General features: G+C 69.6%; 51 protein-coding genes and 7 pseudogenes (1 of these 58 running past the window's edge). 38 read left to right on the top strand and 20 right to left on the bottom strand.

Annotated elements, in window-relative coordinates:
- Window positions 1-218 precede the first annotated feature (218 nt).
- The 3 genes and pseudogenes from AB0D59_RS27360 to AB0D59_RS27370 all read left to right on the top strand — a co-directional run.
- Window positions 219-400, top strand: a pseudogene (locus AB0D59_RS27360) (helix-turn-helix domain-containing protein); the annotation flags it as partial.
- Window positions 401-459: 59 nt separating this feature from the next.
- Window positions 460-858 (top strand): nuclear transport factor 2 family protein, encoded by a 399-nt coding sequence (locus AB0D59_RS27365; protein WP_362570494.1) that lies wholly within the window; start codon window positions 460-462, stop codon window positions 856-858.
- 168 nt (window positions 859-1,026) lie between these two features.
- Window positions 1,027-2,169: a PP2C family protein-serine/threonine phosphatase gene (locus AB0D59_RS27370; protein ID WP_362570497.1), complete on the top strand. Its 1,143-nt coding sequence runs from the start codon at window positions 1,027-1,029 to the stop codon at window positions 2,167-2,169.
- Window positions 2,170-2,332: 163 nt separating this feature from the next.
- Here AB0D59_RS27370 and AB0D59_RS27375 read toward each other — a convergent pair whose 3' ends face one another.
- Both AB0D59_RS27375 and AB0D59_RS27380 read right to left on the bottom strand, forming a co-directional pair.
- Window positions 2,333-3,256 carry an NADP-dependent oxidoreductase gene (locus AB0D59_RS27375; RefSeq protein WP_362570500.1) on the bottom strand — a complete coding sequence of 308 codons (924 nt, stop codon included), beginning with the start codon at window positions 3,254-3,256 and terminating at the stop codon, window positions 2,333-2,335.
- 690 nt (window positions 3,257-3,946) lie between these two features.
- On the bottom strand, window positions 3,947-4,507 hold the full coding sequence (locus AB0D59_RS27380; protein WP_362570503.1) for a MarR family winged helix-turn-helix transcriptional regulator: 561 nt from the start codon (window positions 4,505-4,507) through the stop codon (window positions 3,947-3,949).
- A 283-nt stretch (window positions 4,508-4,790) separates the two neighbouring features.
- Between AB0D59_RS27380 and AB0D59_RS27385 the strand changes: the two genes are divergently transcribed.
- The 4 genes from AB0D59_RS27385 (at window position 4,791) to AB0D59_RS27400 (ending at window position 6,741) form a co-directional block, all read left to right on the top strand.
- Window positions 4,791-5,024, top strand: a complete 234-nt coding sequence (locus AB0D59_RS27385; protein WP_362570506.1) for a hypothetical protein — start codon at window positions 4,791-4,793, stop codon at window positions 5,022-5,024.
- A 20-nt stretch (window positions 5,025-5,044) separates the two neighbouring features.
- The gene (locus AB0D59_RS27390; protein ID WP_362570509.1) at window positions 5,045-5,563 is read left to right on the top strand and encodes a YceI family protein; all 519 of its coding nucleotides are present in this window, start codon (window positions 5,045-5,047) and stop codon (window positions 5,561-5,563) included.
- Window positions 5,564-5,758: 195 nt separating this feature from the next.
- Window positions 5,759-6,034: a nitroreductase/quinone reductase family protein gene (locus AB0D59_RS27395; protein WP_362570512.1), complete on the top strand. Its 276-nt coding sequence runs from the start codon at window positions 5,759-5,761 to the stop codon at window positions 6,032-6,034.
- Window positions 6,031-6,741, top strand: coding sequence for a FadR/GntR family transcriptional regulator (locus tag AB0D59_RS27400; protein ID WP_362570515.1), 711 nt, complete (start codon window positions 6,031-6,033; stop codon window positions 6,739-6,741). The genes AB0D59_RS27395 and AB0D59_RS27400 overlap by 4 nt, the downstream gene beginning before the upstream one ends.
- Before the next feature lie 24 nt (window positions 6,742-6,765).
- Here the strand turns inward: AB0D59_RS27400 and AB0D59_RS27405 are convergent, their stop codons facing one another.
- The 5 genes and pseudogenes from AB0D59_RS27405 to AB0D59_RS27425 all read right to left on the bottom strand — a co-directional run bounded on the left by AB0D59_RS27405 (window position 6,766) and on the right by AB0D59_RS27425 (window position 9,514).
- Entirely contained in the window at window positions 6,766-7,245 is a 480-nt protein-coding gene (locus AB0D59_RS27405; protein WP_362570518.1) for a transposase, read from the bottom strand.
- A 47-nt stretch (window positions 7,246-7,292) separates the two neighbouring features.
- Entirely contained in the window at window positions 7,293-7,520 is a 228-nt protein-coding gene (locus tag AB0D59_RS27410) for a winged helix-turn-helix domain-containing protein (RefSeq protein WP_362570918.1), read from the bottom strand.
- Between the two features lie 90 nt (window positions 7,521-7,610).
- Window positions 7,611-7,772: pseudogene (locus AB0D59_RS27415) on the bottom strand (helix-turn-helix domain-containing protein); the annotation flags it as partial.
- Between the two features lie 366 nt (window positions 7,773-8,138).
- Window positions 8,139-9,044, bottom strand: a complete 906-nt coding sequence (locus tag AB0D59_RS27420) for a CoA ester lyase (protein ID WP_362570521.1) — start codon at window positions 9,042-9,044, stop codon at window positions 8,139-8,141.
- Window positions 9,044-9,514 (bottom strand): MaoC family dehydratase, encoded by a 471-nt coding sequence (locus tag AB0D59_RS27425; protein ID WP_362570524.1) that lies wholly within the window; start codon window positions 9,512-9,514, stop codon window positions 9,044-9,046. Before AB0D59_RS27425 ends, AB0D59_RS27420 begins: the two co-directional genes overlap by 1 nt.
- Before the next feature lie 218 nt (window positions 9,515-9,732).
- Between AB0D59_RS27425 and AB0D59_RS27430 the strand changes: the two genes are divergently transcribed.
- From AB0D59_RS27430 to AB0D59_RS27445, 4 genes are all read left to right on the top strand, one after another.
- Window positions 9,733-10,893, top strand: coding sequence for an acyl-CoA dehydrogenase family protein (locus AB0D59_RS27430; RefSeq protein WP_362570527.1), 1,161 nt, complete (start codon window positions 9,733-9,735; stop codon window positions 10,891-10,893).
- Between the two features lie 7 nt (window positions 10,894-10,900).
- Window positions 10,901-11,419, top strand: a complete 519-nt coding sequence (locus AB0D59_RS27435; RefSeq protein ID WP_362570530.1) for a MaoC family dehydratase — start codon at window positions 10,901-10,903, stop codon at window positions 11,417-11,419.
- A 10-nt stretch (window positions 11,420-11,429) separates the two neighbouring features.
- Entirely contained in the window at window positions 11,430-12,593 is a 1,164-nt protein-coding gene (locus AB0D59_RS27440; protein WP_362570532.1) for a CaiB/BaiF CoA-transferase family protein, read from the top strand.
- 380 nt (window positions 12,594-12,973) lie between these two features.
- Complete coding sequence (locus tag AB0D59_RS27445; protein WP_362570535.1) at window positions 12,974-16,450, top strand: indolepyruvate ferredoxin oxidoreductase family protein; 3,477 nt, start codon at window positions 12,974-12,976, stop codon at window positions 16,448-16,450.
- 797 nt (window positions 16,451-17,247) lie between these two features.
- Here AB0D59_RS27445 and AB0D59_RS27450 read toward each other — a convergent pair.
- Complete coding sequence (locus AB0D59_RS27450) at window positions 17,248-18,876, bottom strand: ISAzo13 family transposase (protein WP_362570538.1); 1,629 nt, start codon at window positions 18,874-18,876, stop codon at window positions 17,248-17,250.
- A 107-nt stretch (window positions 18,877-18,983) separates the two neighbouring features.
- The gene (locus AB0D59_RS27455) at window positions 18,984-19,841 is read right to left on the bottom strand and encodes an inositol monophosphatase family protein (protein WP_362570541.1); all 858 of its coding nucleotides are present in this window, start codon (window positions 19,839-19,841) and stop codon (window positions 18,984-18,986) included.
- A gap of 77 nt (window positions 19,842-19,918) precedes the next feature.
- On the opposite strand from AB0D59_RS27455, the gene AB0D59_RS27460 reads away from it, so the two are divergent.
- Together AB0D59_RS27460 and AB0D59_RS27465 are read left to right on the top strand one after the other, a co-directional pair.
- Entirely contained in the window at window positions 19,919-20,686 is a 768-nt protein-coding gene (locus tag AB0D59_RS27460; protein WP_362570544.1) for a transposase, read from the top strand.
- 122 nt (window positions 20,687-20,808) lie between these two features.
- A pseudogene (locus tag AB0D59_RS27465) lies at window positions 20,809-21,247 on the top strand (ISAzo13 family transposase); the annotation flags it as partial.
- 64 nt (window positions 21,248-21,311) lie between these two features.
- On the opposite strand, the gene AB0D59_RS27470 reads toward AB0D59_RS27465, so the two are convergent.
- Window positions 21,312-21,551 carry a hypothetical protein gene (locus AB0D59_RS27470; RefSeq protein WP_362570944.1) on the bottom strand — a complete coding sequence of 80 codons (240 nt, stop codon included), beginning with the start codon at window positions 21,549-21,551 and terminating at the stop codon, window positions 21,312-21,314.
- Between the two features lie 24 nt (window positions 21,552-21,575).
- Between AB0D59_RS27470 and AB0D59_RS27475 the strand changes: the two genes are divergently transcribed.
- From AB0D59_RS27475 to AB0D59_RS27485, 3 genes are read left to right on the top strand one after another with little or no spacing between them, the layout of a single operon-like run.
- On the top strand, window positions 21,576-22,676 hold the full coding sequence (locus AB0D59_RS27475) for a tyrosine-type recombinase/integrase (protein WP_362570547.1): 1,101 nt from the start codon (window positions 21,576-21,578) through the stop codon (window positions 22,674-22,676).
- Window positions 22,670-23,575, top strand: coding sequence for a HipA family kinase (locus AB0D59_RS27480; RefSeq protein WP_362570550.1), 906 nt, complete (start codon window positions 22,670-22,672; stop codon window positions 23,573-23,575). Before AB0D59_RS27475 ends, AB0D59_RS27480 begins: the two co-directional genes overlap by 7 nt.
- Window positions 23,572-23,847: a SelT/SelW/SelH family protein gene (locus tag AB0D59_RS27485; protein WP_351729818.1), complete on the top strand. Its 276-nt coding sequence runs from the start codon at window positions 23,572-23,574 to the stop codon at window positions 23,845-23,847. Before AB0D59_RS27480 ends, AB0D59_RS27485 begins: the two co-directional genes overlap by 4 nt.
- Window positions 23,848-23,858: 11 nt before the next feature.
- Here AB0D59_RS27485 and aceB read toward each other — a convergent pair whose 3' ends face one another.
- Both aceB and AB0D59_RS27495 read right to left on the bottom strand, forming a co-directional pair.
- Window positions 23,859-25,481 carry a malate synthase A gene (gene aceB, locus AB0D59_RS27490; RefSeq protein WP_362570553.1) on the bottom strand — a complete coding sequence of 541 codons (1,623 nt, stop codon included), beginning with the start codon at window positions 25,479-25,481 and terminating at the stop codon, window positions 23,859-23,861.
- 184 nt (window positions 25,482-25,665) lie between these two features.
- Window positions 25,666-26,265, bottom strand: a complete 600-nt coding sequence (locus AB0D59_RS27495) for a nucleotidyltransferase family protein (RefSeq protein WP_362570556.1) — start codon at window positions 26,263-26,265, stop codon at window positions 25,666-25,668.
- Between the two features lie 182 nt (window positions 26,266-26,447).
- Here AB0D59_RS27495 and AB0D59_RS27500 point away from each other — a divergent pair, with 182 nt between their 5' ends.
- Window positions 26,448-26,735, top strand: a complete 288-nt coding sequence (locus AB0D59_RS27500; protein ID WP_362570558.1) for a DUF5955 family protein — start codon at window positions 26,448-26,450, stop codon at window positions 26,733-26,735.
- Window positions 26,736-26,868: 133 nt separating this feature from the next.
- Here AB0D59_RS27500 and AB0D59_RS27505 read toward each other — a convergent pair whose 3' ends face one another.
- Entirely contained in the window at window positions 26,869-27,660 is a 792-nt protein-coding gene (locus AB0D59_RS27505; RefSeq protein WP_362570560.1) for an IclR family transcriptional regulator, read from the bottom strand.
- 285 nt (window positions 27,661-27,945) lie between these two features.
- Between AB0D59_RS27505 and allB the strand changes: the two genes are divergently transcribed.
- From allB to AB0D59_RS27530, 5 genes are all read left to right on the top strand, one after another.
- Entirely contained in the window at window positions 27,946-29,286 is a 1,341-nt protein-coding gene (allB, locus tag AB0D59_RS27510) for an allantoinase AllB (protein ID WP_362570562.1), read from the top strand.
- Window positions 29,287-29,338: 52 nt separating this feature from the next.
- Window positions 29,339-30,451: an allantoicase gene (gene alc / locus AB0D59_RS27515; protein ID WP_362570564.1), complete on the top strand. Its 1,113-nt coding sequence runs from the start codon at window positions 29,339-29,341 to the stop codon at window positions 30,449-30,451.
- 191 nt (window positions 30,452-30,642) lie between these two features.
- A complete protein-coding gene (locus tag AB0D59_RS27520; protein WP_362570567.1) occupies window positions 30,643-31,452 on the top strand; it encodes an AIM24 family protein in 810 nt (269 codons plus the stop codon).
- A gap of 95 nt (window positions 31,453-31,547) precedes the next feature.
- Complete coding sequence (locus AB0D59_RS27525) at window positions 31,548-32,174, top strand: dihydrofolate reductase family protein (protein WP_362570570.1); 627 nt, start codon at window positions 31,548-31,550, stop codon at window positions 32,172-32,174.
- 129 nt (window positions 32,175-32,303) lie between these two features.
- Entirely contained in the window at window positions 32,304-32,699 is a 396-nt protein-coding gene (locus tag AB0D59_RS27530; RefSeq protein ID WP_351698014.1) for a ribonuclease, read from the top strand.
- A gap of 67 nt (window positions 32,700-32,766) precedes the next feature.
- Here the strand turns inward: AB0D59_RS27530 and AB0D59_RS27535 are convergent, their stop codons facing one another.
- Window positions 32,767-32,967, bottom strand: a complete 201-nt coding sequence (locus AB0D59_RS27535) for a hypothetical protein (RefSeq protein ID WP_362570572.1) — start codon at window positions 32,965-32,967, stop codon at window positions 32,767-32,769.
- A gap of 170 nt (window positions 32,968-33,137) precedes the next feature.
- Between AB0D59_RS27535 and AB0D59_RS27540 the strand changes: the two genes are divergently transcribed.
- From AB0D59_RS27540 to AB0D59_RS27550, 3 genes are all read left to right on the top strand, one after another.
- The gene (locus AB0D59_RS27540) at window positions 33,138-34,397 is read left to right on the top strand and encodes a histidine kinase (protein WP_362570574.1); all 1,260 of its coding nucleotides are present in this window, start codon (window positions 33,138-33,140) and stop codon (window positions 34,395-34,397) included.
- Between the two features lie 62 nt (window positions 34,398-34,459).
- The gene (locus tag AB0D59_RS27545; protein ID WP_362570577.1) at window positions 34,460-35,122 is read left to right on the top strand and encodes a response regulator transcription factor; all 663 of its coding nucleotides are present in this window, start codon (window positions 34,460-34,462) and stop codon (window positions 35,120-35,122) included.
- Between the two features lie 76 nt (window positions 35,123-35,198).
- On the top strand, window positions 35,199-36,380 hold the full coding sequence (locus tag AB0D59_RS27550) for a cytochrome P450 (RefSeq protein WP_362570580.1): 1,182 nt from the start codon (window positions 35,199-35,201) through the stop codon (window positions 36,378-36,380).
- Window positions 36,381-36,428: 48 nt separating this feature from the next.
- On the opposite strand, the gene AB0D59_RS27555 is transcribed toward AB0D59_RS27550, so the two are convergent.
- Window positions 36,429-37,439 (bottom strand): Gfo/Idh/MocA family oxidoreductase, encoded by a 1,011-nt coding sequence (locus AB0D59_RS27555; RefSeq protein WP_362570583.1) that lies wholly within the window; start codon window positions 37,437-37,439, stop codon window positions 36,429-36,431.
- Between the two features lie 130 nt (window positions 37,440-37,569).
- On the opposite strand from AB0D59_RS27555, the gene AB0D59_RS27560 reads away from it, so the two are divergent.
- The 10 genes and pseudogenes from AB0D59_RS27560 to AB0D59_RS27605 all read left to right on the top strand — a co-directional run.
- The gene (locus AB0D59_RS27560; protein ID WP_362570921.1) at window positions 37,570-38,307 is read left to right on the top strand and encodes a GntR family transcriptional regulator; all 738 of its coding nucleotides are present in this window, start codon (window positions 37,570-37,572) and stop codon (window positions 38,305-38,307) included.
- Window positions 38,308-38,507: 200 nt separating this feature from the next.
- Window positions 38,508-39,512, top strand: a complete 1,005-nt coding sequence (locus AB0D59_RS27565) for a sugar ABC transporter substrate-binding protein (RefSeq protein ID WP_362570586.1) — start codon at window positions 38,508-38,510, stop codon at window positions 39,510-39,512.
- Window positions 39,509-40,549: an ABC transporter permease gene (locus AB0D59_RS27570; RefSeq protein ID WP_362570589.1), complete on the top strand. Its 1,041-nt coding sequence runs from the start codon at window positions 39,509-39,511 to the stop codon at window positions 40,547-40,549. The genes AB0D59_RS27565 and AB0D59_RS27570 overlap by 4 nt, the downstream gene beginning before the upstream one ends.
- On the top strand, window positions 40,546-41,313 hold the full coding sequence (locus tag AB0D59_RS27575) for an ATP-binding cassette domain-containing protein (protein WP_362570592.1): 768 nt from the start codon (window positions 40,546-40,548) through the stop codon (window positions 41,311-41,313). Before AB0D59_RS27570 ends, AB0D59_RS27575 begins: the two co-directional genes overlap by 4 nt.
- 143 nt (window positions 41,314-41,456) lie before the next feature.
- The gene (locus tag AB0D59_RS27580; protein WP_362570595.1) at window positions 41,457-42,602 is read left to right on the top strand and encodes an ROK family glucokinase; all 1,146 of its coding nucleotides are present in this window, start codon (window positions 41,457-41,459) and stop codon (window positions 42,600-42,602) included.
- Window positions 42,599-43,180, top strand: a complete 582-nt coding sequence (locus tag AB0D59_RS27585) for a sugar kinase (RefSeq protein WP_362570598.1) — start codon at window positions 42,599-42,601, stop codon at window positions 43,178-43,180. Before AB0D59_RS27580 ends, AB0D59_RS27585 begins: the two co-directional genes overlap by 4 nt.
- 96 nt (window positions 43,181-43,276) lie before the next feature.
- A complete protein-coding gene (locus tag AB0D59_RS27590) occupies window positions 43,277-46,084 on the top strand; it encodes a DEAD/DEAH box helicase (RefSeq protein ID WP_362570601.1) in 2,808 nt (935 codons plus the stop codon).
- Window positions 46,081-48,396 (top strand): SWIM zinc finger family protein, encoded by a 2,316-nt coding sequence (locus tag AB0D59_RS27595; protein WP_362570604.1) that lies wholly within the window; start codon window positions 46,081-46,083, stop codon window positions 48,394-48,396. The genes AB0D59_RS27590 and AB0D59_RS27595 overlap by 4 nt, the downstream gene beginning before the upstream one ends.
- A gap of 352 nt (window positions 48,397-48,748) precedes the next feature.
- On the top strand, window positions 48,749-49,615 hold the full coding sequence (locus AB0D59_RS27600; protein WP_362570607.1) for an alpha/beta hydrolase: 867 nt from the start codon (window positions 48,749-48,751) through the stop codon (window positions 49,613-49,615).
- Window positions 49,616-49,790: 175 nt separating this feature from the next.
- Window positions 49,791-49,935, top strand: a pseudogene (locus tag AB0D59_RS27605) (acyl-CoA thioesterase II); the annotation flags it as partial.
- A 7-nt stretch (window positions 49,936-49,942) separates the two neighbouring features.
- Here AB0D59_RS27605 and AB0D59_RS27610 read toward each other — a convergent pair.
- A complete protein-coding gene (locus tag AB0D59_RS27610; protein ID WP_362570610.1) occupies window positions 49,943-50,515 on the bottom strand; it encodes a helix-turn-helix domain-containing protein in 573 nt (190 codons plus the stop codon).
- A 252-nt stretch (window positions 50,516-50,767) separates the two neighbouring features.
- Between AB0D59_RS27610 and AB0D59_RS27615 the strand changes: the two genes are divergently transcribed.
- The gene (locus AB0D59_RS27615) at window positions 50,768-51,718 is read left to right on the top strand and encodes an SDR family NAD(P)-dependent oxidoreductase (protein WP_362570613.1); all 951 of its coding nucleotides are present in this window, start codon (window positions 50,768-50,770) and stop codon (window positions 51,716-51,718) included.
- Window positions 51,719-51,755: 37 nt separating this feature from the next.
- On the opposite strand, the gene AB0D59_RS27620 is transcribed toward AB0D59_RS27615, so the two are convergent.
- Window positions 51,756-52,289, bottom strand: coding sequence for a TetR/AcrR family transcriptional regulator (locus tag AB0D59_RS27620; protein WP_362570616.1), 534 nt, complete (start codon window positions 52,287-52,289; stop codon window positions 51,756-51,758).
- A gap of 56 nt (window positions 52,290-52,345) precedes the next feature.
- Window positions 52,346-52,642: a hypothetical protein gene (locus AB0D59_RS27625; RefSeq protein WP_362570619.1), complete on the bottom strand. Its 297-nt coding sequence runs from the start codon at window positions 52,640-52,642 to the stop codon at window positions 52,346-52,348.
- Window positions 52,643-53,114: 472 nt separating this feature from the next.
- On the opposite strand from AB0D59_RS27625, the pseudogene AB0D59_RS27630 reads away from it, so the two are divergent.
- A pseudogene (locus tag AB0D59_RS27630) lies at window positions 53,115-53,476 on the top strand (transposase); the annotation flags it as partial.
- A gap of 97 nt (window positions 53,477-53,573) precedes the next feature.
- On the opposite strand, the pseudogene AB0D59_RS27635 reads toward AB0D59_RS27630, so the two are convergent.
- Window positions 53,574-53,978, bottom strand: a pseudogene (locus AB0D59_RS27635) (carbohydrate binding domain-containing protein); the annotation flags it as partial.
- Between the two features lie 620 nt (window positions 53,979-54,598).
- Between AB0D59_RS27635 and AB0D59_RS27640 the strand changes: the two are divergent.
- Window positions 54,599-54,919, top strand: a pseudogene (locus tag AB0D59_RS27640) (transposase); the annotation flags it as partial.
- Window positions 54,920-55,745: 826 nt separating this feature from the next.
- Here AB0D59_RS27640 and AB0D59_RS27645 read toward each other — a convergent pair.
- Window positions 55,746-56,380, bottom strand: partial view of a DUF3152 domain-containing protein gene (locus tag AB0D59_RS27645; protein WP_362570622.1) — the 3' portion only. Its footprint extends 100 nt past the window's final position; only the last 635 of its 735 coding nucleotides appear in the window; the start codon falls outside the window, past its right edge; the stop codon is at window positions 55,746-55,748.

Consider the following 56,380-nt stretch of genomic DNA (forward strand, 5'->3'; position numbering starts at 1 on the left):
TGATGGTGATCTCCTTTGTGCGGTCCATTCGGGGGAGTTGGAAAGGATTCCGCTGGGAAAGTCATTCCGGTCTTATCGCGGGAAGGGTGAATTCCCCGGCCGCCAGTATTGCGTTCCCTACGCACGCGTGGTCCTTTCCTGTACGCCTTCCTGAACCTAGGTCCGACTGGTCCACCTTCACCGCGCCCTCGCCGTACCGCGGGAGCCATACTGGCCATATGAAGCACAACGGCGAACTGGGTGACTTTCCGCGCTCGCGGCGTGCCCGTCTGCGGCCCGAGGCGCCGGGGTGGCCTTTACCGGCGGAGCACGCCGGGTACCGGGACTGCGCCGCGAGGGGATCGCACATCTGGCCGGAGTGAGCACGGACTACTACGCCCGCCTAGAACAGGGCCGGCATCGCGGAGGCCTGCCGCCGGGGCGAGGGCACGGGAATCGCATCGATCACGGGAGGCTCGCATGACAACACCCGCACAGAACAAAGAGCTGGCATTGAATGCCTTCGACACCCTGTTCGGAAAGCGCGATTACGCGGCAGCCGAAAAGTTTTGGTCCGATGAGTACATTCAGCACAGCGCGCATATTCCGCCGGGCCGCGAGGGTCTTTTCGGTCTCGTTCGGGCTCTCCCCGACACCCTCCGCTACGAGAACCAGTTCGTGATCGCCGAAGGCGACTACGTCATGCTGTACGGCCGTTATGCCGGCAGTGGCGCTCCCGCCGCCTCGGTGGTCGCCGACGTGGTCCGTATCGAGGACGGAAAGCTCGCCGAGCACTGGGATGTCTGGGAGGCCGAGGCGACCCGACCGGAATCCGCGGGCGGATGGCCGATGTTCGGCGACCGGTTTCCCGCCGAGTGAGCCCAGCGCCGGGAACGGCCCGGCCGGAGGCCGACGAACCCCCGCCGACCACGACGACGTGGAACGCGGCCGAACGATCACAGGAGACTGTGTCAGGGAATGGGGGACATGTCGTCATGTGTTGGTGCGGTAGGACGACGAGCACCGGAGCACGACGTGAGCGCTGCGATGATCACTGCATCTGTGGTCGAGACCCTGCGGGCATGGCGTCATTCGGCGCGGCCTCTGTGGCTGGTCGGCCCCCTCCTGCTGATCATCGCGATCCCGGTGGCCGACGGGTTTCTGCCGCCCGACATCCATCTCGCCCACCTCCTCGTCGTCGCCGTGGCGGTCACCGCGGTCGGCGCCGGGCCGCGCGCCACCGCGTTGATCGGGGCGCTGGCGGTCCTCGCACTGGTCTACGCCGGCGTGGAACGACGGACCCTGACCACCGAGAGTGTCCTCGTCGAGCTCTCCGCGCTGCTCGCCGTCTGCGCCTTCCTCGTCCTCTTCACCCGTGTACGGGACCGGCGCGAACGGGAGCTCGCCCGGGCGCGCTCGGTGTCCGACGCAGCACAGCGCGTCGTGCTGCGGCCGCTGCCGCAGCGGGCCGGACCTGTCACTCTCGCCTCCAAGTACCGCAGCGCCGAAGCGGACGCGACCATCGGCGGTGACCTGTACGCCGCCGCCCGGATCCCGGGCTCCACGCGGCTGCTCATCGGGGACGTCCGGGGCAAGGGACTCCCCTCCATCAGCGACACGGCGATCGTGCTGGGCGCCTTCCGGGCCGCCGCACACCGCCGGATCCCGCTGCCGGAGCTGGTCGCCTACATCGAGGACGCCGTCCGGTGGGGACTCGCGGAGTTCTCGGAGCCGAGGGAGGACGACGGCGAGCGCTTCGTGACCGCCGCCGTCATGGACATCCCGGACGACGAGCCCGTGGTGCATCTGATCAGCTGCGGGCACCCGCCACCTCTCCTGCTGCGCGGCCGCGCCAGGACGGCGCTGGCGCTGACGGTTCCCGACCCGTCGCCCCCGCTCGGCCTCGGCGTGTGGCCCGCCGACGCGGACTGCCCGGACAGCGCCGGCGCCTGCTATGTGCCGGCGACCTTCCGGTTCGCGCACGGCGACAGTCTGGTCCTGTACACCGACGGCGTCAGCGAGGCCCGGAACGCCGACGGTGACTTCTATCCGCTCGCCGAGCGCGCCACGGCCTGGGCGGACAAGGCGCCCGGTCCGCTCGTCGAGCAGCTCGCGGCAGACGTCCGGGCGTACACGGGCGGCGTGCTGAACGACGACATGGCGATGATCGTCGTCCAGCGCGATGCGTAGGATTCCGGTTCGGACAGCCGTCCGCCGACCCGAGGCCTGACGAGCCCCCGGTTCGGACAGCCGTCCGCCGACCCGAGGCCTGACGAACCCCCTACCGCGGTCAGGGAAAGCGCGACGGCGCTGACGTACGACGGAGACACCAACCTGACCAAGCACCCGCAGGCTAGGGCTTGAGGACGATCTTGCCGCGGGTGTGGCGGCGTTCGAGCTCCGTGTAGGCCTCTTGGACCTGCGCCAGCGGGTAGGCGTTCGCGATCGGTACCTCGAGATGTCCGTCGGCGATGAGGCCGGCCAGTTCGGCGAGCACCTTGGCGCCCGGGCCGGCCGCTGTCCCCCCGTCAGTTCTCACCCCGTACTTGGCGGCGGCCGCGAAATCGGCGATGGTGTCGATCCGCTCGGCCGCGACGCCGAGGGCGAGCGCCAACTCGACGTACCCCTGGCCGAAGGTGTCGATGAAGGCGTCGACGCCGCTGGGCGCGGCGGCCCTGATCCGGTCCTCGACTCCGTCACCGTACGCGACCGGGATCACGCCGTGGCTCTTCAGCCACTCGTGGTTGCTCTCACTCGCCAGGCCGATGACCGTGGCCCCGGTACGGCGCGCGATCTGGACGGCGAGCGAGCCGACACCCCCGGCGGCTCCCGAGATGACGACGGTCTCGCCTGCCCTGGGCTCGACGGCGTGTACCGCCCCCCACGCGGTCACGCCGACGACGTACAGGCTGCCGGCCACCTCCCATGAGACCTTCTCCGGCTTGCGCGTGAGGTCGCCGGCCTCGACCAGGACCAGCTCGGCCTGGGAGGCGCGCTTGTTACTGAACCCGATCACCTCGTTGCCGGGCGAGAATCCGTCGACCCCGGCGCCGACCTCCTCGATGACCCCGGAGAGGTCGCTGCCCTGCCCGGACGGGAACGTCGACGGGAACATCTTCGCCACCGCCCCCGTGCGGATGGCCGCCTCACTGGGGTTGATGCCGGCCGCCTTCACGCGCACGAGAACCTGCCCGTCCGCGGGCACCGGGCGTTCCACCTCGACGACCCGCAACACGTCGATCCCGCCGAACTCGTCGTACCTGACTGCTTTTGGCATGATTCCTACATCTCCATTCGTTTGGAATGCGCCTGGAAGTACCCGCAGGTTGGCTCGCCCTGTCGATCCGCTTCTGAAAATCTCCCGCCGGGAGGCAGGCCGCCGCCAGACCTGCCGTCAGGTGGGTAAGGAGGCGCTGCGCCGGTCACGGCAGGCCTTTGCCTGATTGTTCGAAGCTGGTCCGCTCGCTCTTGGGTATGCCGAGGGCCACCTTCGCGGATGAATCGGACGCAACCTCACCCAGATTTTGTTGCTATGTAAACAACTTCGTCCTCATGCTAGGCCGAAGAGGTTTACATGTCAACAAACGGAGTGGACTTCACGGATCGCGTTCCAGCGCGTGCGTGTCGAGGTCAACGAAGGGCTCGGCCGTCGGCCCGCGACTTCGGGCAGCGGACCGGAGTGCCGGTAGGTGCTGGGCCGCTTCCCGCCGTCCCTGTTCCGCCCTGGTCTCGGCATCGAGGGACTCGGATATCGATGGCCGCGCGCCCGCGCGCGTCAGGGGACGCGATCAAGAACCCCACTCCGCCGGCGGGGTGGTCCCGGCCCTTGTCGTCGTCACCGCCCATTCCGGCCTGGTCCGGTCTCAGGCCGGAGCACGCCCGACCGAGATGAAGGGCGTCGCGGCGGGCGTCGAGCAGGCCGGCGGATGCCCTGCGGCGCCCGGGGCGCAGGAGCTGCATCGCGCCCTCAGCAAGCTGATTCGAGCGAATCCCCTTCGGCGCAGGGCTCGGTGCCGGCCGCTGCCGTGCCGGGGCTGTCGGCCTGCGCCGGGTCGTTCGGTGCGCCGGGGCAGTGCTGCGCGCTGTAGTGGCTGTCGATCGCCTCGGCGATGTCGGTGAGGCTGTCGAGTTGTTCCGGGGAGAGCACGTCGGCGAAGCAGTGGCGGATTCCCGCCTTCCAGGCCGGCCAGGCGGCCTTGAACGCGGCCCGGCCCGCATCGGTGAGCACGACGTCGTAGCCGCGGGCGTCGCCCTCGCTCGGTGCGCGCATGACCGTGCCGCGAGTCTCCATCCGGGAGACCTGGCGCGAGAGGCGGCTTCGCTCCCAGTGCAGCGCGGCTGCCATGTCGCGGGCGCGCAGCCTGTGCTCCGGGCTGTTGGACAGCCTGAGAAGGACCACGAAGTCCGCCTCGGTCAGGCCGAAGTCGCGGGCCAGTCGGCGGGCGAGCACTTCGTTGACCTCGATGCGCATGCGCTGGTACGCGATCCAGGCCCGGGTCTCCCGCTCGTCCAGCCACTCCTGATCCATGCCGTCGAGCCTACCTGGGGGTGTTGACACGTACGGTCGGCCGGTTTCGTCCACGCCTGGAGCCTTCCGGGTTTGTTGACATGTAACTCTCCGGCGGCATAATCTGGAGTTGTTTACATGACAACAAATTCTGGACCAGTCGCGTCCGCGTTCCGTGGGAGGTCCGTGTCATGGCCAGAATCGGCATCATCCGAGGCAGCACCCGTCCGGACCGCGATGGCGAGCAGGTCGCCGAGGGGTCTGCGACGTCACCTCTCGGCACAATGACGCCGGGTACGAACCGATGGACCTGCCCGACTACCCGCTATCGCACCTGGACGAGGCCAAGTCGGCGGCCAGAGACAGGCGGTGTGGGCGCGCCCGCGCGGCCGGGCAGCCGCGGCTGATCGCCGCCGAACTGCGGATGGCCGATGTGCGCCGGCAAGTCACCGTCCTGCTTCGAACCGAGTTCGAGAACTTCAGCGCGTTCGGACCCAGAGAGAACACCGAGCACGACCTGACCGTCCTGCTCGAATAAGTCACTTTAAGGAATTCTCCATGACCACCTCCACCGCCATCGAAGTCGGCACCTACACGTTGGATGCCGCCCGGTCCACGATCGGGGTGAGCCACAAAGCCATGTGGGGCCTGGCCACCGTCAACGGCGCCTTCGTCCCGCAGTCCGGCAAGGCCGAGGTCCACGACCGCGGGTCGGCCAGCGGAACCATCACCATCGACGCGGCGTCCCTGGACACAGCCAACGCCAAACGGGACGAGCACCTGCGCTCCGACCGCTTCTTCGACACCGTGCACCACCCGACGATCTCTGTCTCGGTGCGCAGCGCAACGCTCGGCCCGGACGGCAAGACGGTCTCCGTCGACGCTCAGCTCACTGTTCGCGGCGTCACCCGCTCGCAGAACCTCACCGCGACGATCGCCGAGACGACGTCCGAGGCCATCATGCTGACCACGCGGTTCGAGGTCGACCGCACCCAGTACGGTCTCGCCTGGAACTGGGGTGGAATGCTGCGCGGTCCGGCCACGATGACGGCCACGCTGCACTTCACCCGGGCCTGACAGCGAGGGCCTCACGCCGCAACGCGACGCCACAGCGCTGGAGCGCGGGCTGTCGAGGCATCCGTTGCTGGGACGCACCGGACGGGTTCACATCCCGTCGCCGGCATGAAATATCAGGTCGAAGGCCTGATCGCCGGATCATCCGACACCTGGTCCCGGTGCACGCCCCGGGATCGTGAACAACAGGAGTTCGACATGAGCGAGGCGCTCGACTGGAACGCGAAGACCATCGCGGAGTTCCGAGCGAACGAGGGCAAGGTCGGCGGAGTCTTCGAGGGCGCTCCGATCGTCCTGTTGCATCACCACGGCCGCAAGAGCGGGCGAGAGTACGTCAGTCCGGTGATGTACCTTCCGCACGAGAGCGAGCCGGGCATCATCTACGTCTTCGCCCGGCCCGTCACGGGCAAGCGCCGCCGCGGCCGACCACCAGCAGGACACCAAGAACGGGCCGGAGGTACATTCGGGGCGTGAATAAACAGACCGCTTCCCCGCCGAGCTACCTGCGGGTTGCCGATGAGCTTCGCCGGAGAATCGTGCTCGGGGAGCTGATGCCGGGGCAGCAGCTCCCGACCGAGCCGGAGCTACCGGGCCAGGTCGGGGTGTCACGCAGTACCTGGCGTGAGGCGATCCGCAGGCTTGAGGCTGAAGGCTTGATCACGACCGTCCGGGGGGTTACCGGCGGCACGTTCGTCGCGGAACCATCGCCTGCCGATGTGGCGGCGTACATGCAGACGGCCCTGACGCTGCTCTCAAGGACTCAACTGACCACGGATCAGATGGCCGAAGCACGCCGACTACTCGAGATCCCGGCGGCGGGCTTTGCGGCCAGCAGGCGGGGTGACGCGGATCTGGCCAAGATGGCTGAATCGGTGGATCGTGCGCGAGACTTGCACGGCCCGGAGCAGTGGGCAGAGAACCACCGTTTCCACAACCTCTTGCTCGAGGCTGCAGGCAATCCTCTGGTCGCGGCGCTGAGCGCCCCGATTGAGTCGGTACTCCGTTCCAGAATCGACCGGGAGTCGCCGAGTGAGGAATTCTGGGCGCAAGTATGTGACGACCACCAAGATGTCTTCCGCGCTGTCCGGGACGGGGACTCTGAGGCTGCCCGTGACGCGATGGAGCGCCACCTGGACAACCTCGCGAAGGCCTACCTGACGGTACGGCCTGACTGCTACTGAGGTTGAACTCGTGGTGTCGCTTGCTCAGGCGGGTCTGATGGTCAAGCCGGTCTCGGCGAGGCAGCCGTCTATGAGGTCGTTGCGGTACTGGATGTGCCGTAGGCCGCGTCGGATGCGCTGGACGAGGTGTTCGGGGGTGCTGAAGGCGACGTTGGAGAGCCAGGCGCGTCGCAGCAGTGACCAGATCCCTTCGACGGGGTTGAGGTCGGCTGCGTAGGGCGGCAGGTAGTAGATGGTGAGCCAGTCCCGGGAGGCGGCGAACTCGCGCAGGCCGGCGGCCTTGTGGACGTTGAGGTTGTCCCAGATGAGCACGATCGGGCCGCCGAGCTGCTGGTGTGCGGCGATCAGCAGGTCCCGGTAGTCGCGCCAGGAGAAGCTCTTGCGGCCGTCGCGTGGGCCGTCGTCCCTGCGAGGCCGGTAGATCAGCCGGGACCGGTGGCCGGGTTTGTAGCAGGTCAGAGCAGCGATGGAGATCCATCTGCGGGAGTGGCCGCGGACCCGCACGACCGGGGTCCGGCCTCACTGCGACCAGGTCTTCGCGTGCGGCGGCGTCATGGAGAAGCCGGCTTCGTCCTCGGAGACGAGCCAGGCTCCACGTGCTGCCGCGAGTCTTCCGCGCAGGGCCACACCTCCTTGACCCACCCGGCCACCGTCTCGTCCTCCCACTCCATCGCACGTCGGGCAGGGACCTGACAGGACCACCCATTGCGCACCAGGAGCTTGCGCACACCCTGGATCGTGTAGGGCAGGTGGAAGCGCCGACCGATCACCCTCTTCACACGGCTCAGGGTCCAGCGCTGGTCTTCCCAGCCGTGCGCGGCCGGCCCCTTTGCCAGCTCCGCCTCCAGCTGGGCGAACTGCTTCTCGCTCAGCCTCGGCAGTGACGCCGGCCCCTGCGACCGCAGCGCCCGCGGACCGCCCGCGTCCCACATCTGCCGCCACCGCTGCACCGAGCGGACACTGACCCGCAGGTCCTTGGCAATCACCGAGCTCGCCTCGCCCCGGGCGAACCGCTCGGCAGCCTGGAGCCGTAACTCCTCGCGGAACTACTGCCGTTCGGCAGTCAGCCCGCCCCCTTGTGGATACCGCATGCATCGGTGATATCGCACGGGCGACGAACCGTCAGCCCCTACGACACCACGAGTTCAACCTCAGTAACTGGTTGCCGATGCGCTGCGGCTGACCGGTGCGGATCGCCTCGGGCAGCGGATCCGGATCGTCGAGGGACAGGCCGTGCAGGCAGTCGGCCTCCCCGGGGGAGATCGCGGCATCGGTGCTGGGGTGACGAGGGCAGCACGATCGGAGCCAGGCAGATCGAGCCATGACAGGATGACCCCGGATCCGTGTGGCCATCGCCGGGTGGCGAATTGGGAGCCGTCTGCTGCTATGCAGCACACTCATGGGGCGGATCGTTCGGCTTGTTCGGCGATGCGCTGTGCGCTCCGCAGGGTGGCGGCGTCGATGAGCTTGCCGTCGTGGGCGGCGGCTCCTGCCCCGGAACGCGCGGCTTCCTCGTGCGCCGCGATCATGTTCCTGGCCTCGGCCACCTGGTTCGGGTCCGGCGCATATTCCTCATTGGCGATGTCGGCCTGCGAGGGATGTACGGCCACTTTCCCGTCGAAGCCGAGGGTCCGCGACATGATGCACTCACGCCGGTAGCCGTCTGGGTCGGCCAGGCCGGCGTAGGCGCCATCGACTGCCGCGATGCCCGCCGAGCGCGCGGCGATCACCATCGCGCTGCGCACGTAATGCCAGACATCTCCCGGATAAAGGTCACGGCGCTCGTTTCCCGCCGCGCGCAAGTCCACGCCTTGGGAGGCGGAGAAATCGCCGGGCCCGAAGGACAGGGCCTCGATCCGCCGGCTGCACCGAGCGATCGCGGGCAGCTCCGCCATCGAGGCGACGTCCTCGATCACCACCTCGATGCCGATCGGGCGGCTCAGGCCGGCCTGGTGTTCCAGCTCCGCCAGCGTAGTGGCGACCCACCAGACCTGGCGCGGGCTTGTCACCTTGGGAATCACCACCAGGTCGAGGTGGCTCCCGGCGGCCTGGACGAGGGCCGCGAGATCGGCCAGAGACTGCCCTTGACCCGGGGCATTGATCCGCACCGCGCGCGCCGGTCCTGCCCACTCGAGCCCGGTGAGTGCCGCGATCGCACCCTGGCGGGCCTCGGCCTTGCGGTCGGGGGTGACGGCGTCCTCCAGGTCGATGATGACAATGTCGGCCGGACTCTGCGCCGCCTTCTTGAGCATCTTCTCGCTGGTGGCCGGGGTGACCAGTTCGCTGCGCCGCAGTCTGGGCATCACGACTCCCCCCGCATCTGCGACAGATTCGAGCGCCGGTAGCTCAGGATCACCTCGCCGGAGGTGTCGCGGCCCGTGGTGAGCCACTCGACCACTCCCCAGCCGGGACGCGACTGCGAGGCCCTGGAGCCGAGGACCACGGAGGAGGCACGGACCGTGTCGCCGTCGTACATGTTCCGGTGGAAGGTCAGGTCCTCCACGGCGAGGAAGGGGCCTCCGGCTTCGGAAAGATCTTCGACGGAAAGGCCGCCGACGGTCGTGTAGACAAGCATCGGGTTGATCGGAATCGCCGGGTGCCCGAGGCGGCGCGCATAGGTGACGTCGAAGTAGAGGGGGTTGAAGTGCATCATGCGGGTGCTGTAGGCGATGCTCTCCGCCAGCAGCAGGGTTCGGCCCCAGTGATGCTCGAACTCCCGTCCCGTCGTGAAGTCCTCGAAATGCAAACCACGCTGGCGTACGACTTTTTGCATCGTGTTCCACCCTCCCGGCGATTGACAACGTCCGGCCGGCTGCCAGTGGCCGCCGCCCGGTGACTGCCCGGCTCCGCCCCTCAGTGGGGCTTCGTGACCGGCACGCTAAACCTCTGAGGTTTCGGGGTCAAGCCCTTGCCTTCCGCATCGGCGGACCCTACGGTGCAAACCTCAGAGGTTTTGGGTCGGCATCGCCCTGATGCCAGGAAGGGGTCTTCATGAGCACAGTCCTAAGCCCGGAACATCGTGAGCTGCAGGAGGCGGCGAGAGAGTTCGCCACCAAGGAGGTGGAGCCGATCGCGGGCCGCCTTGACCTGGAGGACTCGCGGATTCCTGACGAGCTCTACGAGAAGATGGCCAGGATCGGCTACTTCGGGATCTGTGCGCCGGCCGAGTACGGCGGCCTGGGCATGGATGCCACGGCATTGTGCGTGGTGACCGAGGAACTGTGTCGGGCAAGCATGTCGGTCGGAAGCCTGATCCAGCGCAATGTCGTGTGCGCCGATCTGCTCGTCCGGCACGGGACGGACGAGCAGATACAGCGGTACGTGGAGCGGCTGGTCACCGGTCAGATCCAGGCAGCCTCCGCGGGCACCGAGCCGGACGCCGGGTCCGACGCGGCCAACATCTCCACCAGGGCCGAGCGCCGCGGTGAGTCCTACCTGCTGACCGGCACGAAACAATGGTGCACCAATGCCGACGTGGCCGAGGTCCTGTTCACCTATGTGCGGACCAGTAACGAGTCAAAGCACGGTGGCGTCAGTCTGCTCACCGTGGACAAGCCGAAGGGCGAGTTCCTGCCGCCGAAACTGACCGGCACGCATCTGGCCACGTGCGGGTACCGCGGAATGTGGTCCTACCAGCTGTACTTCGACGAACTTGAGGTCCCGGCCGCGAACCTGGTCGGCGGCGTGGAAGGCAAGGCCTTCCAGCAGTTGATGGGCGGCTACGAAATCGCGAGGACCGGCTTCGCGTTCCGCTGCATCGGGCTGGCCCGCGCCGCCTACGAGGCGGCGCTCGCCTACAGCCGTGATCGCGTTCAGTTCGGCCGGCCGATCCAGGAATTCCAGGCCGTGCGGTTCAAGCTCGCCGACATGCGCACTCAGATCGAAGCAGCCCGCGCACTGGGATACCTGGCGGCGGCCAAGCTGGACGCCGGTGGGCGTGCCGATCTGGAGGCCGGCATGGCCAAACTGTTCGCCGCCGAGATGGCCCGGAAGGTCTGCTGGGACGCCCTCTACATTCATGGCGGCAACGGCTACGCCATCGACTCCCCGGTCAACAGGTATTGGCGGGACTCGGGCGGACTGCCCATCGGTGAGGGGACCAGCGACATTCAGCGGGAGATCATCGCCCGCCGTATCACTGAGAGGAACTGACGGAACAATGTCCTACACCAGCCCGGACAGCTACTGGGAAGATTTCACCGTCGGGACGCACTACGAGCACGTGCGCGGACGGACGGTCTCCAACGAGGACAACCTCGCCATCACCCACCTCACCCTGAACACCGCCCAGGGCCACTTCAACCTCGACTACATGCGCAGTGTGCTTGACGGCATGTTCCACGAGCGGCTCGTCATGGGCGGGGTCACCCTTTCGCTGGTCATCGGCCTGACATCTGAGGACATGAGCGAGAACGCCATCGCCGACGTCGGATTGACCAGCATCCGCATGCCGAACCCGGTCTACCGAGAAGAAACGCTGTACGCCACGAGCGAGGTCGTCGAGCTCCGCGAATCGGGGTCGCAGGACAGCGGCCTGATGACCTACCGATTCACCGGCCGGAAAGCAGACGGAACCGAGGTGTGCACCGGCCTGCGTACGGTCCTGCTCAAACGCCGGGCCTTCTGGGCCAAGGCCGACGGCAACCTCGAAGGGGGATCCGATGCCAGCAGCTCTTGAGGGTATTCGCGTGGTCGACGTGACCCAAGGGGTCGCGGGACCGCTCTGCACCAGACTGCTCGCCCAGATGGGCGCGGATGTGATCAAGGTCGAGCGGCCGGGCTCCGGTGACCCCGTCCGGCAGTGGGACGACATCGTCAACGGCATGTGTTCCGGGCACGCCTGGGTCAACCCCGGCAAGCGGAGCATGACGCTCGACCTCAAAAAGCCGGAGGGCATGGAAGTCCTGGGAAGGCTGCTGGAGGGGGCGGATGTATTCATCGAGAACTTCGTCCCGGGGACCATGGAAAGCTTCGGGCTCGACTTCGATGCCCTGCGGGAGGCGAACCCGAAGCTGGTCATCTGCAGAATCTCCGGATTCGGACAGGACGGGCCGTATCGTGACAGGCCGGCCCTCGACCTGATCATTCAGGGCGAGACGGGGCTGATCAGCACCAACGGGACACCGGAAGAACCGGCAAAGATTTCCGTCTCGCTCGGCGACATCTCCGGCGCCATGTATGCGCTGGTTGCCATTTTGGAGTCTCTCTACCACCGCGAGCGCACAGGCGACGGGCAACTCATCGATCTGGCGCTGTTCGACGCCGTGATGTCCTGGACGGGCTACTTCCCGTTCGTGTGGTGGTACCGCCACGAGAACCCCGAGCGGGTCGGACTCAACCATCACACGATGTTCCCTTACGGCGCCTACGAATGCGCCGACGGGCGGAGTGTCATAGTGGCGGCAGGAGCCGGCAACCGGGAGCAGTGGCTGAAGTTCTGTACCGCCCTGCAGCACGTCGAACTGGTGGACGACCCGGCCTACGCCACCAACGGGTTGCGCATGCAGAACCGCGAGCAGCTCGACCCGATCGTCCGCAAGGCGATCAAGGCCATGCCCCTGGAATTCTGGCTGGAACGCTTCCTCGAAGCAGGGATCCCCTCGGGGGCGATGAACGACTTCGCCACGGCGATGGAGCACCCGCGCATGATCCATCGAGAGCTGGTACGTGAAGTCGACAGCGCGGTGGGCCCGGTCAAGGTCTTCGACTTCGCCCCTCAGATATCGGGGCTGGATTCCGTGAACAAGCTGGGGCCGCCGCTCCTCGGCGAACACACCGACCAGATCCTCACCGAACTGGGATACGACCATGGCGGGCAGCAGGCGCTGCGGACTTCTCGCGCCATCGGATAGCCTCCAGGGTGAGACGGCAACGCCGAACTCGTGTTGTTCGGCGAATTGATGGCTGGCACTGGTTGTGCCCCTCGTGTTACCGGCCCGCCGCCGGGGCGACTGTGCGGTCTTCCGCGGCGGGCCAGCAACGCGCACCGGTATCGGTGAAGACCCACCCGCTACGGTCGGCATTGTGGTGTACGGGACGGAGTTCGGCTCCTGCTGAAGCCGTACGAGCAATTCGCAGCGATAGCTGTGGCATAGGCCTTCCAGCCTCCCGGTGCTGGGTGCGCACAGCCGTAGCGCCCGAATTGCTGGAGAAGTGCTTGCGCCAGTCAGCCAAAGCGGATCACGCCAGTGCAGTGACAAGCACGACAACCACGCTTCCGGAAGGACAGTCCGTGCCCGAACACTCCCACCGAGGCCCCCTCGATGACCGCTACCTCGCCGAGTCCGGACAGTTCCCGCTGACCGGGATCCAGGCGCTGGCGCGCCTGCCGCTCGACGTACGGCGGACCGACCGGCGTGCAGGTCTGAACACCGCCGCGTTCATTGCCGGATACGAGGGTTCCCCGCTCGCCGGCTACGACATGGAACTCGCCCGGAACCTCGCCTTGCTCGATGAGCACGACATCGTGTTCCGGCCTGCCGTGAACGAGGAGTTGGCCGCCACCGCTGTCCAAGGCACCCAACTGGCAACGGCGGCGAACGATGCGCGCTTCGCCGGGGTAACGGGGTACTGGTACGGCAAGTCGCCCGGACTGGACCGCGCCGCCGACGCGATCCGCCACGGGAATCTGATGGGCACCCACCCACTCGGTGGTGCGGTAGCGCTGGTCGGCGACGACCCGGCGGCGAAATCGTCAACGGTGCCAGGTTCCTCCGAGGGCCTGCTGGCCGACCTCGGCTTGCCCACGCTGTATCCGGCCGACTCCCAGGACGTCCTCGACCTCGGCATCCATGCGGTCGCTATGTCCCGGGCCTGCGGACTTTGGTCGGCACTCAAGATCGGCACGAACATCGCTGACGGGTCCGGCACTGTGGAGGTACACCCCGAGCGCGTCATACCCATCGTGCCGCGGCTGGAGATGGCAGGGAAACCATACCGGCACGAGGTGACGGCGAAGGTGCTCCAACCAATCCTGGGCGAACTAGAGCGAAGCCGGGAAGGAATTCGGCTCGACATCGCTCTCGCCTACGCCCGCTCGAACGAGCTGAACAAGATCGTCCGGATGGGAGCCGGCGACCGGATCGGGATCATCGCGGCCGGCAAGACCTTCCTCGACGTGCGGCAGGCGTTGCGCATCGTGGGACTCGACGACGACGAACTCGCGCGGCGGGGCGTGCGCCTGCTGCGGCTGGGCGTGATCCATCCCCTGGAACCGGAGATCGTGTGGAAGTTCGCGGCCGGGCTCGACGAGATCATCGTCGTCGAGGACAAGCGCCCGTTCCTGGAGACCGCGGTCAAGGCGTGCCTCTACGGCCGGCCGAGCGCGCCAGTCATCAGCGGAAAGCACACGCTGGATGGCACCGCGCTCCTGCCCTCCGAGGGAGAACTTGACCCCAGCCTCATCGCCACAGCCCTCGCCACCCGGTTCTCTCAGGCCGGGCACTTCCCCACGGTCGAGACGTGGCGCCAGGAACGGCAGCCACGCCGGATCGAATTGCCAGTGGTGACGCGCACGCCGTACTTCTGTTCCGGGTGCCCGCACAACAGCTCCACGAAGGTGCCCGAAGGCTCCCTGGTCGGCGGCGGCATCGGCTGCCACGGCATGGTGCTGACGATGGCCCCGCGGCAGGTCGGCGAAGTCGCCGGGCTGACCCAGATGGGCGGCGAAGGCGCCCAGTGGATCGGCATGGCCCCGTTCCTCGGCCGCAACCATCTGCTGCAGAACCTCGGTGACGGGACCTATCACCATTCCGGAAGCCTCGCCATCCGCGGCGCCGTTGCGGCAGGCGTGAACATCACATACAAGCTCCTGTACAACTCAGCCGTCGCGATGACCGGCGGACAGCAACCTGCGGGCGCGTTGAGCGTGCCTCAGATAGTCACGGCGCTGTCCGCCGAAGGTGTAAAGCGCATCATCATCACCACCGAGAACCCTCGCGCCTACCGCAAGGTGAAGCTGCCCCGCACCGTCGAGGTATGGCCGCGCCACCGCGTACTCGAAGCGCAGGAAACGCTTGCGAAGGTCGACGGGGTCACAGTCCTGCTCCACGACCAGGAGTGCGCCGCCGAACTCCGCCGCAAACGTAAGCGGGGCCTTGCCCCCGACCCCGTCAAGCGGGTCGTCATCAACGAGCGGCTGTGCGAGGGTTGCGGCGACTGCGGTCGAAAATCGAACTGCCTGTCGGTGCACCCGACAACAACCGAGTTCGGACGCAAGACCCGCATTGATCAGTCTTCGTGCAACAAGGACTACTCCTGCCTGCAGGGCGACTGTCCGGCGTTCCTGACCGTGGTTCCCGGGGATGCGAAGGCACGGCGTCCCCACATCCCATCGCTCGAGAACGACGCGCTCCCCAAACCCCAGATCCTCGATGTGGCCCAGCACACGACGCGCATCGCCGGTGTCGGCGGCACCGGGGTGGTCACCCTGGCACAGGTGCTCAGCACCGCTGCCTCGCTGGCCGGTCGGCACGTGCGGACACTCGACCAGACCGGTCTGGCGCAGAAAGGAGGCTCGGTGGTCTCCGACATCAAGGTCACGGCCGGGCCGATCGAGCAGGCTGGCAAGGCGGCCGAGAGCGAGGCGGATCTCTACCTCGGCTGCGACCTGCTCGTCGCGGCCGACCCGCGCTACCTCGTGACCGCCGACCCGCGCCGCACCGTCGCGGTCGTGTCCACCAGTGAAGTCCCCACCGGAGCCATGGTCACCGACCCGCGAGTGCCCTTCCCGGACAGTACAGATCTGGTAGGCCGGATCAACGAGACCACCGCCGCTACCGACAACGTGTTCCTCGATGCGCGCAGGCTCGCCGTCGACCTCTTCGGCGACGACCAGGTCACGAACATTCTCCTCGCCGGGGCGGCCTATCAGGCTGGGAAACTGCCCATTCCAGCCGAGTTCATCGAGGATGCCATCCGGCTGAACAGCGCGCGGGTAGAGGCGAACCTCCAGGCATTCCGCCGTGGGCGGCAGGCGGTCGCCGACCCGGCGGGCCTCGCCAAGGCGATCCAGGGGCTGCCCGACGGAAAGGCGGCAGAACGCCCAAAGCCAACTGGAACGGACGAATTGACCGCTATCGTGCGGGCCCCGCAAGGCTCTGAGCTGGCCCGGTTGATCGAGATCCGCGTCCCCGACCTGATCTCATATCAAAATAAGGCATATGCCCGTGCCTACGCCCAGGTGGTCGAGCGGGTGCGCGACGTCGAGGACGACCGCGTACCCGGGTCCACCCAGCTCGCCGAAGCCGTGGCCCGGTACCTGTACAAGCTGATGGCCTACAAGGACGAGTACGAGGTGGCTCGCCTCGCGCTGGAGCCCTCGCTGCGCGCCGACATCCGCACCGAATTCGGTGAGCATGCACGGGTTTCGTACCAGCTACACCCACCGATATTGCGCGCACTCGGCATGCACTCGAAGGTTTCCCTCGGCTGCTGGTTTGTCCCCGCCTTCGCGGTCCTCGCCCGGATGCGCCACCTTCGCGGCACCCGGCTCGACCCATTTGGCTACGCCAAGGTACGGCGGCTAGAGCGTGAACTCATCTCCGAATACCGCGAGGTCGTCGCCAGCCTACTCGACACCCTCAACCCCGGAAATCATGCGCTTGCAGTAGACATTGCGTCCTTGCCCGATGAGATCCGCGGCTATGAGCAAATCAAAATGGACAATGTCTCCCGGTACCGCCGCCGTCTCACCGAACTTCGCCGGTAACTCACTGAGTCGAACAGGTCATCGAACCTGCGATGAGGATCATCACGGGCCCAACGGTGCAGCTTGGCCTGGATCTCCAGTACCCGTCGCTCCGCCACATAGGTGACAGCCTCAAGTTCGTCGGTATTCACTGGCGAGAACCTCCTGGTATTCCAGTACTTCGGCCACTGACTTACTGGCCCCCTTCGCCATGTACGCACCTCTCGTACGCTCGGACTACTACGGGGCCTCCGCCACGTACTGGAGCCGTCAGCCGACGACGGGCCTGCCCACCGGCTGACTGGATGCCAGCCGGGAAGGGCGGCACCAGCACGCTTCCCACGTTCACCGCTTTCCGGTCGACGAGCGAGCCGCCCAGCTCTACCCCGACAGCATCGCCACACCTACGCCGCAGGCATTCACCGTGGCCTCCTCACCAGCATCGAAAGACAAACTTCGAAGTCGCCGCCCGACAGGCGGCGTGCGCTGCACCCGGCCCAGATCCTCCAGATTGGAGCCGGTGGAACACTTTGGGGACGTCAGGCACTGGTTCCTCTCGTACGGCGTCTCGTCTTGCTTGCCGGACCCTCGCCGTCTGGAAGTACCGACGCGTCCCGTCGTTGTCAGGGCTGCTCCTACCGCCCCGTGCGTCTCCACGGATCGGCTGCCCTCAGCTTCACCGGACTGCTGCGACAATCCGGCGGCAGGGGTCTTTCACCCCTGCCCGGTAACAGGAGCGCCTCGTGGCGCACCTCGATCTTGTTCCATTTCGAAGTGCCCGGCCAATGCCGTTGTTTGAGCTAAGGACTCGCAGATCATTAACACGTCGTCTTGATCTTGCTGTGGGGCTCGCCGGTTTGGGCGAGGACTCGAGCCTGGAGGGCCAAGAGGGCGACGGGTGGCGTCGTCGCGGGCTGGATGACAATGCCGTGTGCCTCGAGCAGTTTCCTGTTCTTCAGAAGGGTGCGGTGCATCGCGGTCCGGCTGCTGCCGAACAGCACGGCGAGAGGTTCCGCGGCCAGGGCGACCCGCAGGTGGAGCACGGTGGCCAAGACTTGTTCGGGGAAGGCCAGGCGGGGTGGGCGGCCGCGTTGAGTGTCACCATCGGGGGCCAGAATCCCGGTGAGGTCGTTGAGTTGCTGGTGGGACATCCCGGTCAGTGCGGGGTCGGAAAGCAGGGCCTGGGACCAATCCGGTTCCGCTGTCTGGGGGGTCCGAGCGGCTGGGATCGTGGGGCATCGCTGGGGGTGCAGGGCATAGTTCCAGTCGCCGTGAAAGGTGTGCCGGGTCAGCGGCAGTGCGGCCATCTCCGCGTCGCCGATTTGGACTCCGGTCGGGTAGGTATTGGTGTCCAGTTCGGCATGGACGCTCAGTCCGGTGTGGGTGGTGGTCGCGGCGATGGACTGCACGATGACCTCGTGGCTGGTCAGCGGACGGCCGCGCCAGTTCATGGTGATGTGGGAGAAGAGCCGATGCTCGATCTTGTTCCACTTCGATGTGCCCGGCGGCAGGTGACAGACGGTGATCAGCAGTCCCGTCTCAGCGGCAAGTTGAGCGAGTTGGAGTTTCCAGGCCCGGGTGCGGTAGCCGTTGGAGCCGCCCGCGTCGGCGGTGATGAGCAGTCGTGTCGCCTGGGGATATGCGTCCTGGCCCTGGCCGTGCCACCATCGGCGGATCGATTGCACGGCGAACGCGGCGGTGTCGTGGTCGGTCCCGACGTTGACCCAGCCGGTGTTCGCCCGGAGGTCGTAGATCCCGTACGGGATGGCCTTGCCCAGCTGCGGATCGGCGAAGTCGTGGACGCGCACCGGCACCGGGTCGCCTGCCGGCCGCCACTGACGGCCATGGTTCTTGAAGTCGCCGACAAGTTCCTTCTTCTTGGTGTCCACACTGATCACCGGCTGGCCGGCGTCCCGGTGCTCTCGGGCCTGCTCGTTGAGATACCGGAACTGGGCATCGCGGTCCACGTGCTGGCTGCCCTCGATCGTCTTGGCATTGGCCTGCAGGCTGAAGCCTTCCTCCCGCAGCAGGACGGCGACGGTGTCGACGCCGACTTTGTGCCCGGCCCGGGTCAGCTCTTGAGCGAGGGCACGGGTGGACTTCACCGTCCACCGCAGCGGCGACATCGGATCACCTCGCACATCCGGTTCGACCAGTGCCAACAGCGCAGGCCGCAGCCCGGGGTCGAGATCTGCGATCCGTTTGCGGCCTCCGCCCGGACGCCGCACCCGACCCAACGGGTCCTCGCCCGCCTCCAGTTCGAACACGCCCTTGCGGACCGTCGTCTCACTCACCGCGGCCGCCCGCGCGACGGCCCGGACCCCTCCATGCCCCAGCAGCCGGGCCTCTGCGGCCATCAACAACCGCCGCTGCCGCTCGTCCAGGTGCGGGAACAACACCGTGAACCTCACGGCGAGTTGGGAACGAATCTCGTCGGGGATGCGCATACCACAGCAACGAGACGCAGAACGGGAAGCAACACGTTGAATCCCGGCAAGCCCTAAGGCTCGTCCCGTAACCCATGAGGCGGGGTGAAACGGTCCTGGTTTGTGGGTCAGTCGGGGGGGTTGGCCAGGCCCAGGAGCTGCTGGTGGAGGCCGGGTCGGGCGAACAGAGCTGCGCCTGTGTCGGTTCGTCGCTGGCCGGAGAGGTCGCTGAAGGTGCCGCCGGCCTCCTCGACGATGGGGATCACTGCGGCAATGTCCCAGGGGCCGACGCCCAGCAGCAGGAAGGCGTCGAGTTTTCCTGTCGCGACCAGGAGGGCTCCATGGCAGGTGCCGGACCCGGTGGATGGCTTGCTGGGTGGCGGCGTGGTGGGGTCCGCAGATGCCCAGTTGAGTGCGGGGAGCACGGTTGCGGTTCCTGCTGCCAGCCGGGCCGCGGCGGCGCGTTCGGCTTTGCTTAGCCGCGGTGGTGGAGGCCAGATTCCGATGGCGGCATCCTTGGCGTTTCCTCCTGTCGTGAGCGTCAGCCGATGCGGCGGTGCTGACGGATCGGAGGGGCAGGGGCCCACCCAGGCGCCGGTGCCTGGCGTTGCCCACCAGCGGCGCCCGAGCGCGGGCGCGGAGACCATGCCCATGGTCACGGTGCCGTGTTCTTCCCGGGCGATGAGAGTGCTCCATTCCGGATCGCCCGCAATGAAGCTCGCCGTGCCGTCAATGGCGTCGATGATCCATCGGCGGCTGCTGCGCCCATGGGCGCCGAACTCTTCGCCCACGAACGCGTCGCCGGGATGTTCCGTACGGATCGACGCGCGCAGGACGCATTCGATCTCGCGGTCCGCGTTGGTGACCGGACTTCCGTCGCCCTTGTCCTCGGCACCCAGGTCGGGTGCGCGGAAGTAGCGCCGGGCGATCTCGTCCGCCTGATCAGCCAGTTGGTACGCCAGCGTCAGGTCTGCTGAGTCCGTCATACCGCCCACTCTTCTCGCCGATACCCCCGTGATCAAGTCCCGGTCCAGGCGCACGGGCTCGGTGAGACGATCAGCGCATGGCTGGTGTGATCACGGCGTCCGAGCCGTCCTGGATAACCCCGTTCACCGGCGTGAATCCGCGCCAGTTCCACAAGACAGTGACCGCGCTCCGGCGCGAGGGGGCCGAACTTGTCCGGCGCGGCCGGCCCTGGGGCCTTTCGCTGGAGGACCGGGTGCTGATCGTCGCGGCCTACTGGCGCACGAACTTGACGATGCGCCAGCTCGCCCTGCTGTTTGGCATCTCCAAGTCCGCAACCGACCGGATCATCAACCAGATCGGCCCACTCCTCGCGTTGAAGCCCCGGCAACGCTTCACGAAGGGCACGGTGCTCATCGTGGACGGCACCCTGGTGCCCACCCGTGACCACACGATCGCCGAGCAGTCCAAGAACTATCGCTATTCCACCAACCACCAGGTTGTCATCGACGCCGACACCCGCCGGGTCGTCGTGGTCGGCCAGCCACTTCCGGGCAACCGGAACGACTGCAGGGCATGGGCGGAATCCGGGGCCAAAGCCGCCGTCGGCAAGGCGATGACGATCGCCGACGGCGGCTACCCCGGCACCGGACTGGTGATGCCGCACCGCCGCCGGGCCGGCGAAGAACTCCCCGACTGGAAACAGGAGCACAATCGCTCACACAAGCAAGTCCGCGCCCGCGCCGAGCACACCTTCGCCCGTACGAAGACCTGGAAGATCCTCCGCGACTGCCGGCTCAAGGGTGACGGCGTCCACCACGCCATGCTCGGCATCGCCCGGCTGCACAACCTCAACCTCGCCGCATAGGCGCGGCGGCCACCGGCCGGGCAGTCTTGGCTCCGTCGACTCGAAGATCAGTTACGGGACGAGCCTTAGGGCTTGCCGGGATTCAACGTGTTGCTTCCCGTTCTGCGTCTCGTTGCTGTGGTATGCGCATCCCCGACGAGATTCGTTCCCAACTCGCCGTGAGGTTCACGGTGTTGTTCCCGCACCTGGACGAGCGGCAGCGGCGGTTGTTGATGGCCGCAGAGGCCCGGCTGCTGGGGCATGGAGGGGTCCGGGCCGTCGCGCGGGCGGCCGCGGTGAGTGAGACGACGGTCCGCAAGGTCGTGTTCGAACTGGAGGCGGGCGAGGACCCGTTGGGTCGGGTGCGGCGTCCGGGCGGAGGCCGCACAGGACCCGTTGGGTTGGGTGCGGCGTCCGGGCGGAGGCCGCAAACGGATCGCAGATCTCGACCCCGGGCTGCGGCCTGCGCTGTTGGCACTGGTCGAACCGGATGTGCGAGGTGATCCGATGTCGCCGCTGCGGTGGACGGTGAAGTCCACCCGTGCCCTCGCTCAAGAGCTGACCCGGGCCGGGCACAAAGTCGGTTGCCGCTGCCCCGGTGTCGGCCCGCTGATGGGCGTCCGGCTCGGCCGGCCCGAACAGCCGCTCAGCCGTCTCGTCGAGAAGGTGCCAAGACCCGGCATGTTGGGCGGCGCGGCAGCCCCTTGATGTCCCCGACCATCCACCGGTCCCAGGTGGACCGGGAGACGTACACGGAGGCGAGAGTGGGGTCACCGTCCAGCCGAGCTACCTCCTTGGCAGCCTGCTCGAACTGCACCGTGAACGTCTCGTAGACGCGCATGCGCCGAGCCTCGACCACCTTCGGGAAGAGGATCGCCCTGCGCATCGCGTGCTCCCCCCTCAGCTGCCCGTGCCGAAGCCGAGGAGAGGGGGTGTTCCGAAGACCCAGGACAACCAGGAGCGGCGAGCGCGCCTTCACATCGTTCCGCATCTGGGCGAGCTCCCGCTCAGGAACATCACGGCGGCGGAACTCCGCGCGTACATCTCCATGTTGGAGGAGGCCGTCTCCTCGGTCGACTACCGGCGCGGCATCCTGTCCGAGCTGTCCAGCATCCTGGAGGCGGCCGTCGACGACAGGCGGCTCCCCAGGAGCCCCATGCATGCGAAATCGGTACGGTGGCCGAAGGCGCCGAAGGAGCGACGCGAAGCGTGGTCATGGGAACGGGCACTCCGAGTCCGGGATGTGGTCAGCCCTCGGCATCGGATCTCCGTCGTGCTCGGACTCGGGTGCGGGGTTCGGCAGGGTGAAGTCTTCGGACTGAGCCCGGAGGATATCGACTACGCCCGAGGTGTCCTTCATGTTCGTCGCCAAGTTCAGGCCATCAAAGGGAGGTTGTACTTCGCTCTGCCGAAGGGGACGAAGACGCGCAGCGTCGACATGCCCTCCTCGGTGGCTGCGTCGCTGAAGCGTCACGTGGAAGAGTTTCCGCCGGTGGAGGTGGAGCTGCCGTGGGGGAAGCCGGAGGCGGACAAGCAGCGGAGGACGTTCTCCCTTCTGCTCACCACGCGATTCGGCAACGCCGTGGCGGTGAATACGTGGAACACCTACACCTGGAAACCGGCCCTGGCCAAGGCCGGCGTCATTCCGCCGCGCGCGAAGGGCGCAAAGGACTGGCAGTGGGAGGCGGCGCCGAAGGACGGCTTCCACGTGCTGCGGCACACCTATGCCTCGATCATGCTGGAGGCGGGAGAGTCCGTGGTGACGCTGGCGCGATGGCTCGGGCACTCGTCTCCAGCAGTCACGCTTGGTTACTATGCTCACTTCATGCCGGAGGCCGGGAGTAAGGGTCGCACCGCCATCGACGGACTGCTGGAGAGAGAGACGAGGATGCCAGTGGAAACTCCCCAGATTCTCCCCAGGGCTGATTGGGGAGATTTCCCGGGTGGCACCGCGTTGGAACTGACCGTGGAATGTAAGGCACATGAGTTGTGGGGCCTTGGAAGATGCTGAGAGAGGTCACCGCAACGCGCTATATCGAGCCCCTCCACTCCGGCGGCTCGGTTCCCGGTATCGTCGAGGCCGACGACCTCGGTACCTACGTCGTCAAGTTCACCGGCTCCGCGCAGGGCCGTAAGGCGCTGGTCGCCGAGGTGATCGTGGGGGAGCTGGCGCGGGCGCTGGGACTGCGGTTCCCCGAGCTGGTCCTGGTGCACTTCGACCCGGCGATCGCCGAGGGCGAGCCGCACCAGGAGGTACGCGAGCTGCACACGGCCAGCGCCGGGGTGAACCTCGGGATGGACTTCCTGCCCGGCGCGAAGGACTTCACCCCGGAGATCGCCGAGGTCTTCCCGGTGGACCCGCTGGAGGCCGGCCGGATCATCTGGCTGGACGCGCTCACCGTCAACGTCGACCGTACGGTCCACAGCTCCAACCTCATGGTCTGGCCGACGTTCGGCACCGCACCCGCGCACCTGTGGCTCATCGACCACGGCGCCGCCCTCGTCTTCCACCACCGCTGGGACAGCTCGGCGCCCGAGAAGGCCTACGACTTCCGCCACCACGCCCTCGGCCGGTACGGCCCCGACACCCGGGCCGCCGACGCCGAACTCGCGCCGCGGGTGACCGAGGAGCTGCTCCGGGACACCCTCGCCGAGGTCCCGGACGCCTGGCTCACCGACTTCGGCACGCCCGACGAGATGCGTGCGGCCTACGTCGGCTATCTGCTGGCCCGGGTCCGGGCCTCCGCGCAGTGGCTCCCCACCGATTTCCCGGGCCGCGACCAGCTCGCGGCCGAGGAGGCCGCCCGCGCGGCCAGGGCACAGCAAGGACGCCCGGCCTGGCTGAAGCAGGTTCCCGACCTGCACGGCAAGCCCGCGGCTCAACAGGATTGGTCGGTGCACCTCGGATGAGTGACAGTCAGCGCGTCGAGATCGAATACTGCACCCAGTGCCGCTGGTTGCCCCGCGCGGCCTGGCTGGCGCAGGAGCTGCTGACCACCTTCGAGGCCGAGCTGACCGAACTGGCCCTGAAGCCCGGCAAGGGCGGGATCTTCGTCGTCCGGGTGAACGGCGAAGTGGTCTGGGACCGCAGGGAACAGGGCTTTCCCGAGCCCACGGCCGTGAAGCAGGCCGTACGCGACCGAGTGGCCCCGGGGAAGTCCCTGGGCCACTCGGACAAGTGAGCTTCTGAAGATCAGCCGCGCAGCTGCTGGTACGCGGGGAGCGTCAGGAAGTCCGCGTAGTTGTCGTCGAGGGCGACGGTGAGCAGCAGGTCGTGGGCCTGCTGCCAGTGGCCGGCCGCGAAGGCCTGCTCGCCGGTCTCCTTGCGGATGGTGTCGAGTTCCTCGGCGGCGATCTTGCGGGCCAGCTCCGGCGTGGCCTTCTCGCCGTTCTCGAACTCGACGCCCGCGTTGATCCACTGCCAGATCTGGGAGCGGGAGATCTCCGCGGTGGCCGCGTCCTCCATGAGGTTGAAGATGGCCACCGCGCCGAGACCGCGCAGCCAGGCCTCGATGTAACGGATGCCGACCTGGACGGCGTTGACCAGACCGGCGTAGGTCGGCCTGGCGTCCAGCGAGTCGACCGCGATGAGGTCGGCGGCCTCGACATGGACGTCCTCGCGCAGCCGGTCCTTCTGGTTCGGCTTGTCGCCGAGGACCCGGTCGAAGGACTCCATGGCGATCGGGACCAGGTCGGGGTGGGCGACCCAGGAGCCGTCGAAACCGTCGTTCGCCTCACGGTCCTTGTCGGCGCGGACCTTCTCGAAGGCGACCTTGTTGACCTCGGGGTCCCGGCGGGACGGGATGAAGGCCGCCATGCCGCCGATGGCGTGCGCGCCGCGCTTGTGGCAGGTGCGGACGAGGAGTTCGGTGTACGCCCGCATGAACGGGGCGGTCATCGTCACGGCGTTGCGGTCCGGCAGGACGAACCTGGGCCCGCCGTCACGGAAGTTCTTGACGATGGAGAACAGGTAGTCCCAGCGGCCGGCGTTCAACCCGGACGCGTGGTCGCGGAGTTCGTAGAGGATCTCCTCCATCTCGTACGCGGCCGTGATGGTCTCGATCAGCACGGTGGCGCGGATGGTGCCCTGCGGGATGGCGACGTAGTCCTGGGCGAAGACGAACACGTCGTTCCAGAGCCGGGCTTCGAGGTGCGACTCGGTCTTCGGCAGGTAGAAGTAGGGCCCCTTGCCGAGGTCGAGCAGCCGCTGCGCGTTGTGGAAGAAGTAGAGCCCGAAGTCGACGAAGGCGCCCGGCACCTGCTCGCCGTCGACCTCGATGTGCCGCTCGTTCAGATGCCAGCCGCGCGGCCGCATCACGACCGTCGCCAGCTCCTCGTTCGGGCGCAGGGCGTACGACTTCCCCGAGCCGGAGTCCGTGAAGTCGATGTTCCGCGTGTAGGCGTCGATCAGGTTCAGCTGGCCCAGGACGACGTTCTCCCAGGTCGGCGCGGAGGCGTCCTCGAAGTCCGCGAGCCAGACCCGGGCGCCCGAGTTGAGAGCGTTGATGGTCATCTTGCGGTCGGTGGGGCCGGTGATCTCGACGCGCCGGTCGTTGAGCGCCTCGGGGGAGGGGGCCACCCGCCAGGAGTCGTCCGCGCGGATCGCGGCGGTCTCCGGGAGGAAGTGGAGCGTGGAGGTGCGGGCGATCTCGGCGCGGCGCTCGGCCCGGCGGGCGAGGAGTTCGGCACGGCGCGGCGAGAACCGCCGGTGCAGCTCGGCGACGAAGGCGAGTGCCGCGTCGGTGAGGACCTCCTCCTGCCGCGGCAGGGGCTCGGCGTCGACGATGGCCAGCGGAGACGGCGCTGGTGCGGACATGAGCTGTCACTTCCTTCAGCGGTGGCACCGGGTGCCAGTCGTTCCGGGTAGAGCGAAGCGCACCCGATCAGGGGCCGGGCGCTTCTGAACAGTGGATACTAGTTTCCTCATTGTGGAAGTTCAATGGTTTGTTGATATCGAGATTCTCCGGGTCGAGCCAAGGTGGCGCTCAGTGCCACCCCGTTCACTCAAGGTGGCTCAGATCCGCTTCGGTGTCGATGTCGAACGGCTCGGCCACATCCCCGCACTCGACCAGCGCGATGGCCGCCTCGTGGGCCTTGAGATAGGCGCGGGCACCCCGGTCCCCGGTCGCGCTCGCGGCGATCCCCGGCCAGTGCCGGGCGCCGAACAGCACGGGATGCCCACGCGCTCCGTCGTATGCGGCCGCCACCAGCGAGTCCTCGTCCCGATATCCGCCGAGTACCCGGGCCACCGCCTCACCCCCGATCCCCGGCTGATCCACCAGCGACACCAGCGCGGCCCGCACCCCCGTCCCGGCGAGCGACGCCAGCCCCACCCGCAACGAGGACCCCATGCCCTCGGCCCAGTCCGGGTTCTCCACGACCACGCAGCCGCCCAGCTCGGCCTGGCCCCGCACATCGTCCGCACGGGCGCCCAGGACCACGTGCACCGGCCCGCAGCCGCCCGCGCGCAACACCCCGACCGCGTACTCCACCAGGGGCCGCCCGCGATGCGTGAGGAGCGCCTTGGGCCGCCCGCCGAGCCGTCTGCCACCGCCGGCGGCGAGCAGCAGCCCGGCGATCTGGTCATGCGTGTCCGTCATGCGTCCTGCATACCCGACGCCGACGCGGGCGGCCGGTTCCGCAGGGCTGAATTTCGGTCCGCGCTGTAGCGCGTCGCGCACGGGAGGGCGTTTACTGACCCGCGTCGCCAGGCGCCCGACCACCGTCAAGGGGCGGCGGGCGAGGGGGGAGAGCTGTGTTGCGGAGCTTGGGACAGAGACCAGTGACCGGCAGTGACGAGGATCCGAGGGTTACGGAACTACGGACGGCGGTCTCCCGACTGCGCCGCGAACTGGCCGCGCATCCGGCCGAGTTCACCGACCGCGCGATAGCCGAGGACGAGCTGGCGGCCCTGGCGGCGATGGCGACGGGCGGCATGCCGGAGATTCCGCGCCTGCGCCGCTCCCTGTTACTGATCGCGGGCGCCATCGGTTCGGTGAGCGCACTGTCCCGGGGCCTGTCGGACGTACGCCAGGCGGTGGACCTGTTCGGGGAGACGCCGAGGGCTTGAAAGTGCCGCCGGGGTCGCCTGCCCGGGGGCGCGGGGCTGCGCCGATGTGCCGCTACCGCCGCGTGGGCGTGCCAGGCCCCCGCGCACCCGCACCCGCCAACAGTGGTGCCGGCCCCTTTGCCCAGGCTCCCGTCTAGGCTCCTGAACTCGCCAACGCCTGAGACAACTCGACAGCCACCTGCTGCAGCACCGGCACGATCTTCTCCGTCGCCGCCTCGGTGACCCGCCCCGCAGGACCGGAGATCGAAATCGCGGCCGCCGTGGGGGAATCCGGCACGGACACCGCCAGGCACCGCACCCCGACCTCCTGCTCGTTGTCGTCCACGGCGTACCCCAGCTGCCGTACCTCCGCCAGGGCGGTCAGGAACCCCTCCGGGGTGGTGATCGTCTTCTCCGTGGCCGCCGGCATCCCGGTCCGCGCCAGCAGCGCCCGCACCTCGGCGTCCGGCACGCCCGCCAGCAGCGCCTTGCCCACCCCCGTGGAGTGCGGCAGCACCCGCCGGCCCACCTCGGTGAACATCCGCATCGAGTGCTTCGACGGCACCTGCGCCACGTACACGATCTCGTCCCCGTCGAGCAGCGCCATGTTCGCCGTCTCGCCGGTCTCGTCGACCAGCCGCGCGAGGTACGGCCGTGCCCAGGTGCCCAGCAGCCGGGACGCCGACTCTCCGAGCCGGATCAGCCGGGGGCCGAGCGCGTAGCGCCGGTTGGGCTGCTGGCGTACATAGCCGCAGGCGACCAGCGTGCGCATCAGCCGGTGGATCGTCGGCAACGGCAGTCCGCTGCTCGCGGACAGCTCGCTGAGGCCGACCTCGCCGCCCGCGTCCGCCATCCGCTCCAGCAGATCGAAGGCGCGCTCGAGGGACTGGACCCCGCCGCCGTTGGACTTGGCGGAGTCGGTGGTGCTGGCGCTGGACGTCGGCACGGCGCGTTCCTTTCGGGGCTGCCTTTCGGGCCGGGCAGAAGAGCAGAAGCCTACCCGGCAGCCGGTTGACGCCCTGCTTGTGCGTAGCTACGTTCTGCCTGCCGGAATTGTAATTCCACTTTGTGGAAACGTCCAGAGTGTGCGCCTGTGCGGCCCTGGGGGTCAGTGTGCCCTTGACGGCGCGGGGGTGGGGGTGAAGACTCCTTCAACAGAACGTTGAATTCCGTTACATGGGTGTAAATCCCGTTTCCCGGAAGTAAAACGGCGGCAGAGAGAGGGGTCCGGGTGTCCGACGCTGAACTGGTGCTGCGCTCGACGCGCGTCATCACCCCGGAGGGGACACGGGCCGCCTCGGTCGCCGTGTCCGCCGGGACGATCACGGCCGTACTGCCGTACGACGCCCCCGTCCCGGCGGGCGCCCGCCGGGAGGACTTCGGCGACGACGCGCTGCTGCCCGGCCTGGTCGACACCCATGTGCATGTGAACGACCCGGGCCGCACCGAGTGGGAGGGCTTCTGGACCGCCACGCGCGCGGCGGCGGCCGGCGGCATCACCACCCTCGTCGACATGCCGCTCAACTCCCTCCCGCCGACCACGACCGTCGACAACCTCCGCGTCAAGCAGGAGGTCGCCGTCGACAAGGCGCACATGGATGTCGGCTTCTGGGGCGGCGCGCTGCCGGACAACGTCAAGGATCTGCGCCCCCTGCACGACGCCGGGGTCTTCGGTTTCAAGGCGTTCCTGTCGCCGTCCGGAGTGGACGAGTTCCCGCATCTCGACCAGGAGCAGCTCGCCCGGTCCCTGGCGGAGATCACCTCCTTCGACGGCCTGCTGATCGTGCACGCCGAGGACCCGCACCACCTGGCCGCCGCCCCGCAGCACGGCGGCCCCAGGTACGCCGACTTCCTGGCCTCGCGTCCGCGCGACGCGGAGGACACGGCGATCGCGCAGCTGATCACGCAGGCGAAACGTCTCCACGCGCGCGTGCACGTCCTGCACCTGTCCTCGTCGGACGCGCTGCCGTTGATCGCCGAGGCCAAGCGGGACGGGGTAAGGATCACCGTCGAGACCTGCCCGCACTACCTCACCCTCACCGCCGAGGAAGTCCCCGACGGCGCCAGCGAGTTCAAGTGCTGCCCGCCGATCCGCGAGTCGGCCAACCAGGACCTGCTCTGGCAGGCACTGGCCGACGGCACCATCGACTGCGTGGTCACCGACCACTCGCCCTCGACCGCCGACCTGAAGACCGCCGACTTCGCGACCGCGTGGGGCGGCATCTCCGGCCTCCAGCTCAGCCTCCCCGCCGTGTGGACGGAGGCGCGTAAGCGCGGCCACGGTCTTGAGGACGTGGTCCGCTGGATGTCGGCCCGCACGGCCGCGCTCGTCGGCCTCGACAAGCGCAAGGGCGCCATCGCGGCCGGCCGGGACGCCGACTTCGCCGTGCTCGCGCCCGACGAGACCTTCACCGTGGACCCGGCGGGCCTGCAGCACCGCAACCGGGTCACCGCGTACGCGGGCAAGACCCTGTACGGCGTCGTGCGGTCCACCTGGCTGCACGGCGAACGCGTCGTCGCGGACGGCGCGTTCACGGACCCGAAGGGACGCCTGCTGACCCGCACCCCCTGACCACCGCTCGCTTCCGCACCCGCAGCGGCCGACACCCGAGAGGAAGACTTCTTTGACGGCGATCCCGACCTTCACCGGCGACGCGAACCCCTACTCCGGCGGCGACCCGTACGCCGACTACCGCACCGCCGACTTCCCCTTCACCCAGTACGCCAACCTCGCCGACCGGCAGCTCGGCGCCGGGGTCATCGCCGCCAACGACGAGTTCTTCGCCCAGCGGGAGAACCTGCTGGTTCCGGGGCGGCCCGAGTTCGACCCCGAGCACTTCGGGCACAAGGGCAAGATCATGGACGGCTGGGAGACGCGCCGCCGCCGCGGTGCCTCGGCCGGGCACCCCTGGCCCACGGCCGAGGACCACGACTGGGCACTGGTCCGTCTCGGCGCCCCCGGCGTCGTCCGCGGGATCGTCGTCGACACGGCCCACTTCCGCGGCAACTACCCGCAGGCGGTGTCGGTCGAGGGCACGTCGGTCTCCGGCTCCCCGTCCCCGGCCGAACTCCTCGGCGACGACGTGAAGTGGACCACCCTCGTCCCGCGCACGCCGGTGGGCGGCCACGCGGCGAACGGCTTCGCCGTCTCCGTCGAACAGCGCTTCACCCACCTCCGTGTCAACCAGCACCCCGACGGCGGCATCGCCCGCCTGCGCGTGTACGGCGAGGTCGCCCCGGACCCCGAGTGGCTGTCGGCGCTGGGCACCTTCGACGTGCTCGCCCTGGAGAACGGCGGCCAGGTCGAGGACGCCTCCGACCTCTTCTACTCGCCGGCCACCAACACCATCCAGCCGGGCCGCTCCCGCAAGATGGACGACGGCTGGGAGACGCGCCGCCGCCGCGACCAGGGCAACGACTGGATCCGCTACCGGCTGGCGGCCCAGTCCCAGATCCGGGCGATCGAGATCGACACGGCGTATCTGAAGGGCAACAGCGCGGGCTGGGCGTCCGTGTCGGTGCGGGACGGCGAGGACGGCGACTGGCGAGAGATCCTCCCGCGCACCCGCCTCCAGCCGGACACGAACCACCGCTTCGTCCTGGCTTCCCCGGCCGTGGGCACGCACGCGCGCGTGGACATCTTCCCGGACGGCGGAATCTCCCGCCTGCGGTTGTTCGGAACACCGACAGAAGCCGGAGCGGCGTCCCTGACCACAAGGCACCGCGAACTGTCCTGACCCTCCTTTCCCGCCTGCCCACCCGACCTTTCCCGCCTGCCCACCCGACCCGCCTCCTCAGGGGATGAGCTCGACATGTGGCTCCGCCGCGTGGGCGCGCTCACACCGGAGAGGCCCGCGCCCCGTGCGCCGTGGCTGGATGGGTGGGTGGGCGAAGGGAACCGCCGGACCGTCGGCTACGTTCTTCTGCCGTGACCCTTCAGCAAGAAATCGTCGGCAACGCCATGCAGATGGCGGTCGTCAACCTGCACCCCGGCCAGACCGTCTACTGCGAAGCCGGAAAGTTCCTGTTCAAGACCACGAACGTGACCATGGAGACCCGGCTCAGTGGCCCGAACAACGGCGGCCAGCAGCAGGGCGGTGGCGGCGGCATGGGCGGCATGCTGCGCCAGGCCATGGGCACCGCCATGCAGGTCGGCCAGCGCATGCTCGCCGGCGAGTCGCTGGCGTTCCAGTACTTCAGCGCACAGGGCGGCGAAGGCACCGTCGGCTTCGCCGGCGTGCTGCCCGGCGAGATGCGCGCCCTGGAACTCAACGGCACGCGCGCGTGGTTCGCCGAGAAGGACGCCTTCGTCGCGGCCGAGTCCACCGTCGAGTTCGGCATCGCCTTCCAGGGCGGCCGCACCGGTATGAGCGGCGGCGAGGGCTTCATCCTGGAGAAGTTCACCGGCCACGGCACCGTGATCATCGCCGGTGCGGGCAACTTCATCGACCTCAACCCCGCCGACTTCGGCGGCCGTATCGAGGTCGACACGGGCTGCGTCGTCGCCTTCGAGGAGGGCATCCAGTACGGCGTCCAGCGCGTCGGCGGCCTCAACCGCCAGGGCCTCATGAACGCCGTCTTCGGCGGCGAGGGCCTCTCCCTGGCCACCCTGGAGGGCAACGGCCGGGTGATCCTGCAGTCCCTCACCATCGAGAGCCTCGCCAACGCCCTGAAGAAGGCCCAGGGCGGCGACAAGCAGGGCCCGACCGGCGGACTGTTCTCGACCCACGCGGGGTGAAGCGCCGTACGGACGATCACGACCGATGAGTCGCGGGCGCCCGCGGGGTCTGAGCTGACGACAACGGACCGCACCCCAGGAAGCAGGCACCCCTCATGGGCAAGCTCGTCTCCACCATGTTCGTCACCCTCGACGGCGTCTACCAGGCACCCGGCGGCCCCGAGGAGGACCCCAGCGGCGGCTTCACCCACGGCGGCTGGAGCCACCCCTACGGCGACGCGGACTTCGGCGGGTTCGTCACCGAGGTCTTCGACCGGGCCGGCGCCTTCCTGCTCGGCCGCCGTACGTACGACATCTTCGCCTCGTTCTGGCCGCACGTCACCGACCCGGCCGACCCGGTCGCGGCCAAGCTCAACGCGCTCCCGAAGTACGTCCCGTCCGCGACCCTCACCGACCCCGGGTGGTCCGGCACCACGGTCCTCGGCGGCGACCTCGCCAAGGAGGTCACGGCCCTCAAGGACCGCACCGACGGCGAACTCCAGGCGCACGGCAGCGGCGCGCTGGTCCGCTCCCTGCTGGACCTGGGCCTGGTCGACACCCTCCACCTGCTGACGTTCCCGGTCGTGCTGGGCAGCGGCCGCCGCTTCTTCGAGGAGGGCGCGGTGCCGACGAAGTTCCGGCACACCGGCGGCCGGGTCACCGCGGCGGGCGTCTCCATCCAGTCGTACGACCTGGCGGGCCGACCCGACTACGGTTCCTACATCGCCGACGCGAACGCCTAGCGCGGCCGGGGCCCGCCCCGTGAAGGCCGCGGGCCCCAGGTTAATTCCCTGAAAACTCAAGGGACTTGACGGGAAATTCTTCAGACTTGTCATTGACATGCCACTGTCTACGCGCGTCATCATGGAGCCATGAGATTCCCCCCACGAATCACCCGCATCGGCGCCGCCGGCGTCGTCCTGTCCGCCCTCCTCGTCGGCGGTACGGTCACCGCCGGTACGGCGGACGCCGCGGCCGCCTCGGTCGGCAGCATCTGCTACAGCGACCTGCCGTCGCAGGCGTACGACACCCTCGACCTGATCGCGTCGGGCGGTCCGTTCCCGTACTCGCAGGACGGCGTCGTCTTCCGCAACCAGGAGGGCGTGCTGCCCAGCCAGGCCAGCGGCTATTACCACGAGTACACCGTGAAGACGCCCGGTTCTTCTACGCGCGGAGCACGTCGCATCGTGACCGGCAAGAAGACCCAGGAGGACTACTACACGGCGGACCACTACGTGACGTTCGACCTGGTCAACTTCGGCTGCTGAGCTCCCTGGCCGAGTCGACCGGTCGGCCGCCAGGAACGGCGCGACCAGCCGGAGGTCCGGTCCGCGTTCAGCCGGACCTCCGGCTCCCCGCGACGGCGAACAGCGCGATCGCCAGCACGATCAGTGCGACGCCGGCGAAGACGCCGTAGCCGGCGAGGAAGCCGAGCCGTTGCACGAGGCCCACGTGCCAGTGGGCGAACTCGTGCAGCAGGCCCAGCGCACCCTGTACCAGAGCGACGAATCCGAGCAGTTCCAGCAGCTGTTTCACAGCACGACTCTCGCCCCGCGGCCTCCCCCCATGCCATCAGCCGCGGGGCGAGTTGTGCCCGCCGGAAGTCGCTCCGCACGCGCGCGTGCCGTACCGAAAGTCCACACGAGCCCAACTTTGGTCGACGATCCCGTGCGCGGGGAGGTGGCACGGTCCGGTCCTGCGTAGATTTGTCGACCGTGAGCGGCGACATCTCGGTACGGACCTTCCAGCGGCGGCGGTGGCTTTTCCCGTCCGCCGTGATCCATGAACTCGATCCCGGCGCCGGGACGGACGGCCGGCGGCCCAGGCGCACCGCGCGCGACTGGCTCGTCGACTTCAGCTGTTTCCTGCTCGCCGTCCTGCTGGGCGTGGCCGCCGCGAACACCATGCGGCAGGACCCGAACGTCTCCCACGGGCTCGCGGTCGCCGACCAGCTGATCGGCGGTCTGGCCTGCGCCGCGGTCTGGCTGCGCCGCCGCTGGCCGACAGGTCTGGCCATCGCCATGGTCCCGGTCGGCTTCGCCTCCGACACCGCGGGCGGCGCCGCCATGGTCGCCCTGTTCACGCTCGCCGTGCACCGCCCGTTCCGGTACGTCGCCTGGATCGGCGGCGTCAACCTCGCGCTGGTCCCGCTCTTCTACTGGCTGCGCCCCGACCCCGACCTGCCCTACCTGGCCGTCGTCATCCTGGTCGTGCTCTTCACCCTCCTGGTCATCAGCCTCGGCATGTTCGTGCGCTCCAAGCGCCAGTTGATGGTCAGCCTCCGCGACCGTGCCCAGCGCGCCGAGACCGAGGCCGGGCTGCGTGCCGAGCGGGCCCAGCGGCTGGCCCGGGAGGCCATCGCCCGCGAGATGCACGACGTCCTCGCCCACCGGCTGACCCTGCTCAGCGTGCACGCCGGAGCCCTCGAGTTCCGTCCCGACGCGCCCCAGGCGGAGATCGCCCGGGCGGCCGGGGTGATCCGGGAGAGTGCCCACGAGGCCCTCCAGGACCTGCGCGAGATCATCGGCGTGCTGCGCGCCGCCGACGGCGACGAGGCGGGCGGCCGGCCGCAGCCGACGCTGGCCGCCCTCGACGCGCTCGTCAGCGAGTCCCGCCAGGCCGGCATGAAGGTCACCCTCGACAACCACGTCGGCGACCCGGCGGCCGTCCCCGCCTCCGTCGGCCGCACCGCCTACCGCATCGCCCAGGAGGGCCTCACCAACGCCCGCAAACACGCCCCCGGCGCCGAGGTCACCGTGCGCGTCACCGGAGTCCCCGGCGACGGCCTGGACATCGTCGTGCACAATCCCGCCCCGGAGGCCGAGGCCGCGCACGTCCCCGGCTCGGGTCAGGGCCTGATCGGCCTGACCGAACGCGCGACGCTGGCCGGGGGCCGGCTGGAGCACCGGGCCACCGGCGACGGCGGCTTCGAGGTACGGGCCTGGCTGCCCTGGGCCGCCGCCTGACCGACCGCGTCCGCCGCCCGAACGGCCACGTGCCGTCGTACCCGCGTGATTACGTAGGAGCCATGACCGCGATCAGACTGCTGCTCGTCGACGACGACCCCCTGGTGCGGGCGGGGCTGTCCCTGATGATGGGCGGGGCCGGGGACATCGAGATCGTCGGGGAGGGCGCCGACGGCGACGAGGTCGAGGCGCTCGTCGACCGCACCCACCCGGACGTCGTCCTGATGGACATCCGCATGCCGTCCGTGGACGGGCTCACCGCCACCGAGCGGCTGCGCGCGCGTGCGGACGCCCCGCAGGTCGTCGTCCTGACCACCTTCCACGCCGACGAACAGGTGTTGCACGCCCTGCGCGCGGGGGCCGCCGGGTTCGTCCTCAAGGACACCCCGCCCGCCGAGATCGTGGACGCGGTGCGCCGGGTCGCGGCCGGTGACCCCGTCCTGTCGCCCGCCGTCACCCGCCAGCTGATGCGGCACGCGGCGGGCACCCAGGCGGACACCCGGCAGGCACGCGCGCGTGGCCGGCTCGCCGCCCTCAACGACCGCGAACGCGAGGTCGCCGTCGCGGTCGGCCGGGGGCTCGCCAACGCCGAGATCGCCACCGGCCTCTTCATGAGCGTCGCCACCGTCAAGACCCATGTCTCCCGCATCCTGGCCAAGCTCGGCCTGAACAACCGCGTCCAGATCGCGCTGCTGGCGTACGACGCGGGACTGCTGGAGGAATAGGGGCACCAGTCGAGCGTCCCGAGCGTTCTCACGGGTACGGGACGGCCTCGGGGACCTCCTGAAGGGGGAGTACAGCATGCAGGTGACCGACCTCGGCGAGTACGGCGACGGTTTGCGCACGGACCCGCACACGGTGTACGCCCGGCTGCGCGAGCGCGGCCCGGTCCACCGGGTGCGGTGGCCGCTGCCCGACGCCTACCACGAGACCTGGCTGGTCGTGGGGTACGAGGAGGCCCGCGCGGCGCTCGCCGACCCCAGACTGGCCAAGGACACCGAGAAGATCGGCTTCCGGTTCCTCGACGAGGAGCGGATCGGCAAGCACCTGCTGGCCGCCGACCCGCCCCGGCACACCCGGCTGCGCGGGCTCATCACGCGCGCGTTCACCGCCCGCCGGGTGGCCGCACTGGAGCCGCGGATCCAGGAGATCACCGACCGCCTGCTCGACGAGATGCTCCCGCACGGCCGCGCCGACCTCATAGACGCCCTCGCCTACCCGCTGCCGATCACGGTGATCAGCGAACTGCTCGGCGTCCCCGAGCTGGACCGCGCGCGGTTCCGGAAACTCTCCAACGAGGTGGTCGGCTCCGCCCGTCCGAGCAGCGAGTACGACGCGTTCGTCGAGCTCGCCGACTATCTGAAGGAGCTGATCGAGGACAAGCGGTGCGCGGGCCCGAGCGGCGACCTGCTCAGCGACCTGATCCGCACCACCACCGAGGACGGCGACCGGCTCTCCGTCGAGGAACTGCGCGGCATGGCCTACGTCCTGCTGATCGCCGGCCACGAGACCACCGTCAACCTGATCGGCAACGGCGTCCTCGCCCTGCTCACCCACCCCGGCCAACTCGCCGCCCTGCGCGCCGACATGAGCCTCCTTGACGGCGCGGTGGAGGAGATCCTGCGCTGGGAGGGCCCGGTGGAGAACGCGACGTACCGGTACGCCGCCGAGCCCCTGGAGATCGCCGGCGCCGCCATCGACCGCGGTGACCCGGTGATGATCGGGCTCACCGCCGCCGACCGCGACGGCGCCCGCTATCCCGAGCCCGACCGCTTCGACATCCGCCGCGACCACCGCGGCCACCTGGCCTTCGGCCACGGCATCCACTACTGCCTGGGCGCACCCCTGGCCCGCCTGGAGAGCCGCACGGCCCTGCGCTCCCTCCTGGAGCGAGCCCCGGACCTGGCCCTGGACGGCCCGCACGGGGACTGGCTGCCGGGCACGCTGATGAGGGGGGTGCGGAACCTTCCGGTGCGCTGGTAGCCGGGGTGCGCCGGTAGCCGGTGGGCTGCCGGCCGGTGGATGCCGCGGTCAGCCCAGCCGGTCCGGGATCTCGGCGAGGGCCACCGGTCTTCGCTCGTGCCGGGAGACCTCGCAGGCCTCCGCGATCCGCAGGGCCTGGAGCGCCTCGCGCCCGTCGCAGGGGTTGGCGAGCCCGCCGCGCACGACGTCCACGAAGGCGCACAGCTCGGCCTCGTAGGCGGGTCCGAACCGCTCCAGGAAGCCGGGCCACGGCTTGTCCGCGGGCGGCGGCCCGGTCGGCTCGGTGGAGGCCACCGGCGTACGGTCGTCCAGGCCGACCACCACGGTGTCCCGCTCCCCGGCCAGCTCCATCCGCACGTCGTACCCGGCGCCGTTCAGCCGGGTCGCGGTGGCGGTGGCCAGCATGCCGTCGTCCAGGGTGAGCAGGGCCGCGCCGGTGTCCACGTCACCGGCCTCGCGGAACATGGCCGGCCCGGCGTCCGAGCCGGTCGCGTACACGTCGACGACCTCGCGGCCGGTCACCCAGCGCAGCACGTCGAAGTCGTGGATCAGCGTGTCCCGGAACAGCCCGCCGGACAGCGGCAGCCACTCCGGCGGGGGCGGGGACTGGTCGGAGGTCAGCGCCCGCACGGTGTGCAGCCGTCCGAGCCGGCCCGAGCGCACGGCCTCGCGGGCGCCCGCGTACCCCTTGTCGAAGCGCCGCTGGAAGCCCATCTGCAGCACCGTCCCGGCCTTCTCCACCTCGGCCAGGGCGTGCAGCGTGCCCGGCAGGTCGAGGGCGATCGGCTTCTCGCAGAACACCGGGATCCCGGAGCGCGCGGCCCGGCCGATCAGGTCGGCGTGCGCCGAGGTCGCGGTGGTGATCACCACGGCGTCCACGCCCCACTTGAAGATCTCGTCCGTCCCGGGTGCCGCCGTCTCCCCCAGGCGGTGTGCCAGATCCTGGGCCCGCGCCGGATCCACGTCCGTCAGGATCAGTGACCCGACCTCACGATTGCGGCTGAGCGTGTTCGCATGAATGGTTCCGATGCGGCCCGTCCCGATGACCCCGATGCGCATGGGAACAAGGTGGGGGTGCACCCCGTGCCCTGTCAATCCGTATGTCCGGACAATCGAACTACACAACTTCCCGTCAACCCGTCACGGGGATACGCTCGGGCCCGTGCCGAAACCAGATGTGGACCCGACCGTGCCGCTCGACCTGAGTGTGGACCGGAGCTCGCCGGTGCCGTTGTACTTCCAGCTCGCGCAGCAGCTGGAGGCGGCCATCGAGCACGGCTCGCTCACCCCCGGCAGCCTGCTGGGCAACGAGATCGAGCTCGCCGCACGGCTCGGCCTGTCCCGCCCGACCGTGCGTCAGGCCATCCAGTCTCTTGTTGACAAGGGCCTCCTTGTCCGTCGCCGGGGTGTCGGCACCCAGGTCGTGCACAGCCAGGTCAAACGCCCCCTGGAGCTCAGCAGCCTCTACGACGACCTGGAGTCGGCAGGCCAGCGCCCCGCGACGAAGGTGCTGGTCAACACCGTCGTCCCGGCGTCCGCAGAGGTCGCCGCCGCGCTCGCGGTCGCCGAGGACACCGAGGTGCACCGCATCGAGCGGCTGCGGCTGGCGCACGGTGAGCCGATGGCGTACCTGACCAACTACCTGCCGCCCGGCCTGCTCGACCTGGACACCGGGCAACTGGAGGCCACCGGCCTCTACCGCCTGATGCGGGCCGCCGGAATCACCCTGCACAGCGCCCGCCAGTCCATCGGCGCCCGCGGCGCCACGGCCGCCGAGGCCGAGCGGCTCGCCGAGCCGGAAGGCGCCCCGCTGCTCACCATGCGCCGCACCACGTACGACGACACCGGCCGCGCCGTCGAGTTCGGCGACCACATCTACCGGCCGACCCGCTACTCCTTCGAGTTCCAGCTGCTCGTACGGTCCTGAGCGCACCCCGGTTTCCGACGTTGTGTTAGTCGCAATGTCCGGACAATGTGAGCGCAGAGTGCCGCCCGCCGCCGTCAGGGGTGTACCCCATGTTCGATACTGAGGCTTTTGGGGCAGGCGAGGTCGCCGTCGGTGGTCACCCACGGTGAGCTTCGCCCCCCCTCTCGCACGTATGAGCACGGCAAGAAGGGCACGGCCTCGTGGCACGGTTTCGGACCTGGGTGGGCATCGCGGTGGCGGGGGCGCTCAGCGTCACCCTCGCCGGATGCAGCAGTACCGGCGGCAAGCGGGCGGAGGACGCCCGGAACGCCGCGGCGGCCCAGGGGAGAGCGGCGGTGAACACCCCCCGCTGGACCTTCGCGATGATCACCCACTCGGGAGACGGCGACACCTTCTGGGACATCGTGCAGAACGGTGCCGAGCAGGCCGCCCGCAAGGACAACATCGACTTCCTCTACTCGCACGACGACGAGGCCCAGCAGCAGGCGCAGCTGGTGGACGCGGCGGTCGACAAGAAGGTCGACGGCATCATCGTCACCCTTGCCAAGCCCGACGCCCTCAAGGCGGCCGTGGCCCGCGCCAAGAAGGCCGGCATCCCGGTGATCACCGTGAACTCCGGTTCCGAGGAGTCCGAGGCCTTCGGCGCCCTCGCGCACATCGGCCAGGACGAGACCGTCGCGGGCCAGGCGGTCGGCGACGAGTTGGACAAGCGCGGTAGGAAGAAGGCCCTGTGCGTCCTGCACGAGCAGGGCAACGTCGGCCACGAGCAGCGCTGCGCGGGCGTCGCCGAGAACTTCGACGGCGAGGTCGAGAACCTCTACGTCAACGGCACCAACATGCCCGACGTGCAGTCCTCGATCGAGGCGAAGCTCCAGGCCGACCGGTCGATCGACGCGGTCGTCACCCTCGGGGCGCCGTACGCCGACACCGCCGTGAAGGCGAAGACGGACGCGGGCAGCACGGCCGAGGTCGACACCTTCGACCTCAACGCCAAGGTCGCCGCCGAACTGAAGGACGGCACCCTCGGCTTCGCCGTGGACCAGCAGCCGTACCTCCAGGGCTACCAGGCGGTCGACCTGCTGTGGCTCTACAAGTACAACGGCGACGTCCTCGGCGGCGGGCAGCCGGTGCTCACCGGCCCGCAGATCATCACCAAGGACCAGGCGCCCGCGCTGGCGAAGTACACCGAGCGGGGCACCCGATGAGCGCCACCCTGGAGCGCACGCTGGATGAAAGGATTCTGCAGACCTCTCCGCTGCGGAGACTCCTCTCCCGTCCGGAGCTGGGATCGGTCGTCGGCGCGGTCGCCGTCTTCCTCTTCTTCGCCGTGGCCGCCGACGGCTTCCTGCGCGCGTCCAGCATCAGCACGGTCCTCTACGCCTCCTCGACGATCGGCATCATGGCCGTACCGGTCGCGCTGCTGATGATCGGCGGCGAGTTCGACCTCTCCGCGGGCGTCCTGGTGACGTCCTCCGCGCTGATCTCCTCGATGTTCAGCTACCAGATGACGGCGAACACCTGGGTCGGCGTAGGGGTCTCGCTCCTTGTGAGCCTCGCCATCGGCGGCTTCAACGGCTTCGTGCTCACCCGCACCAAGCTGCCCAGCTTCATCGTCACCCTGGGCACCTTCCTGATGCTCACCGGCATGAACCTCGGCTTCACCAAGCTGATCGACGGCACGGTCTCCACGAAGACGATCGTGGACATGGAGGGCTTTCCGTCCGCCCGCGCGGTCTTCGCCTCGACGCTCACCGTCGGCGGGGTCGACTTCAAGATCACGATCCTCTGGTGGCTCGCCCTGGTCGCGATCGCCTCCTGGATCCTGCTGCGCACCCGCGCCGGCAACTGGATCTTCGCCGTGGGCGGCAACCAGGACGCGGCCCGCGCGGTCGGCGTCCCCGTCACCAAGACCAAGATCGGCCTCTACATGGGCGTGGCGCTCGGCGCCTGGATCTCCGGCCAGCACCTGCTCTTCTCGTACGACGCCGTCCAGTCCGGCGAGGGCGTCGGCAACGAGCTGATCTACATCATCGCGGCCGTCATCGGCGGCTGCCTGATCACCGGCGGCTACGGCAGCGCGGTCGGCTCGGCGGTCGGGGCGCTCATCTTCGGCATGACCAGCAAGGGCATCGTCTTCGCCGAGTGGAATCCCGACTGGTTCAAGTTCTTCCTCGGAGCGATGCTGCTCCTCGCGACCCTGCTCAACACCTGGGTCCGCAAGCGCGCGGAGGCCGCCGCATGACCCTCGTCCGGCTGACCGACGTCAGCAAGCACTACGGCACCGTCCGCGCCCTGGAGGGGGTCTCCCTGGAGGTCCACGCGGGCGAGATCACCTGCGTCCTCGGCGACAACGGGGCCGGCAAGTCCACCCTGATCAAGATCGTCGCGGGCCTGCACCGGCACGACGGCGGCACGCTCGTCGTGGAGGGCGAGGAGACGACGCTCACCTCCCCGCGCGAGGCCCTGGACCGAGGCATCGCCACGGTGTACCAGGACCTGGCGGTGGTGCCGCTGATGCCGGTGTGGCGCAACTTCTTCCTCGGCTCGGAACCCCGCAAGGGCCGAGTGTTCAAACGCCTGGACGTCGACTTCATGCGCCGCACCACCCGCGCCGAACTCCTTCGCATGGGCATCGACCTCCGGGACGTCGACCAGCCCATCGGCACCCTGTCGGGCGGCGAACGCCAGTGCGTGGCGATCGCGAGGGCCGTGTACTTCGGTGCGAAGGTCCTGGTCCTGGACGAGCCGACGGCGGCACTGGGAGTGAAGCAGTCAGGTGTGGTCCTGAAATACGTGGCAGCGGCACGCGACCAGGGGCTGGGTGTTGTGTTGATCACCCATAACCCGCATCACGCGTATCTGGTGGGGGACAGGTTCGTGCTGTTGAGGAGAGGCACGATGGCAGGGAGCTACGACCGGGACTCGGTCACCCTGGACGAGCTGACCCAGCAGATGGCCGGCGGAAGCGACCTGGACTCTCTACGCCACGAGCTGCAGCGCGGATAAGGGGCGTGGGACTGTGTCGATGTGCGGCTCCGCCGTGTGGGCGCGCTCAGCCCCCGGGCAGCCGCGCCCGGCCACGGTGACGCACCCGTTCCTTATCTCCCCCGAACGGCACCCGTCCCCCTCGTGAGGCAGAATCAAGCCCGATGAGCACCTACCGCGACCTCACCGCCCCCATAGGCTCCCGCCGAGCCCCCGTCCTGCGAACGGTCGGCACAAGGGAGCGCCGGTCCCACCTGACGGCCCCCCGTGTCCCCACCGTCGGCATCGACATCGGCGGCACCAAGGTCATGGCGGGCGTCGTGGACGCCGACGGCAACATCCTGGAGAAGCTCCGCGCGGAGACCCCGGACAAGTCCAAGAGCCCCAAGGTCGTCGAGGACACGATCGTCGAGCTCGTCCTGGATCTGTCCGACCGGCACGACGTGCACGCCGTCGGCATCGGCGCGGCCGGCTGGGTCGACGCCGACCGCAACCGCGTGCTCTTCGCCCCACACCTGTCCTGGCGCAACGAACCGCTGCGCGACCGCCTCTCCGGCCGGCTCTCGGTCCCCGTCCTCGTCGACAACGACGCCAACACCGCCGCCTGGGCGGAGTGGCGGTTCGGCGCCGGCCGCGGCGAGGACCACCTGGTCATGATCACGCTGGGTACCGGCATCGGCGGCGCCATCCTGGAGGACGGCCAGGTCAAGCGCGGCAAGTACGGCGTCGCCGGCGAGTTCGGCCATATGCAGGTCGTGCCCGGCGGCCACCGCTGCCCGTGCGGCAACCGCGGCTGCTGGGAGCAGTACAGCTCCGGCAACGCGCTGGTCCGCGAGGCCAAGGAGCTGGCCGCGGCCGACTCCCCGGTGGCGTACGGGATCATCGAGCACGTCAAGGGCAACATCAACGAGATCACCGGCCCGATGATCACTGAGCTGGCCCGTGAGGGCGACGCGATGTGCGTCGAGCTGCTCCAGGACATCGGCCAGTGGCTCGGCGTCGGCATCGCCAACCTCGCCGCCGCCCTCGACCCGTCCTGCTTCGTCATCGGCGGTGGTGTGAGCGCCGCCGACGACCTGCTGATCGGCCCCGCGCGAGACGCGTTCAAGCGCCAGCTGACCGGCCGCGGCTACCGTCCCGAGGCCCGGATCGCGCGCGCCCAGCTGGGCCCCGAGGCGGGCATGGTCGGGGCCGCCGACCTCGCCCGTCTGGTCGCCCGCCGCTTCCGGCGGGCCAAGCGGCGCCGGGTCGAGCGGTACGAGCGCTACGAGCGGTTCGCGGAGGCCCGCCGTCCCCGGGACACCGCATGATCGCTTCGCTGCCCCGCCAGGCCGCGCCCCCGGACGAACCGCACCGCCGGCCGGAGACCCCCGGCCACAAGGCGCGCCGTCGGGCGCTGACCCTGCTGATCATCGGGCTGCTCATCGGCGTACCGGCCGGCTATCTGGTGATCTCCGCCGCCCAGAGCCGCAACAGCGGCAAGGACAAGGAGTCGAAGTACTCGGCGACCGGCCTCACCGAGGGCTGGCCGTCGAAGGTGCAGCGCCGGCTCTACCAGGTGCCGGTCCCGCACCCGGCCGACCAGATCGCGTACTACGAGACGAACAACTGGAAGACCAGCCGTCTCTACGTCCAGTTCCGCACCAACAGCGCCGGCCTGGACAGCTTTCTGGAGGGCATGGGCATCAACCGGGACGCGCTCAAGAAGGACGACATCAGCATCGGCACCCGCGACCAGAAGATCACCGGCTGGAAGTTCACCGGCCCCGGCCCCTGGTCGGGCCTGACGCGCAAGCAGAAGAACCCGGCGCCCACCCAGGACGTGGTCGTGAACACGGCCGACCCGAACTACCCGATGATCTACGTCGTCTCCCGGACCGTGCCGTAGGGACGGCCCCGGCCGGTCGCCGGGGCCGATTGTCAGACCCCGCCCGTACAGTCGAAGACGTCTGATCCGACATGTGGGCGGGAGGTGGCAGAACGTATGAGCGGCACGATGACCGAGACACCTGAGGGCGTCCCCCTGCGCCTGGCGGCGGTCTATCTGCCCGCCGACCTCCCGCGCCAGGGCCGTATCGCCTTCTGGGACCCGGACGGCGACCCGCTGCCCGCCGCCGCGACCGAGGACCTGACGGTGGTACGACGGCACGGCGCCGGTGTCCGCCGCCGGCAGGTGCCCGCGCTGACCCTGCCGCTCGGCGAGGCCCTCCCTCTGCTGGTCCGTGCCCGCCGTGACCCGGCCGCCCACCCGGCCACCGCCTGCTGGGGCGCCGCCGCCCAGCACGCGCTGCGCCTCGCCGCCCGAGGCCGCCTGCTGCCCGGCCTGACCCCGGCCGGGTACGACGCCTGGCGGGCCGGCCCCCTGGAGCCCGCCGACATCGCCCACCTGCGCGCGGTCGCCGCCGCCCTGCCCGCCGAGGGCCACGCCGTCCCGCTGCCCGGCCCCGGCCCGCTCCGGCTGCCCCAGCCGGAGGCGCTCATCCGCTCCTTCCTGGACGCGGTCGCCGACACCCTGCCCCGCACCCCGGCCGCCCCTCACACCTCGGGCAGGCCGTTCGCCGCCCGCGAGGGCCGACGGCTGCCCGACGCCCAGGAATGGGCCGCGGAGGTCGCCGCCGGCATGGACGCGGGCGTGCGCGTCTCGCTCCGCCTCGACCTGTCGGCGTACGACCTCTTCGACGACGGCGAGGGAGCACACCGCGCGGGAGCGGCGATCGTCCAGGTGCACAGCCTGGCCGACCCCACCCTGGTGACCGACGCTTCGGCACTGTGGGCGGGGCGGTCCGACGACGCCTTCGGTCCCCGCGCGCGCGTGGACGCGGCGCTGGCCGTACGCCGGGCCGCGCGGGTGTGGCCGCCGCTGGACCGGCTGGCCGAGCAGGACGTGCCGGACGTACTCGCCCTCTCCGAGGGGGAGCTGGGTGATCTCCTCGGAGTGGCCGCGACCCGGCTGGCGGCGGCCGGGGTCGCCGTGCACTGGCCCCGGGACCTGGCCCAGGACCTCACCGCGGCCGCCGTGATCCGCTCCGCCCCCGGCTCGGCGACCGACGGCACGGGCTTCTTCGAGGGCGAGGACCTGCTGCAGTTCCGCTGGCAGCTGGCGCTCGGCGGTGACCCGCTCAGCGACGCCGAGATGGACGCGCTCGCCGAGGCCCACCGTCCGGTCGTACGGCTGCGGGACCGCTGGGTGCTCGTCGACCCGGCCCTGGTGCGCAAGGCCCGTAAGCGCGAACTGGGCCTGCTCGACCCGGTCGACGCGCTCTCCGTGGCACTCACCGGCGAGGCCGAGGTGGACGGCGAGCGCGTCGAGGCGGTCCCCGTCGGCCTCCTCGCGGCCCTGCGCGACCGCCTTACGGCCGGCATCCAGCCCGCCGAGCCGCCCGCCGCACTGCAGGCCACCCTGCGCGACTACCAGCTGCGGGGCCTGGCCTGGCTCGACCTCATGACCTCTCTCGGCCTCGGCGGCTGCCTCGCCGACGACATGGGCCTCGGCAAGACGATCACCGTCATCGCCCTGCACCTCAAGCGGGCCCGCACCGAACCGACCCTGGTGGTCTGCCCCGCCTCGCTGCTCGGCAACTGGCAGCGGGAGATCGCCCGGTTCGCGCCCGGCGTCCCGGTCCGCCGCTTCCACGGCCCCGACCGCTCCCTGGACGGCCTCGACGGCGGCTTCGTCCTCACCACGTACGGCACCATGCGCGCCACCGCGGCCAGGCTCGCCGACCAGCCCTGGGGCATGGTCGTCGCCGACGAGGCACAGCATGTCAAGAACCCCTACTCGGCCACCGCCAAGGCGCTGCGCACCATCCCGACCCCCGCACGCGTGGCCCTCACCGGCACCCCTGTGGAGAACAACCTCTCCGAACTCTGGGCCCTGCTCGACTGGACCACCCCCGGCCTTCTCGGCCCGCTGAAGTCCTTCCGCGCCCGGCACGCGCGTGCCGTCGAGAACGGCGAGGATCAGCAGGCGGTGGCGCGGCTTGCCGGCCTGGTCCGCCCGTTCCTCCTGCGCCGCAAGAAGTCCGACCCGGGCATCGTCCCCGAACTCCCGCCCAAGACCGAGACCGACCACCCCGTCCCGCTCACCCGCGAACAGGCCGCGCTGTACGAGGCGGTGGTCCGTGAGTCGATGCTCGCCATCGAGACGGCTGAGGGCGTCGCACGCCGGGGCCTGGTGCTCAAGCTGCTCGGCGCCCTGAAGCAGATCTGCGACCACCCCGCGCTCTACCTCAAGGAGGAGACGCGCGCCGACGGCCTGGCCGCCCGCTCCGGCAAACTCACCCTGCTCGACGAGCTGCTGGACACGGTCCTCGCCGAGGACGGCTCGGTGCTGGTCTTCACCCAGTACGTCGGCATGGCCCGCATGATCACCGCGCACCTCCAGGCGCGCGCGGTCCCGATCGACCTTCTGCACGGCGGCACACCGGTACCGGAGCGGGAGCGCATGGTGGACCGCTTCCAGGCCGGCGCGACCCCGGTTCTCGTCCTCTCCCTGAAGGCCGCGGGCACCGGCCTCAACCTCACCCGCGCCGGCCATGTCGTCCACTTCGACCGCTGGTGGAACCCGGCGGTGGAGGAGCAGGCCACCGACCGCGCGTACCGCATCGGCCAGACCCAGCCCGTCCAGGTCCACCGCCTGGTCACCGAGGGCACGGTGGAGGACCGCATCGCCGAGATGCTGGAGGCCAAGCGCGCCCTCGCCGACGCGATCCTGGGATCCGGCGAGTCCGCCCTGACCGAACTGACGGACCGTGAGCTGTCCGACCTGGTGTCGCTGCGGAGGTCGTCATGAGCGGGGACGAGCAGCGGCCGGGCGATGCGGCCCGGCAGGCGCTGCGGGCGGCGCGGGGGCGCGGTACGGAGACCGGGGGCGACGAGGGGGCGCCGGCCGAGGCGCGGCCGGAAGGCTCCGCTTCGCCGGGGGCGGACGCGACCGAGGAGCGGGTGACCAGGCCGGGCGACGCGGCGCGGCTGGCGCTGCGGGCGGCTTCGGCGGCGAAGGAGGCGGAGCAACCGGAAGCCGAGACCGAGGCCGACGCGGTGGACGCCGGTGCCGTTCGTCCGGGCGCCCGGCCCGGGGACATCGCGCGCGAGGCGCTGCGCGCGGCCCGGGCGGAGGCACGGCGGGCCGAGGCGGCCGCGGCGGAGGCTTCGGAAGGGTCGCCGGGGCGCGGGGGACGCCGGCTACCATCGCAGGCTCCGGCGGAGACGGCTCGCGGTCGCACCGCCCGTGACCTGAGGCAGTTCCTGGCGACCGCGTTCAGGATGCCGAAGGAGGACCCCGAGTCAGCGCAGCCCGACGCCCTGGCGGAGCAAGGAACTCCGACGGAACGCCTCGCCGAGGACGGGGCGCACCTCACCGCACCGCAGCACCACGAACCGGATCCCACCCCGCCCCCGCCCACTGCGCCGCCGGGCCACCCACACCCGACTCCCATCGCGCCGCCCGGCCACCCGCAGCCGACCGCCTCCGCGCCCGGCACGCCTTCCGACAGCGGAGAGTCGGCGGCCTCTGTGTCCGGTGCGGCTTCGGGGGAGCCGTGGCCGATCGCCTCCGTGCCTGGCACGTTTTCCGGCCGCGGGGAGTCGGCGGGCTCAGTGTCCGGCGCGGCTTGCGGCGACCCGCAGCCGGCCGTCTTCGCGCCCGCCGCGCCCCCTGGCGACCCGCAGCCGATCGTCCCCGCGCCCGCCGCGCCCCCCGGCGGCTCGCAGCCGACCGCCCCCGCGCCCGCCGCGCCCTCCGCTGACGCGGAGCCGAACAGCCCCGTACCCGCCACGGCTTCAGGGCGCCCGGAGTCGGCGGCCGCCCCCACCGCCTCCTCCCGCCTGCCCCGCACCATGGCCACCCCCCACCGCGACACCGAACTTCGCCGGACCTTCCCCTCCTTCCCGGCCCTCCCCTCCCGGGCCGGTGGCTCCGGGGCGGACTTCGCCGAGACCTGGTGGGGAAACGCCTGGGTCCGGGCGCTGGAGGAGGGGGCGTTGGATGTGAAGCGGCTTGCGCGGGGGCGGAGTTATGCCGAGCAGGGGCATGTGGACGCCATCACCGTGACGCCGGGGCTGGTCCTGGCGTATGTGCAGGGGAGCCGGCCGCGGCCGTATCGCGTGCAGGTGCGGTTGCGTACCTTCGGCGCGGATGAGTGGGAGCGGTTCCTGGAGGCCGCCGCCGACCGGCCCGGGGACATCGCCGCGTTGCTCGACAAGGAGCTGCCGCAGTCCCTCGCCGAGAGCGGAGTGCCCCTGCTGCCGGGGCCGGGGGAGCTCGAACCCCGGTGCAGCTGCCCGGACTTCGGCCATCCCTGCAAGCACGCGGCCGCCCTCTGCTATCAGACCGCGCGGCTGCTGGACGCCGACCCGTTCGTGCTGCTTCTACTGCGCGGCCACGGAGAGCGCGAGGTCCTCGACGCGCTGTCCCGGCGCAACGCCGCCCGCGCGGCCCGGGAGCGGCAGCCGGTGTCCCTGCCCGGCGTCCGTGCCACCGAGGCCCTGGTGCCGCGGCAACTCCCGCCGCTGCCACCCCCGTTGCCGGTTCCGTCACATCCCGAGCAGCCCCCGGTGTACCCGGGCGTGCCCGGGGGACCCGACCCCTTCACGCTGGACCAGCTCGCCACGGACGCCGCCGCCCGCGCCCACGCCCTGCTCGCCACCGGCCGGGACCCGGTCGGTGAACTGACCCTCTGGCAGGACGCGGTACGCCTCGCCGCGGCCCGCCCCGGCTCCGGTCTGACCGCGTCCACCCGCGCCCTCTACGCCTCGCTCGCGGACGCCGTCGGCCGTACCCCGGGCGACCTGGCCCGCGCGGTCGCCGCGTGGCGGCAGGGCGGCCCGGAGGGACTGGCCGTGCTGGAGGAGCCCTGGGATCCGCCGGCCGGCCGTTTCGACCGGGCCAGGCCCCTGCTCCTGGCCGCCGACCTCCCGGCATTCCGGCCGTGGCGCAACCACCTGACCCACCCCGGCGGTCATGTCCAGCTCCGGCTGGGTCGCGACGGCCTGTGGTACGCCTACGAGTCCGAACCGGGCCAGGACGACTGGTGGCCCAGGGGCACCCCTGACCTGGACCCGGTGGGCGCCCTGACGGGACTGGGGGCGCCGGAGGACCTCTGAGAGCCCGGAGCCAGACGTTCTTGCCCGATGTCGTCGTGCCGGGCCACGAACCGGGCCCTGGCGCCCTCCACCCGGTAGAGGACCGGCCGCTGTGAGGGCGAAGACCGCCTGGCGCGGCCCGACCACTGCCGAACGGGGCGGGGAAACGGAGTCCGGCCCGGCGGCCGGGCTCCCGCCGGGAGGTGGGTGCACACCGGTCGAACGCCTTGGTGAGCAACGCTGGACAACTGTCTCCGCACGCCGATTGAGCACTTGTCGATCAGTGAGAGTGTGGGGTCGTGGTGCTTGCCAAGCACAGCTCGATCAGATTGATCTGCCCAGCGCCACCCTCACTTGATCAGGAGGAATACCCATGGCATCCCCTCGCGGCGATCTGGAAGAGCTTGCGATCGAAGTCGGCCCGCACCGGTACGACGCCCTCGCCGCCGGCCCTCAGGACGGTGCCGTCGTCCTGCTCCTCCATGGCTGGCCCGAGTTCGCCAGCTGCTGGACCGAGGAACTGTACGCCCTCGCGGATGCCGGGTACCGCGCCGTCGCCGTCGACCAGCGCGGCTATTCCCCCGGCGCCCGCCCGTCCGAGATCTCCGACTACACCGTGGAGCACCTCGTGGACGATGCGCTCGCGTTTGCCGACGCGCTGGGCGCGAGCCGGTTCCATCTGGTCGCACACGACTGGGGCGGCCTGGTCGCCTGGGCGCTGGCCTGCGCCCACCCCGAGCGGCTGAAGTCCCTGTCCGTGCTGGCCACCCCCCACCCCCGGGCGCTGGGCGGGGCCGCCAAGGCCGACCCGGGGCAGTACCACCGGCTCGACTACGTGCGTTTCTTCCGTCGGCCCGACCACGCCGCCGAGGCGGCGCTGCTGGCCGACGACGCCGCCCGACTGCGTCGCGCGTACGACGGGCGTGTCCCGGACCACCTGGTGGAGAGCAACATCCGCCGTCTCTCCCGGCCCGGGGCGCTCACCCCGACCCTGAACTGGTACCGCGCCGTCGACGACGACCTCACCACCCCCGGCGACCGGATCACCGTGCCCACCTTGTACATCTGGGGCAGCGAGGACGGTGCCCTGGGTCGCGAAGCAGCGCATGCCACGGAGGATTTCATCGACGCGCCGTACCGCTTCGTCCCCCTGGAAGGGGCCAGCCACTGGCTGCCCGAGGAGGTACCCGACCAGGTGATCCCGCCGATCCTGGAACACCTGGCGACCCACACCCGGTGATCACCCCGGCCCACCCCTTCCGAGACCGGTGACCACGCCTGGGAAACGCGCCACCCTCCGCAGCGACCACGCCAAGCCGGTCGCCCGGCGCCGCGAACAGCTCACCAGGCTGCGCGCCCCGCTGACCCACAACCGCACGGCCATCGCCGAGGCCCTCTGGCCACCCGCGCGAGAACCCCGCAGAGGACGAGTGGTTCCCGCACGACCAGGAGTCGCCGATCGCGACGGGTGACCGGGGGCCGGCTCGCGGACGGATCTACGACCTGGAGGGGCGGCTGCCGGTCTCGGCCGCCCAGGAGGGCCTGTTCCGCGTGGGGTGAGTCCCGCTTACGGCCGGGTACGCATCCCCTCGTACAGCAGGTCGAGCATGCGGCCGGCCTGCTCGCGCTGCCCAGGGCCGCCCGCGGCCATGGCGATGCCGCTGAGGGACATCACGATGTCATCCGGACGGAGTTCGGGGCGCGTGACCCCTGCCGCGGCCGTCGCCGAGAGCAGTGCCTCGACTGCCGCACCGAGGCGCTCGCGGCTGTATGCGAAGGGGTTCCCGCCTGCGGCGATGACGGCCCGGATGGCCTCCGTGAGGCCGACCTTGGTGGTCATGTGGTCGATGAAGCGGTCCATCCAGATGCGCAGCGCGTCCCTGGGCCGCACCTCGTCGAGCAGTTCCCCGGCCACCGCGCACACCGCGTCGAGTTCCGAGCGGTACGCGGCCTCGATGAGGTCCTCGCGCGTCGGAAAGTGACGGTAGACGGTTCCGACACCGACGCCGGCTTCTTTGGCGATCTCGATGAACGAGACGTCCGGGCCTCGCTCCACGAACAGCCGCAACGCCACCGCGATGAGGCGCGCCCGATTGCGCTGCCCGTCCGCGCGCGGTTTGCGCTGCACTGTCTCGCTCACGGTCACCTCGTCCTGGTCACAACAAACTATGGGAAGTGGAATCTATTCCACTTTCACGATACATGCCGAGGGGAATCCCGCCCAGCGGATTGCTGGGGTGAATACGCCTCCCACCTGCGGATTTGTGGTTGGCGGCACGGTGGATGCGCCCTCGGCCGAGGGCGTGCTCTCCCAGCTTGCAAGCGGAATATATTCCACTTAGCCTGCTGTTACCGGACCAGATTCCGGATAACGACACGAACGGAGCCATCCATGAGTCCCCGCGAACGGTTCACCACCCCCTACGGCTTTCACACCACGACGAACGAGGTCCTTGACGGCGTCGACCTGACCGGCAAGCGTGCGATCGTCACCGGCGGCGCGTCCGGCATCGGTGTGGAGACGGCACGGGCTCTGGCCGGCGCCGGAGCCGAGGTCACCATCGCCGTCCGCAACGTCGAGGCGGGCAGCCGTGTCGCCCAGGAGATCGCGGCCAAGACCGGCAACTCCAAGGTGAGCGCCGCGCCGCTGGAGCTGACCGACCGAGCCTCGGTCGCGTCCTTCACCGACGCCTGGCAGGGCCCCCTGCACATCCTGGTGAACAACGCCGGGGTCATGGCCCTGCCCGAACTGCACCGCACGCCCGAGGGCTGGGAGCTGCAGTTCGCCACCAACCACCTCGGCCACTTCAACCTGGTCCTCGGTCTCCACGGCGCGCTCGCGGCCGCCGCCGGCGCCCGCATCGTCTCGCTCAGCTCCACCGGCCACCTGTTCTCGCCGGTCGTCTTCGACGACATCCACTTCGAGCACCGCGCCTACGAAGCGTGGCTCGCCTACGGGCAGTCGAAGACCGCCAATGCACTGCTGGCCGTCGGAGCGGCCAGGCGATGGGCCGACGACGGGATCACCGCCAACGCGGTCATGCCCGGCGGCATCCGCACCGGTCTCCAGCGCCACCAGGAGAACAACATGACGCCGGAGGTCGAGGAGGCCTTCGCCGGTTTCAACTGGAAGACCGTGGAGGAAGGCGCCGCCACCTCGGTGCTGGTGGCCGCGTCCCCGCTGCTCGAAGGCGTCACCGGCCGCTACTTCGAGGACTGCAACGAGGCCGAGCTCAACACCGACCCCAACCCCTACGCCGACAGCGGCGTACGCCCCTACGCCCTCGACGAGAACGACGCGGCGCGGCTCTGGGAGGTCTCCACCGCGATGCTCCGTTCCTGAGCGGAACGCGACCGTCGTGCCGGCCCGTCGGCCGCGGTCAGGACGTACGCGGCAGATGGCCGGACGCCCACCACGCGGGAGCACACGCCACGGCCGCGTCGATCATGTCGTCCTTGGTGACCGAGGGGTCCTGGAGCCAGGCCTTGATGGCGCCGGCGAAGCCGTGAGCCAAGAACTGGGCGATCACTTGCGGGTTGGCGTCGGGAAGCGCCGAGCGATCACTGCGCGCCATGAACGCCAGGGTGTACTCGCTGAAGTGGCGCACGAGCGCCTCGTAGACCCCGCTGTCCGCCGGGTCGTCGAGGGAGAGCCGGTAGATCACCCGGAACCGCTCGACGTGGTTGCCCACTTCCGCGGTGGTGAGGCGCAGCAGCTCGGCGGCCGAGTGCCCGCGCCGGGCCCGCTCGTCCTCCAGGCGGTGACCACGGTCCAGGTCGGCACCGAGGACCTGGATGAGCAGTTCCAGCGGAGTGCTGTATCGGTTGTAGAAGGTGGCTCGGGTGACCCCCGCGCGGTCCGCCAGTTCGGCGACGCTGATCTGGGAGACCGGCCGTTGCGAAGCGAGTTCCACGATGGCCTGCTCGAAGGCCTGGGTGGTCCGGGTGATGCGCGGGTCGATCCGGCCGCTCAGCGTACTGCCCTCCTGTCGACCGGCGACTGCGTCGCCCCCCGGTTCCGGGAGGCGGACCAGGCTTCCTGTATCCGGCCCGCCAGTTCGTCAGCCCCGGCGCCGTCGTCACTCAGCTGTGTTTCCCGAAGGTAGCCGATGAGCCGGACCACGGCGGTGTTGAAGCCGACCCCGGCTTTCAGCTTCCGTTCGGGCAGCCACATGCGGTCCTGCCGGCGCGCAGTGAACCAAGAGCCGTAAGCGGCCCCTATGAGGCCGAAACAAGCCCCGATGGCCACGGACAGGATGTTCGCCACGTCACCTCCGCTGGCACACAGCTGACAGCAGGTTACAGAAGCCATTGAGGGCCCAACGCGATGGGCGAGCGGAGTCTCGAACTCAGTCGCCAACCTGGGGATTCGCCGTACGCGATCACGTGACCGGGGCCCCGATACCGAACGCGGTGTCGGGGCCCGAGCCCGACCGCATTCGAAATGACGGAGGCCCGGCGCACGCGGGCCCTCGCCACGACAGGCGCGGTGGTGGGAACAACAGGAGCCGTTCTCGTCGCGGTCTACGGACCCGCCCTGGAATCAGCACTCGCGATCCTTGCGGAAGCGGCGGTGTGCCGGGCGTCATTGCCGCCCTGGTCGCGGAGAAGGGCGGCCGCAGGCCCAGGCGCAATCCCTGGTACTACGTCTGGGCCCTGCAGCGGAAGTCCACCGGGCGCCGCTGAGCTTGATCCTGTGCTCCGACCAAGGTGCACTTGACCAAGACGAAGGCCGTGAGGTGAGTCTGCTGCCTGATGCTCGCCGGAGGGAGGCGTTCGCAGAGGCGTTACGCTTTTGGGCCAGGTTCTACGAGCGTCCGACCACTCGGCGCGACGAATTGTTCGAGCTGGTGGACGCGGTGCTGTGTGCGCACGGCGCGGCGGCCCGAACCACGGCCCGATCGACGTCGGTCAGCTGCGGAGGGCGCTGGCCGGACTGTCGCTTCCGCGTTTTGACGGCGGGCACCCGGTCCCGGCGGTCGATGTGTCGCCGTGGCTGCGTTCTGTCGCGCCCTGCTCGGCAGAGTGACTGTCCTGCCACGTCTACGGTCGCGCGAAGACAGCGTCGCGGCTCATTCCAGGGTGGCCCTACTCCGCTGTGGACAGCAGACCAGAGCTCCGCCGCACCCGAACGCCGAATGCGGCGACTTCACCTTGATCCAACAGGCAGGATCACTTGATGACAGGCTCTAGGTGTGACCGCCGCCGCCGGGCCCGGTCAGGGTGATGTCGTCGGCGTAGTAGCTGCCCTGTGCGTACCAGCCGTGCACGTAGATCGTCGCGGTGGTCTGGGAGGCGCCTGTGGTGAAGGAGACGGTCAGTGGGCTGTATCCGGTTGGGGAGGTGGTCCAGGTGGATGGGCCGCCGTTCACGCCCAGGTAGACGTTGGAGCCGCGGACCCAGCCGCTGAGTGAGTAGGTGGTGTTCGGCCGTACCGTGACGGTCTGGTTGCACTGCGCGGTGTCGCTCGAACTCACCTTCCCCTGGAGGGCTTTGGAGCCCGCGTGGACGGGTGAGGAGACGTTCGAGCCCGGGTTGCCGGCGCAGTTCCACGGGGAGAGGCCGCCCGACTCGAAGCCGGGGTTGGCCAGGGCGTCGGCGGCCCCGTCCGAGCTCGGGGCGGCTGACGTCGGGGCGGCCGACGCGCTCGCCGAGGGAGCGGGCGGGGTGGCCTCGGTAGGGCTGGGGATCAGGAGAGAGCAGCCGAAGCCGGCGACGGCCGCCGCGGCGACCGCGATCGCCACGGCAGCCCGGCGCTGTCCTGGCCCCAGGCGCGGGCGGTCTACGGGACGCGGCGGGCGGGTGTCGCCGTCGGGTGCGAGGAGCTCTGGCGTCTTGCCGCCGGGGGCAGGCGGGAGTTCCTCTGTCTCGCCGTCGGTCGGAGTGTGGGGGAAGGGTGCGGCCGCGGTTGGGTGGCCGCGGTAGTCCTTGTCCTGGCGTATGTCGTCGAGCAGCTGGGCCAGCGCGTCGGTGTTGCGCATGCGCAACACGCGGATGGGCTCCAGCGCGGTGCCGTCGTCCGGTGCTTCGGGCGCGGGCGGTGTGGGCACGGTGCTCTCCTTCCGTCCCGTGGCAGAGACCAGGGCTGTCCCTCGGAATTCATACGCAACGCCCGCTCCGGAGGTTCAGCCGACACCGCACCCGGGGAAGCCGCGCTCGGCATCCGTGAGATCAGGGACAGCCTTACGTCGAACGGGCGTTGACGCGGGCGGGTCTGAGCTTGGCCGACCTGTGGACGCGGCTGATCATCGCCGCCCACACCCAACTCCGCCTCGCCCGCCCCCTCGCCGAGGACCTCCGCCGCCCCTGGGAACGGCCCGCCGAGCCGCGCCGGCTCACCCCCGCCTGCGTCCGCCGGGGGTTCCGCCACCTCCGTGTGAAGACCGCCCGTACCGCCGACGTGCCCAGACCCTCCGAGCCCGGACCCGGACGCCCACTCGGCTCGAAGAACCGCAGGCCAGCCCCACGTCACGAGCCTGGGAAGACCGTGAAACGAATCGAAACCCTCACCGAACACGTCCGCCTGAAACAGCAGCGAGGTTAAACGTCAAGCGTACGTCCAGCAGTCCGGACGTCTTCCCAGTTCAGAAGGGGTGTGAACGATGTAACCGGACGACAAGTTCAGGATAGCCAGCCGGTGGAAGTCCGGTCCGGGGAGACGCCAGGGTCCCCGGTAGCTGACTCCCGGCGTCGCCCGAAGTGGTGGCGTCGAAGTGGAGTGACAAGCGCCCCTCGGGCGCGTGCAACGACCAGTCCGCAACATGAAGTGAAGCCTGCAGCGTCGTCATTCTTCCGTAACGGTAAGTCAGGACGGAAGTTCAATGTGGTTGACGGCCATGTCCACGAGCGGCTGGCGATCTTCGCCAGCGCGAAACACGGACTTGCGGGCAGGAACTGGACCACCCGTTTTACTTATGGGTGGATCACCCGGCTCGGTGTCTACCGTCTTACCGGAAACGAGCACAGGGCGACGGCGCATGCCAGCCGGTGAACGATGTCGGAAAGCCGTGTGCGGGAGAACTGCATGCACGGTTTGAAGCGGCGGGGACTGGAAACGGAACATCAGCCACTGCGCCAGTCCCCGACCCTGCTCAGAGTCCGATCGACCCCGAGCACGACCACCGGGCCAACTCCGCCTTGGAGCTGGCCGCTTAGAAGATCTCCACGGTTCGAGGGGATTGACGGCGCCGAGGCCCCTGATGGGCGAGACGACCGGATGTTGTCACCAGGTCGAAGACCGGTCTCCGCAGGTGATGGCGGCTGTATCGGACAGTGACCAAGCCATGACAGCCGGACCGGCAGAGAGCGGGTGGTCACAGTTGTTCGACCCGTCTTCACCCCTGTCACCCTGGTCATCCGGTCGTCGCCGTTCAGGGCATGTGCGGCCCGGAGACGTAGCTACCGTTCTTGTCGTACGGCCAGGCATTGGCGATGCATCCGTGCAGACCCTTGATCTGCTGCATCATGACGGGGGCCAGTTGTCCGGGACCTGCGCAGGTCATGTGGGTGAGGCCCAGGGCGTGTCCCATCTCGTGGTTGATGATCAGCGCACGGTACTCACGTATCGGTCCGTCGAACGTGGGCGAGCCCTTGATCCAGCGCTTGAGGTTCACCACCACACCGCCGGGAATCTCGCAGTTGTACTCGCCGTGGGTGCTCTGGTGGATCCCCGCCCAGCACAGTGCGTCGGCCGTCCCGGGTGTCGCGATCTTTATCATGAGGTCGTACGACTCCCCCGCACCCACCAACCGGAACGAGTTGTTCCCGCTGTGAGTCCAGCCCCGGGGGGCGGCGAGTATGTCGGCGATCTTCTCGGCTGCCTGATCCGGCGAAATGTCGAGCCCGCTCTCGACCTGCACCGCGTAGCGGATCAGATGCGCACCACGACCGACCTTCGCGCCACCGGCACGCGCGGTGATGAACGCGCCGCTGCCCGTCGGGGGGACGTCGATCTCGGTCGGGGTAGGGGTGGGCGTAGGAGTGGGCCTGGGCGAGTGGGTGACGT

It is taken from the genome of Streptomyces sp. NPDC048417, assembly GCF_040651615.1.
Lineage (GTDB): Bacteria > Actinomycetota > Actinomycetes > Streptomycetales > Streptomycetaceae > Streptomyces.

Excerpts from the sequence above, each read along its gene's own strand:
- AB0D59_RS27365 (WP_362570494.1), top strand. The coding sequence starts at position 460 with ATGACAACACCCGCACAGAACAAAGAGCTGGCATTGAATGCCTTCGAC.
- AB0D59_RS27370 (WP_362570497.1), top strand. The coding sequence starts at position 1,027 with ATGATCACTGCATCTGTGGTCGAGACCCTGCGGGCATGGCGTCATTCG.
- AB0D59_RS27375 (WP_362570500.1), bottom strand. The coding sequence starts at position 3,256 with ATGCCAAAAGCAGTCAGGTACGACGAGTTCGGCGGGATCGACGTGTTG.
- AB0D59_RS27380 (WP_362570503.1), bottom strand. The coding sequence starts at position 4,507 with ATGGATCAGGAGTGGCTGGACGAGCGGGAGACCCGGGCCTGGATCGCG.
- AB0D59_RS27385 (WP_362570506.1), top strand. The coding sequence starts at position 4,791 with ATGGACCTGCCCGACTACCCGCTATCGCACCTGGACGAGGCCAAGTCG.
- AB0D59_RS27390 (WP_362570509.1), top strand. The coding sequence starts at position 5,045 with ATGACCACCTCCACCGCCATCGAAGTCGGCACCTACACGTTGGATGCC.
- AB0D59_RS27395 (WP_362570512.1), top strand. The coding sequence starts at position 5,759 with ATGAGCGAGGCGCTCGACTGGAACGCGAAGACCATCGCGGAGTTCCGA.
- AB0D59_RS27420 (WP_362570521.1), bottom strand. The coding sequence starts at position 9,044 with ATGCCCAGACTGCGGCGCAGCGAACTGGTCACCCCGGCCACCAGCGAG.
- AB0D59_RS27425 (WP_362570524.1), bottom strand. The coding sequence starts at position 9,514 with ATGCAAAAAGTCGTACGCCAGCGTGGTTTGCATTTCGAGGACTTCACG.
- AB0D59_RS27430 (WP_362570527.1), top strand. The coding sequence starts at position 9,733 with ATGAGCACAGTCCTAAGCCCGGAACATCGTGAGCTGCAGGAGGCGGCG.
- AB0D59_RS27435 (WP_362570530.1), top strand. The coding sequence starts at position 10,901 with ATGTCCTACACCAGCCCGGACAGCTACTGGGAAGATTTCACCGTCGGG.
- AB0D59_RS27450 (WP_362570538.1), bottom strand. The coding sequence starts at position 18,876 with ATGCGCATCCCCGACGAGATTCGTTCCCAACTCGCCGTGAGGTTCACG.
- AB0D59_RS27455 (WP_362570541.1), bottom strand. The coding sequence starts at position 19,841 with ATGACGGACTCAGCAGACCTGACGCTGGCGTACCAACTGGCTGATCAG.
- AB0D59_RS27460 (WP_362570544.1), top strand. The coding sequence starts at position 19,919 with ATGGCTGGTGTGATCACGGCGTCCGAGCCGTCCTGGATAACCCCGTTC.
- AB0D59_RS27470 (WP_362570944.1), bottom strand. The coding sequence starts at position 21,551 with ATGCGCAGGGCGATCCTCTTCCCGAAGGTGGTCGAGGCTCGGCGCATG.
- AB0D59_RS27480 (WP_362570550.1), top strand. The coding sequence starts at position 22,670 with ATGCTGAGAGAGGTCACCGCAACGCGCTATATCGAGCCCCTCCACTCC.
- AB0D59_RS27485 (WP_351729818.1), top strand. The coding sequence starts at position 23,572 with ATGAGTGACAGTCAGCGCGTCGAGATCGAATACTGCACCCAGTGCCGC.
- aceB (WP_362570553.1), bottom strand. The coding sequence starts at position 25,481 with ATGTCCGCACCAGCGCCGTCTCCGCTGGCCATCGTCGACGCCGAGCCC.
- AB0D59_RS27495 (WP_362570556.1), bottom strand. The coding sequence starts at position 26,265 with ATGACGGACACGCATGACCAGATCGCCGGGCTGCTGCTCGCCGCCGGC.
- AB0D59_RS27525 (WP_362570570.1), top strand. The coding sequence starts at position 31,548 with ATGGGCAAGCTCGTCTCCACCATGTTCGTCACCCTCGACGGCGTCTAC.
- AB0D59_RS27530 (WP_351698014.1), top strand. The coding sequence starts at position 32,304 with ATGAGATTCCCCCCACGAATCACCCGCATCGGCGCCGCCGGCGTCGTC.
- AB0D59_RS27545 (WP_362570577.1), top strand. The coding sequence starts at position 34,460 with ATGACCGCGATCAGACTGCTGCTCGTCGACGACGACCCCCTGGTGCGG.
- AB0D59_RS27550 (WP_362570580.1), top strand. The coding sequence starts at position 35,199 with ATGCAGGTGACCGACCTCGGCGAGTACGGCGACGGTTTGCGCACGGAC.
- AB0D59_RS27555 (WP_362570583.1), bottom strand. The coding sequence starts at position 37,439 with ATGCGCATCGGGGTCATCGGGACGGGCCGCATCGGAACCATTCATGCG.
- AB0D59_RS27570 (WP_362570589.1), top strand. The coding sequence starts at position 39,509 with ATGAGCGCCACCCTGGAGCGCACGCTGGATGAAAGGATTCTGCAGACC.
- AB0D59_RS27575 (WP_362570592.1), top strand. The coding sequence starts at position 40,546 with ATGACCCTCGTCCGGCTGACCGACGTCAGCAAGCACTACGGCACCGTC.
- AB0D59_RS27580 (WP_362570595.1), top strand. The coding sequence starts at position 41,457 with ATGAGCACCTACCGCGACCTCACCGCCCCCATAGGCTCCCGCCGAGCC.
- AB0D59_RS27585 (WP_362570598.1), top strand. The coding sequence starts at position 42,599 with ATGATCGCTTCGCTGCCCCGCCAGGCCGCGCCCCCGGACGAACCGCAC.
- AB0D59_RS27590 (WP_362570601.1), top strand. The coding sequence starts at position 43,277 with ATGAGCGGCACGATGACCGAGACACCTGAGGGCGTCCCCCTGCGCCTG.
- AB0D59_RS27595 (WP_362570604.1), top strand. The coding sequence starts at position 46,081 with ATGAGCGGGGACGAGCAGCGGCCGGGCGATGCGGCCCGGCAGGCGCTG.
- AB0D59_RS27600 (WP_362570607.1), top strand. The coding sequence starts at position 48,749 with ATGGCATCCCCTCGCGGCGATCTGGAAGAGCTTGCGATCGAAGTCGGC.
- AB0D59_RS27615 (WP_362570613.1), top strand. The coding sequence starts at position 50,768 with ATGAGTCCCCGCGAACGGTTCACCACCCCCTACGGCTTTCACACCACG.